Source organism: Pseudomonas sp. Sample_24, assembly GCF_004307605.1.
Lineage (GTDB): Bacteria > Pseudomonadota > Gammaproteobacteria > Pseudomonadales > Pseudomonadaceae > Aquipseudomonas.
This window is the reverse complement of the sequence record NZ_RCNW01000015.1, coordinates 1-47,220: the sequence shown is the minus strand read 5'-3', so window position 1 is coordinate 47,220 and position 47,220 is coordinate 1. Positions and strand designations below refer to the sequence as shown.

Below are 47,220 nucleotides of genomic sequence, written 5' to 3'. Positions count from 1 at the left end.
TGGTGAACCAGGATCAGAAGATCGCCGGCAACGACATCAAGCTGGGTATCCCGACTAAGATCCCGAGCGGCTCGGGTAACAAGGTTAAGCCGACAAGCCCTTTGCCTCAGGAGACACCACCGGTCGTAACAAAGACTCCTGTAGTAACGCCCAAGACCTATCCAAAAGGCATTGCGTGGGAAATTGATATGTCTCCCCCAAAACCACCCAAAACCTATCCAAAAGGTATTGCGTGGGAGATTGATATGAGCCCGCCTAAGCTGGAGGTCGTGGGGACGAAGATGAAACTTAACCCTCAACCAGTGAAGCCAACTGTAAAACCAGTAGTGAAGCCTGTGAAACCTGTGACACCGATAGATCTGGACGTCGTGGATTCGACGATCAAGCCGCCGGCTGTGCCAGCGAAGCCTGGTCCAAGCAGAGGTCGTAACTTTGACTCGGTAGAATTTAACGAAGTTAAAAAGGCGATGAGTGCCGTCAACGTCAACGATAAAGCGGGATTGGCTAAACTCCAGAAAAATCCAATCAAGATTAATCTAGACAATAAAGGTTATCTGGATGCCAATGGCAAGCCAAGGGCGCCAATCGTCATTAGCAAACCGAGCGATATGGAAAAATTGCATGGCCAGGTGATTTACACCGGTGCACGGAATAAAGGGCTCGAACTGCCGAAAGGCGTGGGTGAGTCGACAAAACTTTATCTGGACGTTAAAAAAGAAAACGGCAAATACTCTGTGAAATATCAATCGAAGCCGCCGTCGGGTCCGGTAGCCAACAACGACGCTCCGACTTTTAAAGCTTCACCAGCACCGAAATCCACGTATAAGACACCGGTGTTCGGATCTAACGCAAGTGGCAGCGCCGCCAAGCCGGGGACAGTAACAGCTAAGAATAACATTCAGGCTAAGCCTGCGAAAACCACTCCAAAGCGGACAGCGAAAGTGGCACCGTTGGCGGACAATAGTGGTTCTACACAGGCACCGCAGCCGTCTAAGGCGACGAATCCGAAGCGGACCGCTAAGGTAGCGCCGATGCCGGACAATAGCGTTGCGTCGCCGCATGATTCGGCTTCTATTGCAAAGAATGGCGGGATGAAAAATCACCCATCCAAGGGGGTATTTGATGATTTTGACGGAAAGTCAACAACCGGGGGCGTTCCCAAAAACTTTGTAGAAGCGGCACGTCAAGATACGGGGGAGCTCAATGGATTGACTTCCCAGAAAGCAACTATGTTATAAAACGTGAGGTAGCAGCTGGTCCGGTGTTTATACTAAACAAAAAATCTGCTGACTCTCCAGCAGAATCAGTGACAACACATACGGATCTATCTACAGCATCAAAAACAGACACATCCTAGATTCATTAGTGATGTGACAGCTTATTGATAAGCACCATTGCACGCGACAACTAGCGCGGTGAGTCTGTGGGGAGCTCACAGATTCGCCGCGTTTTAATTGGAATTTTAGTGCGCCATGTGCTTGCCTAATGCACAAGTGCGTACCGCACGGCTTTTCGTAACTTGCACTAGGATTTGTTATGCTCGACTATATTGCTTTAGGGTTGTTATGTTTTGTTGGCATAGTGTTGTTTTATGGGATAATCGTATTGCACGACATCCCCTACGACATTGCCAAACATCGTAATCACCCTCATCAAGATGCCATTCATGCTACCGGCTGGGTTAGCCTCTTCACCTTGCATGTGCTTTGGCCGTTTTTATGGATTTGGGCCACTCTCTACAGAGAGGATCGTGGGTGGGGTTTCAGTAATAATGCCTCCTTACAAAACCATGTTTTGAATTTAGAGCTTCAAGTCAACGCTCTCCATCAACGGCTTGCTCAACTTGAGGAGGTTTCACAACTGGAGACCACTCCAGCCGCTGTCAATTCGACCATGAGTGATTAACATGGATCTGCTGCTCGTTCTTATTTATTCGGCCTTTTGCGTGGCCGTGTTCAAGATTTTTCGCATTCCGCTGACCAAATGGACAGTACCCACCGCCGTTTTAGGCGGTATCGTCCTCATCGGTAGTTTGATTTTCACCATGAACTATAACCACCCTTATTCGGAAGTGACGCGCTCGTATTATGTCTCCATTCCGATCGTGCCCGTGGTTACGGGTCAAGTCATCGAAGTCCCCGTCCAGACCAACCGACCGCTAAAAAAAGGCGATGTGCTGTTTCGCCTTGACCCTGTGCCGTTCGCAAATCGACTCAAATCAATCAAGGCTCAATTAGTTTCGGCGCAAAGCGATCTTTATCGCATTAAAGCAATGACCAAACACGGCTTTAGCAATGAGCACGAATTGGATACGGCTACAGCGCGCGTTGAAGATTTGAGCGCACAGCTTGATACGGCGCAATATGAACTGGACCATACGATTATTCGCGCCCCGGCCAATGGGTTTGTTACCCAAATGTCACTGCGTCCCGGAATGATCGCCACGCGTGTTCCATTACGACCGTTGATGGTATTTATACCGGATGAAGATTATTTCCTCACGGCCTGGATGCGCCAAAATAGCCTGTTACGCTTGACCGTAGGCAGCGATGCGGAAGTCGCCTTTGATGGTCTACCAGGTAAGGTCTTTCAAGGTAAGGTCAAAAATGTGCTGACCGTCATTGGCGAAGGTCAAGTCCAAGCATCAAGTACCTTGGTTAGTTCTCCCGGGGCTACCCCACCGGGTCGCGTCCCGGTGGTTATCGAAATTACCGACCCTGCGTTCACCTCCTATCGCAAACAAATGCCAGGGGGCGCTTACGGTCAGGCCGCTTTATACAGCGAGCATTTCCATCATGTCGCAGTGATGCGTAAGATTCTTCTGAGAATGGCCTCTTGGATGAATTATCTTTTTCCTTTCCATTGATCTTGGCAGTAGCCTGCTTGGCAGCATAATTGTAGGGGGCCAAAGCCGGCCTTGGTTTTGGTGACGTGCACAGGCAGGGGTGAGCTCACTACGCATAATCGGCGTACGCTGCGCAAACGCCCTGTAGGAATGTGGTGCCGTAATACCCCCTTTGGTTAGAAACTAGGGTTGGTGAACATAAGGTCGCTAGCGTCACTTAGGTATTTGGATAGCAATAGGTGAAGGATTTCCCTACAGGCAGGCTCTTCGTAAAAAGGCCTAATTAAAACACGTCAACGACTCAGCTGTCGGGCGTATCGGCAGCCCCGTGCTCGTTATCTGAGTCAGATCACTTTTTCGTGTAGTTTTGGCACCCCATTTCGAAGAGTCTAAATAAGCGCCGGACCCGGTGCGGTGGAGCCATGTGTTTATGACCAATGCGAATTGGCCGGCGAGCACGGGTGCACCACACGGAGTGAATTCACGCAAAGGGAGTGTGATTTGGCCAGAATATTGATTGCAGACGATCATGCCGTGGTTCGAATGGCGGTACGCCTGTTACTTGAAAAGGGTGGACATGAAGTAGTGGCAGAAGCGTCGTGCGGACTGGAGACGGTTAGGCTCGCACGCCAATTGACACCGGACCTGGTGATCCTAGACATAGACCTGCCAAGGCTAGACGGCTTTGGTGTATTGCAGCGGCTACGTTCCGAATCCGATCGCATGAAGGTCATCGTATTTTCGTGCCTGGATTTGGGGCGATACGCCATTCGGTGCTCCAGAGCCGGCGCACACGCATTTGTGTCCAAGGACGGTGATTTACCCGAGTTGTTGAGCGCCGTTCAGATTGTTCTCGCTGGATATACCCTTTTTCCAACCACAGATTTTTCTTCGGTTGATACCTCTTCACGCTTGGCCTCCGAAGAGATGTTAATGAAGTCTCTGTCTGACCGAGAGTTGACGGTACTACGTCAATTGGCCAGTGGGCGGCGCGTCAAGGACATCGCCCAGGAGCTGATGCTCAGCGAAAAGACCGCCAGCACGTACAAAGCTCGGCTCATTATCAAATTGCAAGTCGCTAACTTTCTCGAGTTGGTTGACTTTGCTCGGCGTAATCGGGTGATTTGATTTTTGCTCACCCGATCACTGTGGCAACCTAGTAATTTTTTTGCTTGCAAATAGCGCCTTGCTGCAAACATTGCGGCACGGCGCTCCTCCCTTGCGTCGTGAGATAGCTTACGAGTGTCAGACAGGCGATCTACGGTAAGCTTCAAGCCACCTCCAGGACCCATTCGGCGGCTCGCTCAGCAATCATGATTGAAGCCGCATTGGTGTTGCCACCGATGAGCGTGGGCATGATAGAGGCATCCACAACCCTTAGCCCGTGAAGGCCATGAACACGCAATTGATGGTCCACCACTGCGTCCTCGCCTTGGCCCATGCGACAGGTGCCCACGGGGTGATAGATGGAATCGGTCCGCCGTCGGAGCAGATTGATTAATTGCTCGTCGCTGCCGGGATCAATGCGGTGCATATTCTGCAGACCAAAGCGGGCCAAGGCCGGCTGCTCAATGATTTCTCGCGCCATGCGATACCCCTTGAGCAATGTTTGCACATCGTCTTCGTGCCCCAAAAAGTTGGGATCAATACGGGGCGCAGCGCTCGGATCGGCCGATAACAGACCCACGCTACCGACACTCTTCGGCCGTAACACACAAACGTGGCAGCTAAAGCCATGCCCCCAATGCAGCTTACGGTTATGGTCGTCGAGCATGCTGACAACGGAATGCATCTGGATGTCAGGGCGGGCCAAAGCCGCGTCGGTTTTCAGGAAAGCGCCACCTTCAGCAAAATTGCTCGCCAGTGGACCACGCTGGTGCATCCAATACTGGGCCGCAGCCGCAGCTATTTTGACGCCACCTGCAACGGAATACCCGATCAGTGAGTTGTCAGTGGCTTTGTAGCAGAGCACCAGGTCCGGATGGTCTTGCAAATTCTGGCCGACACCGGGCAATTCGTGCAGCACCGGAATACCTTGTGGCTTAAGCTCGGCATGCGCACCAATGCCCGAGAGCATCAATAATTGCGGACTACCAAACGCACCGGCACTGAGCAACACCTCTTTGCGTGCCTTCAGGATATTGGTGCGATCTTTATAGCGGATCTGCACTCCGGTGGCCTGTTTGCCTTCCAGCACAATGCGCTCTGCGTGGGTACCGGTGAGCACGGTAAGGTTGTGACGTGAGTCGCGCACCGGTGCTAAGAAGGCGCTGGCCGTACTCCAACGTCGACCATCGCGGATGGTCACATCGTACGCGCCAATCCCTTCTTGGTTGAGTCCGTTGAAGTCGCTGTTGTAGCGATGGCCTGCCTGTTGTCCTGCTTCAATAAAGGCCTGTGTGGCCGGATGCACGTCGTTCTGGCCGACATGCAGCTCACCGTCCGCACCGTGAAAATTGCAGGCTCCGCGGTGATTCGCCTCACTTTTGCGAAAGTAGGGCAACACGTTAGCAAAGGACCAACCGGCATTGCCCAGCGCGCCCCAGTCGTCATAGTCACTGTGATGACCACGGATGTACACCATGCCGTTGATCGAACTACTACCGCCCAACACTTTGCCCCGTGGTTGATAGCCGATACGCCCGCCCAAACCGCGTTGTGGGACGGTGTCATACGCCCAGTTAACATGACGAGTGGGAAGAATGACCGCCACACCGGCGGGCATGTGGACCAAGGGTGAGCGGTCTTGGGGGCCCACTTCCAGCAGGCAAACGGAAATGCTGGGGTCAGCACTAAGACGGTTGGCCAGCACGCACCCGGCCGAACCGGCGCCAACGATGATGTAGTCAAATTCCATAAAATGGCTTCCAAGGAGTGGGTTGTCGCCCTGGATTTTTCGCGATGCCCATGACATAAGCTTGACCTTTGCCGACAGAAAATTGATCTTGGCCGACATGGACGCTTTTATTCGAACGACCTCCTTCTGCGGCTTTCATGAACTTGTGACCAAGCTGGGTGGTAACCCCGCGCAGATGCTGCAGCGCTTTCACATCCAATCCCAATTCCTTCAGGAAGCGGACGCCACAGTGCCCCTACGCTCATTGGTCGAACTATTGGAGTACGCGGCTCGTGAATTGAACTGCTCCGACTTCGGCCTGCGCATGGCGGAATATCAGAATTTACAAGTGCTTGGGCCGATTGCCGTGATGGCTCGCAATTCGGCGAGCGTAGAACATGCGTTAAGAGATATTGTGCGCTTTATTGGTTACCACAGTTCGGGCATTGAACTCGACCTGGATTTGAGTCTCGCTCAGTCTCCACGCCTTATCATTGGCCTTCGGTTGCCCAGTCTATTGCCACAACGGCAAATGCTGGAGTTGGCCATGGGGGTGGCATACAAGGCGATGAAACTGCTATGTGGCACCCACTTTAGGGCTCAGGCAGTCTTATTGTGCGCGGTCAGCGGACTGCCAACGGCGCACTACCGCCGCTATTTCAAGACCGAAGTGTGTACGGGACAAAGCTGCAATGCGCTGGTGATGACCCAGCAGCAGTTGAATCAGGGGATCGAAGCGCAGGACCCAAACGTACACCGAACACTGGTGCAATATTTTGAACACGTCCATGGCCACAGCACCGTTGATTTGATTGGTCGAGTGCACCGTGTGGTGTCGCGTCTGCTACCGACCCAACAGTGTCGCTTGCCCATTATTGCCCAGCACCTGGGTATTCACGAGCGCGCCCTGCAACGCCAACTTGCCGAGCGTCAGCAACGATTTGACCAGATACTCGATAAGATCCGGCGTGAGCGCGCCGATTACTATTTAAAGGAGCAGAGTATCCCGATCTCGCAAATTGCCGGAATGCTCGGCTATAGCGAGCAAAGCGTGTTCAATCGCGCTTCCCGCCGCTGGTTTGCGGCGACGCCTGGCGAACGGAGGCGTCAATTATTGGCATTGCCGCTTCTGTCCAATGACTGATCGAAAGGGACCTCAAGCGAGTGAGCCCCAGCGACGTCCTTGTGCGCTGGCGGCGCGGTTTCCCAGTGCGCCGCGACTCAGCCTGCAGCAGGCGGAATACGCGGCGTGCCTAGCTTATTGCTTAGTGCCAGGTACCAGTTCAAACGCCGGCGTAAACGGCGTGATGGCATCCATTATTTTCAGATGTTGCCGATCGCCTTCCACTTGCGCCTTGCCGTCTGCGACAAGCTGCTGAAAGCTGGACTTGTTGGCCATTAAGGCTTCGAGCGCCGATCGATCGACAGTAATGCTCAGGTCTGGATTTTTAGCTTGCTGCCCTTTGATGCTGGTTAAGGTCGAATTGCTCAACTCAACGACAAACTGCTCACCGTTGTCGGGCGTTTTAAGATTCAAAACAAAGTGTTTGTCTGCGACTTTACTGCCGTCCAAGCGGATACCTAGGTCTTCAAGCCACAACTCCGTGCTCATGGCGCGGATAATGTCAGGACCGGTGGAGTTTGGCGGTACCCCCTCAGGCATGCCGTGGCGTAATTCATAGGCCGCCGCAAGGAAGCTGTTGCGCACTCCGGCGCTTTCCTTCTGATAACCGACTTGTTCGTAGACGTCCGCCAACAAATCTTTGGCCTGGCTATTTTTCGGTTCGGCGTACACCAATTTATTCAAAATCTCATAGGCTTCGCGGTATTTACCCTGATCGAACAAGCTTTGGCCCTTGACCAGAATCTTTTGGGCGCCGCCCATCATCTCGACATACAGCGGCGCTGAATCCTTGGGGGACAGCGGCATCAGCGTCGCCGGATTGGCATCCCAGTAACCCAAGTAGCGATTGATCACAGCGCGACTGTTGTGTTCTTCCGAACCGTGGTAGCTATGGGTTGCCCAGTTGTTTTTCAAACTTTCCGGCAACTTGTAGACGTTGTGGATTTCATTGATGGTTACGCCCTGATTGGCGGCATGTAGCACGGCATTGTTCAGGTTGGCATACGCATCGCGCTGGGCGCGCATGACTTCCTGAATCCGTTCGCTGCCCCAGCGCGGCCAACTATGCGCGGCGAACATAACCTCAGCCTGTTGTCCGTAACGATACAAGGCATTGTTGATGTTCTTCGACCACACCAGTGGATCGCGAACCAAGGCGCCGCGAAGGGTGTAGATGTTGTGAATGGTGCCGGTAATATTCTCGGCGGCCCAGAATGCCTTAAATTGCGGGAACCAGGTGTTCATCTCGGCGGGCGCTTCGGTACCTGGCGTGTTTTGGAACTCCATTTGCACACCATCAATGGTCATATTCTCAAAATCTTTGTCGATATACCGGTTGGGTTCGATCAACCCCATATCGCCGATGGCGGTATTTTTACCAATTGCCATATCGACGTGCCCGTAAGGGCTATGCGGCAGCAACATGCCGTATTGGAAGAACGCACGTCGGTTCATGGCGGTGCCTGCATAGACGTTCTCGGCTACCGCATGCTCCATAAACCCTTTGGGGGCAATCACAGCCACTTTTCCACTGCGCACATCGGCCTCGTCGACCAAGCCGCGAATGCCACCGAAGTGATCAGCATGAGAATGGGAAAATACGACGGCAACCACTGGACGCTTGCCCAGCTGCTCATTAACGAAGGCCAAGGCGGCTCTGGCTGTTTCCTTCGACGTCAGGGTATCGAAAATGATCCAACCCGTATCGCCTTTGATAAAGGTGATGTTCGCCAAGTCAAAACCGCGGACTTGGTAGATTTTGCCGGGCACTACCTCATATAGCCCATAGGCCATATTGAGGACAGCTTGACGCTGAAGCGAAGGGTTGATGCTGTCGTAATCTTTTCCGTCTAGGAGAAAATCATAACTGCCCATATTCCAGGCAACGTTCCCGGCATCGGCCATGATCTGTTTATAAGGTGGAGCTGCAATAAACCCTTTTTTAGCCTCTGCCAGGTCTCTTTGGTCAGCAAAGGGCAGAGACTGTCGCGCTGCATTTTGCAATTCGATGGTGTAGGACGAAGGTGCTTTACCTTTGCTGTCGAAGTGCACATTCGGAGTCGAGGTCGAGTCACCACTACTAGCCGTGGTGTCGGCAGCGAAGACAGCAGGGCAGAGGCCACTGCCAAAAGTCATTACCAAAGCTATTTTGAGGGTCTTGCTAAACATGAGTTTTCCTTTGCCAAAAATCTGCTAGAAGCGTCAGCCTGCCGTTTGCGCGGGTATCAACATCGGCAACTTGACCTTGCAGCAGATTATTAACATACTCATTTTATAACGAGAAATTCTAAATTCCCCATAATGAATAACATAAAGGTTATGAGATGACGCCTTGGCGCCTCCGTCAATTTTTAGCGCTGATTGAATATGCCCATTTTGGCCGAGCCGCTAAGGCTTTGGGCGTTTCTCAGCCCGCGCTGAGTAAAAGCCTCCAATTACTCGAGCGTGAGCTTGGAGTCATCTTGTTCGACCGACGCCGGGAAGGCATTAGGTTGACTGCGTTTGGCGAACTACTTCGAGAGAAAAGCCAGCATCTCTTGATGGCAGAAGAAGATTTGCGACGTGATCTTGCCTTGCTCGCGCGGGGCGGAAATGGCTCGCTCAAGGTAGCGCTTGGTCCGTATTCAAGCATCACCAGTGGTTTTGCTAGCATTGCCCGATTGCATGCCTGCCATCCACAAATAAAAATCACCGCGCATGTGAGCGGCTGGGCCGATGTGGCGCATCAAGTTGCTACCGGAGAGGTTGATTTAGGAATTGCCGAGATCAGCGCATTACGCGGGAGAGAGGAGTTCGCCTGCGAACTGGTGGGTGAGCACGTGGGCCGATTATTTTGTCGCCCCGGGCATCCATTGCTTGCACAGCGCTTGTCTATGAACGTGGCGCAAACACTCGATTATCCTTGGGTAGCGTCGCGCATTCCGCTGCGACTAGCTTCGCATTTGTTGCCGGCTACCCTGGGCTGTGCCGGTGTTTACGATGTGGCAAATGGGGATTTCGTGCCGGCGATTGAGATCAACGTACCAATGCAAATGAAGGCCTTCGTCGAGAACAGCAATGCTTTGGCGTTGGGTTACCTGTCGACCTTTGAGCAGGAGTTAGTGGCCGGTGAAATCGTCGCCTTACCTCTTCAAGATCTGACGCTGAAGACTCATTATGGCTTCATCCATCTTAAAGAGCGGTCGTTGCCGCCTGCGGTCCACCTGTACATGAAGGAAGTGCGGACGATGGAAGAACAGATCGGTCAACGTGAGCGCCATTTGGCCCATTTAATGGGGCTGCCAAGTGATACTCCGTAACGCCCTTAGGCCAATAGCCAAATAGAAACGCCAGACATCGCTGCGGACCTCACCTGTTCCGTTCTCTGGATGACTATCGTCCTGCCCCTCCTGTAGTGAGCCATTGGCCGCGGAGGATGTCACTCATTGCGCAGGCGACAAACCAGCTAGCAACTTCAGTAATTCCTTACAGCTCCGCCAATGTCCTGACTCTTAGACTGACACATCTTGAGCCTCCCACCGGACTTGCAGCAGAGCCGAGGTTCCTTTGAACGACAATGGGACCACCTGGGCCTATTGCAGGATCCTTCTGCTGCTGGAGTAACATGATGCAGACCATTACTACCAGGCCAGTGCGCAAAACTGTTCGAGCCTTTCCCTCGCAAAAGACACTATCAGCGAGCACGAGTTTCCAGCAGGGCGTCTGCCCGCCTTATGAGGAGCGAATCGAATATTGGTTGGAATATTTCCAACAACTCCAACAAGGACCCGCTGTACTGTTAAAGATGGATTTGGACGGCCTTCTTGAACACGAAGTGCGAGCTCGCTACATCCGCAATGATGAGACTTCGCGTCACGCCCTCGAACGACAGGTCCGTAAATTGACTGCCATGCAGCGCGCACTTGTGGCCCTGGGCAACGACAAATTGGCGCCTTTTCTTAATGATGTACTCCGACAGCTCGTACAGATCGTAACTGATTCAACCCTGATGGCATTGAGGAATGACTAATGGCGATCAATCATTCAGTTGCACGCTCATACAACGAGCGGCCTGACTATTGGCAACAATGGTTCTCCACCCTGGCCAAGGATCCTAATGGGTTGGCCGTCTGGCGGGTCATTTTTGAAGACGTAGACGTCTGTGAGTATAAAGTTGAGCCTAACGAGAGCCAACGACATGCAAGACGGCGCCACCAACGCAAACTTAAAGCCATGCAAATCGCCTTGGCCGAGCTGCAAGCACCAGAATTTGAAAGCGTGATGAAAAACATACGCCACCATCTCTGGCAATAAACGTGGTATACAACATAAGCGCCAGGCGCATCTGCCTGCAGTATTGACATCAACGTTTGTCTTCAAGACTTGAGCATGCCGCCACTGAACTGGCGCTAACATGCAATTAGAAAGCCTATGTAGAAAATCGGTTCGCTGGTGAGCATCCCATCCTGCACACTCACTCCGACCGGTAAGTCTACTGCACTGACTTCTTCAGTTCGGTGTCAGGACCGCAGAGGGGAAGCACTTGACGTGTTATCCCCTCGAATTCTGCATGCTTCACCTTATCAAGAGATGCCCACGGCCGGTGATCTTCAACTGGAGGCCGACTTTCGTGAGCACTGGCTAACCGTATCAAAAATCTCAAATGCTGGCAGAGGGGCCTCCCACCGAGTAAAGATTTTCAACGGACAGTTGTTACGGCTGAAGTTGTCAAGATCGATGAAAAAAAGCTCATTGTCCTTGCGGTAGAACTCGAGCATTGTTGCCTGTGCCTTCGATGTACACGCTCATACCCTTACTCAATGCCGGATTGATCGGCTGAGTAATCGAAACCAACACACCGCTAGTAACCCGTACGATGATCTGCTGGGCCTCTTGTGGCTGATCGTACTTTTTCTTCTCGACATAGTTGCCGCCTGCTGCCCCCGCAAGTGCGCCGGCAACCATGGCGACATCCCGTCCGGTACCACGTCCAATCAGGCTGCCAATCCCAAGCCCGCCCAGACCACCGAGCACGGCACCAACGCCACTATCATGATTGGTCTGCATTTGGGTCAGCATTATTTGCTCGATCTTCCCTGAGCGTATTTGCACTTCACCCGCACCGCCTTCGGTGGAGCCTACGGTGGAACAGGCTGTGGTAAGGACGGTCAATGCAGTGATCATCAGCCAAGACAGAATCATTTTCATCATTACGCACCTCTTGCTAGGACGTCAGTGGTCATACCGGTTTGTTGCGTTCTTTCATGAATTTGCAGTTATGACGACAAAGCCTCCCCGTCACATGTCGATAACGGGGTCGCATGAGTGGTTGCGTCAGGCACGGTCCCGAAGGGACGTTCGATGCCCCCGGTTTACAGTACCTGCCGTGCGCGATGCGATCTGGAGCATCGTGCCCAACGGCACTTTAAAATCGCCAAGTCATGTTGGTGTTCAGGCTTTGAATCCAAGCTTTGTCAAATTGCCCGGAGATTTGATTGCCCGATATTGTTTTGCTCTGCTCCACCGGCATGTTACCGAGCCAAACCAAGGCCCAGCTCACGTTAACCTCAGTGTCCCGATTCAAGGCATAAGTGGCGCCTGTTCCAAGGCGCCAGGATTCACCCATGGGAACAATGACGCTACGATGGCTATCGGACACGGCACTGCTGTCGTAGGCCATACCGACATTCCATAACCATTGTTCGGTGGCTTGGTATTGCGCACCGAGGGACAGGTGCCAAGTGTCCTTAAAACCAGCGTCCACGGTCGTTGATTGTGAGCCTAACGCGCTCGTATCGACCTGCACGCCAATGTCGCCAAATTCCGACCAGTCCTGCCAGTTTGCCGAGGCCAATAAGGCCCATTGCCGGTTCAATTGCTGGAACAGGCTCAAGGTCAGCGTTTGAGGCACCTTCAAGTCGAGTTCCGTCTTGGTATTATTGATCCGATCAAGCACCGGCCCCTGGCCCTTGACGTCGAGCCGATCTTCGAAGTCCAGATCGATTTGACTGGTGTAAGCCAGACCAATGCGTGTGCCAGGTTGCGGGGCATAGATCACCCCGACGTTGGCGCCATAACCCCAAGTGCCATCCTGGTACTTGTATTGACCATCTGCGCGATCGCTGCCGCCCAAAGGAGAACGATCAATGGCCGTCTGCGCCTGCAGCATACCGTACATTGCCTTAACGCCTAGGCCCACCGACCACTGCTCGTTAAAGCGATAGGCCACGCTGGGCACCAGCGACAACCCGAGCAAACTTGAGTTTTGAGCAAAATAACGTCCGGACCAGTCGTTGTCATAATTGATTGCCAGGCCGAAGTCCCCGTAAGCTCCAAAGCCTACGCTCCAATGATCGTCAAGCTCATGACTGATGAAAAAGCTGCCGCTCGGCAGTGGGTCGAGCGCGTTACCACTGCCGCTGCCGGACACATTGCTACCAGAATCACGGTCAAAGGTCAGATCGCCGTAGATCACCTGCAAACCGCCGGAGATTTGCGTTCCGGATAAATAGCTCATGCCGGCCGGATTGCTCGCAATGGTTGACGGGCCTTGGGCACGAGCCGCAGCGCCGGCATTAGCCAATCCGGCGTTATCGGTACCGATTTCATATAACAAGATACCGCCGGCCCAAACGGGCGAACTGCATAGCGCAAGCCAAGCGAGAACAAGCAGAACTAAGGGTCTGATGTACATGGGTAAATTCCATTTTCAATAAAAAAGCAGGGGGTTATAGAGGTTACTTGGGAAACAACAGGGTTAACGCCACTCGAAATCCCCAACCTTGAGCACCATCTCGCGGACTCTCGACCCAGTATCGCGGCCCGACCTGTAGGCTCATGGGCTGCCGGCTCACCTTGAACAACTGGTTCACGAAAAGGTTGATGGGAACTGACCATTCACGGGCCTGCCAATCGTATGTAGATTCCGTATTGATGCCGTAGGTGGTGTAGGTCTTGGTGGTGTAACTAAAAAACGGTTGAGCAAACGTTTGATTGACCTTGTTTTTGTCATCTGGCGGACTGTTATCCAGTGTCCAGAGGTGATTGGCGAGAATACCCCGGGTCCAGCCATCGCTCTGTTTGAGAGCAACCGCTGTGGGGCCGGCCGCCCATTGCTCAGCGCTTAGCCGCTCATCACTGCCGGAGGGGAGTAACAGCGCGGGACCAGCCCCCCAAATCCATCCGTTTTCAGTCGGCTGCTTGGGCGAAAAAAACAAGCTCTGCGTAATATCCCCGACGCCGGATGAATCTTGGGCCCCACCCGGGCCCAAGCCATGCTGATCAACGATCGGTAAAATGGTGCGGGAAATGAGGCTCCACTCGTCATTGAGGCTAAAAGGCAAAACCGGCTGGATATTCGTGACGCTTTGATAACCATCACTTCCAGGCTCCAGTTTTTGATCCCAGTTGTACTGAATCGGCAGACTGTAAAGAGCGGCGACTGGATTAAGCGATTGCTTGGCCAATTCTGCCTGGTTGTCAGCAAGCCCGGTTTGCGACCAACTGATCGCCAGCATCATCAGCGACACACATGGATAGCCTTTGCGCATATGCAGCTCTCATCCCGATGGGAGATAGAGAAATCCAAGTAGGCCTAAGCGAAGCGGCCAAATCTGTCAGAGCCCGTGGGCTTCCGACAACGACGCGCCGCTCGGCGCTCAATGCGTTTGCGGCGGATAAATGACGCGCCACTCCTTAGCCATATCCACGACCGTCCAATGCCTGCTAAGCGCTTCGTCCAACGCCTTGTCAAGCTTGCCGACTTTCGAGTCCCGGTCGTAGGCCCATTCCCGCTGTGCATCCGTGTGATGCACTAAACCCATAAAGCGCTTGCCAGTACCCGCAGCGGTCCATTGCAACATTTGCTGGTCACCGTCAGAATTACCAAAGGCAAAAATCGGACGACGACCAATCACCGCTTCAATACTGACCGGCTTGCCAGGGCCATCGTCGTTTTGGGCGATTTTAGGTAGGCGCATGATCAGCGGCTTGCCACCGTTATATTTGTACTCGCCGTAGAAGGAAGTGCCGATCACTTGTTCGGGAGGAATGCCATAGACCTTATCTGTCCAAGCGCGCATAAAGGCCACTTCGCCCCCGGAGACGATATAGGTTTTAAAGCCGTTTCCTCGCAGATAAGCGAGTAACTCCAGCATGGGTTGGTAGACCATTTCGGTGTAAGGTCTATGAGTCTTGGGGTGAACTGCTTGGGCCATCCAGTTACGGACGTTAGTCAAAAATGCTTGTGTGCTAATGCCAGTGTGAGTGGCATAAATAATTTTCAACCACCCCTCGTTACCACTGTTAGCCAAGGTCTTAATGTCGTTCTCCAACACCGCCTTGAACGGTTGCTGAGTTTTCCATTCGGGATGCTGCGGCGCCAAACGTTTGACCTCAGCTAAAGCGAACAGCATTTGAAAATACACCGGCTGCTCGCTCCATAACGTTCCATCGTTATCAAACACGGCAATACGCGCCGCCGGGGCAACAAAGTCCTTGGAGCCTTTGGTCGTGACTGCATGGACAAATTCAATGATGGCGCGTCGGGAAGAGCCGTCTTGCCAAGAGGGCAATGGTTCGGCTGCTTGCAGTAGCAACGGCCACCATAAGATTAGCCAGAGCCAACGCAGGAATGGACGAGTTAATACAGTTCGGTTCATCACTTTATCCTTAAAACCGGGTGAGCCCGTGGGCCAGAAATCATCCACCGCTTATGGTCGGCGCTGAGCATCGACCAACCATTACGTGGGACGGAGGTCGGTGTCCTGCGCATCAGTTGTTATTTCAGGAACGTTTTCAGATCGCTCACCGTCTCGCTAATGGCTGCTTTGAAGTCATCAACGGTGATTTGTTGGGTGCTATTTTTCAGAGGCGTGCCAAATACCTTACGTACGACCTTGGCCAATGGCTTGCCCGTGGCCAGATCTATAAACTCCACCTCGATATACAGCTCAGTGTTTTGATCGCGGTAACCGGTGACGGCTTCTGTAGCACCGACCACGGCAGCGATCGGTACCACTTCATACCAACGCATGCCCTCATTGGTCGCAGCAACACCTGTCATGGCCGTGCGCATGAGCATGGCCTTTGCACCGAGTGGTACCGATTGAGTATCGGGAACGACGCGATAGGTCTGTTTGAGCACCTCTTTCACGCTGTCACTGCTGAATGATTGAATCTGCTGCAGCGTTTGCAGGTTGACCCGCTCAGTCGGCTTAATGGCTAAAAAGATTTGTAGACGGTCGAACACCACAGTGTCATAACCTGCCGGCTTGAAATCAGGCGAAACCCAGCGCAATACCGGGTGGCCGCTGGCCGACTTCACCGGCTGTAGATCGTCATAGTTGGTTAGAAAACCTGAAAACTGATCTCTTTCAGTTATTTTCGAAGTGCATCCTGTGACCAGCAAACTACTTACCAGCACACCGACAAACCATTGATAGGCAATCTTCATTTGATGCTCCCGGCAATAATTACTTCACGGGTTAACAGATATACGCCCACATCAAGTCGCGATGGCAGCCTCGCCGAGGCTGCCATTATCGTGGTTTGATTAATTGCCGGATGGCATTGGCAGGTTAATGCCGTCCTTTTTCAGAAGTTCACGGACCGATTGAAACTTCTGATACTGCGACAGTGTGATAGGGCCGTCATATCCCATGCTTTGCATTTTGCGCGGAGGATAATCCACGTAGGTTTTCATCAGTTTCATGATGGCGCTGGAGATCGGCACCATGGTCCAGGTGTGTTCGGTAAAATTATTCATAAAGATGTCATAACGCTCTTGCGGATCTTGCAGTAAGTCAAATACTTGCGGCACGATAGCTACGTATTTTTCCGCACCCTTCCATCCTAGGTTGGTGTCTACCGCCAACCCTCCGGTTTGTGCGCCATCGTCACCCCGCAAGTTGAACACCGCCTTGAAGTTGCCGACGCGAGCTGCGCCCGGTGACAGTTCGTTTTCGGTGAAATAAAACCACTCTTTACGCGGCGAAGGGCTCCGGCCAGTGAGCATCGGGAGCATGTCGTAACTGTCGAAAATAATCGGCTGACCTTCACGATCTTTTTCAGGCAATTTCACCCCGGCCACAGAAGCAAATGTTGCCATCAAATCCAGGCCGCCGAGGATTTCATGGTTTTTTGTATTGGGCTTAATTTTGCCTGGCCAGACAGCGATCGCCGGTACACGATTGCCCCCTTCACGAACCGTGCCCTTGGTGCCGCGAAATGGTGTGTAACCGGCGTCTGGATAAACGTCTTGCCAAGCGCCATTATCGGTGGTGTAAACCACCAAGGTATTTTTATCCAAACCCAGCGCTTTGAGCTTTTGCATGATGCGGCCAATGCGGGTGTCCAGTTCGACCACCGAATCGGCATATTTGGATTTGGAAATCGACTTGTGCACAAACTCCGGTGCTGGCAGGTTGGGCTGGTGCACCTTCATAAAATTGACGTTGATAAAAAACGGTTTGTTCGATTTGGCTGCTGTGTCGAGGAACTCCAAAGCGGCTTTTTCTACATAGTTGTCAAAGAAGGGAATGCCTACCACACCGGGCTTGCCATCGATCACCGGTTTGTCCACGTACTGGCCGTTGATCTTGAACTCTTCGATCGGTTTTTCACCTGCCTTGCCCGAGAGCGCGCCCTTGGTCACCCGTTGAAACATCGCCCGAGTTTCGGGATCCATGTCTGGGAACCATTCAGGATCAGCATAGGTGTAGGCATTGAGGTGATACAGGCCGACGTATTTCATAACGTCGTATCCCTGAGCGTTGGGTAGCGCGTAGTCGGCCTCGCCCAAATGCCACTTGCCAGTAAAGTAAGTGTCGTAGCCACCGGTTTTAAGCACTGAGCCGAGCGTCCATTCGGCCGCTGGCAACCCGCCGCCTTGCCCTTGGAAAGCCACGGTAGTCATACCGCTGCGATTGGGAATGCGCCCGGTCTGCATCGCCGCACGGCCTGGCGTGCAGCTGGGCTGGGCATAAAAGGAATAAAACGTGGTGCCATCCGCAGCCAATTGATCGATGCTGGGGGTAGGCATGCCTCGCCCGACGCCGCCTCCGTAAGGACCCAGATCGCCATAGCCAGTATCATCGGAGACGATGAACAGGATGTTCGTTTTTTCCGTCTGCGCGGCCTGAGCCCATCCAGTCAATGATAAAAGTGCAGCAAACACGATAGAAAGCTTAAAGCGATCCGATAACGATTCCATACCAGAGTTCCTCATTGTTTCATGGTGTTGGCAACCGAGTGATGAGTGCACAGCAACATTGACCCTTGGTGCATTGACCACCGCGTTATTAGCCTAGGCATGTGCAGGGAAGGAGTGCTGTAGGTAAAACCTGAATATTGCGCTCGCAAGTGCATGGTCAGGGCGCTGATGGAAAAACACGTCACTATCCGGTGCGCCGTATTGGCTACCGAAAAAAGCTGGACAAATATAAAGAGCGATTGCAAAAGAGCCTTTCCATCGCCCACAGACAGCGCTCACTCTCAGTGAAGGAGTGGTCGATTTTCGCTCGGCGCAGGCACACCGCTGCGCTCATCGGTTGTATTGCCTGTGAACAGCCTTTGGGGCTTGTCTAGATCATTGATGGTGACAAGGCCCCCCTCGCAATCTCTCGACAAGGCAAGGCAGTATTTCCCTACGCACTCTGAAGGATCCGATGATCCTTTCTGCGCGCCATGATCGCGATAATCGCCCCATCATCCAGCGTCGTCTTAAGACGTACGTCGCCGACGATTCATCCCGCAATGCGACCTGACAAGGCTCGAAAGGTGCTGCGCATAGCGCCCTCGGGGCTGTACCAATCGGATGCGCAAACATGTTGGCCCGTTGCCAGGCCCGCAAACCGCCCCTTCCCAGGAGTCAGCCCCGGAAGGCTTTCTGCGGTGGACTCAAGCTTCGCATGTACCTGCTTATGAGTCAGGCGCCAACCTACATACACGTGGCGATCTGTGTGAGAGTTCAATTCTTACTGACCAGGTCAGCTCTCGTTTTTACAGAGGCTGTCGGGCACGATGAAACATGAACTGGTGGTAACTTTTTCAACCCTTGGCGGCTCACGAGATATTGTCATTTCGTCAAAAGCCAAAATTGCCTTTTGCGTCACCTGCGTCGGGCTGGTGGGCGTCATCACGGTTATGGGCGTCGCTCTCGTATCGACCTTATCGGCATTAGCCGAAGCCAAGACCCAACTGTCGACCCTGCATAAAGAACCGGTAGTGCAGCAGCAGAAAAGCGACCTCATACCCCCTTTACAGACTGAAAGGGTCATCGCGTCGAATGCGGTGCAACCGCTACAAGTGCTGCGTATTAAGGTCGCTGAAAACAACATTTCGGCGCCTCGGCCTGTGAGCGCTCCTGCCCCGGCGGTGACCCCCGCACCCCGACAACCGGCAGAACGCACACTCCTGTTCAACTTAATCCCTAATGGTTCGCCCCTTAAAAAGGCGAGCCGGATCAGCTCTTACTTTGGTAGGCGCATGCACCCTATCTTGCACCGTATACGCAATCATCGAGGTATCGATTTCGGGGCAAGAACGGGGACACCCGTTTATGCGACAGCAAGCGGCATTGTTGGCGAAGCCAAGAAAAATAGCAGGGGTTATGGTCAACAGATTGTCGTTCAGCATGGCCTGGGATTTTCCAGTCGCTACGCTCACCTGAGTCACTTGTCTGTAAAGGCAGGTGATTATGTCGCCAAGGGAACTCTACTCGGGCAGAGCGGTAATTCGGGGCGTAGTACCGGCCCTCACTTGCACTACGAAGTTTTGTATCGAGGGAAAAACCTTGACCCACTCAATTTTGTCCGCTGGTCAAATACTAACTTCCAAGCCATTTTTACTGAAGAAAAGGGGGTCCCGTGGGCGTCTTTAATAAAACAAAGTCAATGGTCTCAAATAGCCAGCTTACCATTCTGGCCGAAGGTTGTTCAGTGAAGGGTGAGCTGTGTGTGACAGGAAATATATTGGTCGCGGGTTTTATGGAGGGCAAAATTGCCTGCCAGAACAGCATCTCCATTGGCATTTCCGGGGCTGTACGCGGCACGGTGCGAGGGCGGGAATTGGTCGTGTCAGGCATGATGGAAGGCGATGTCTATGCCGAGGTTGTGGAGATTCTGGCCGGCGGCCGAATCCAGGGGACTATTCAAGCCGAGCAACTAATTATTGAGCGTGGCGGCTTTTTTTCTGGCGCTTCTTCAGCTACCACAAAAAACCAGGAAAAAAGCATGGCACCATTGCCCGAGGTTAGCCAAGCGGTACTGTTGGAGACCGATAATCCTTAATGGCCGCGGCCGACGGGTGAAGGCGCGCCAGCTGTTACCGGCTTGGCGCTGCCTGGAGCCCTGCGGCGTAAAAGGCTGCTTTAGGAGTGAGCTCGCTCATGAGCACCGCAAGCGGTAGAGGAGGGAATGGAGCGACCAAGGCGAGTTCACATGTCTAGGCTAAGTATTGAGCGTCTCACCCTAACTTATGTTTACCATTGAGCGGAGTCAGTCAGAGCTCAGGTTGAGGATTGCCCCTAAACTTGAGGTAACGCGCAAACGGCTCGCGCTGTTCTGGCGCTCGATCGCTAATTCATTAACCAGACGAGTTCTTGAGTTAGCCCAATCAGGTCAGCATGTCGACTCCCTCACCTGGGCAGGTTGCTATTAGCCTCCACGATGCCATCTTCCCGTTCAGCTTCTTCGATCAACCGAGCGACACCCCGGCTCAGCGGCAGTAGCGATTCATCTAACATCGCCAGTGCCTCCTGCACGTTTTTGCTTACTTCTAAAGAGCCGCGTTGCGCTACCCACTTGTTCAACTCGGCGATGGCTGCGGCTAAAGCCCATTGGTTTCGACCCTGCAAAATCAGCAAGTCGGCGATTAAGGTCAATTTATTCATGACATCCTCCGGCAGCGGAAGGTAATTCCGTATAATTACCTAAAGGGAAAAAACCCGTCAGAGTTGATACTCATCGAATACCTCAACCCATTCGCGATAGTGCTCATGAAGCATCGATTGTGCGGGCTGCGTATTAACCATGAGCCTGTGGTCGTTAGAGGGCCAAGAAGCCAAATATGCTTCCAACCATTGCATCAACGCTAAGCGAGAGTAGGGACAAGGCATCCATGCGTCCAAGGCACCAGCGAGACGTTCGATCTCTACAGGAGCGATCCAGGGTGCCGAGGTCATGGGCAGGCTCCTTGCTTCATACCAGCAGAACGAAGATCGAATGAAATGGCCGGGGCCCGTTCACGGCTTACATATCAAGATACTTCACGCTTATACACGGCTCTGGAGTCGAACCAGAACCGAGGAAGCATCACGCCGCCACTGCAGCACTCCTTATGTCGATCGTCCACTCAGGGCGCTGGATGCCTTTTGACTGGGGGGAGTGTTCGCGAGATGGCTTTGATGGTAGTGATGGTCGCCACTATCGCTCTGTCAGTATTCCTTGATTATGCCGTAGGAAAAATCTGCCTGATCTGCCGCTATGCCTCGCAGGCAGGCGATAGCATCAACCCAGAAAAGGCTTCCCGGACAATGCACCACCATCGTTTTTTATCAGTGCGCCGACTTGATGAAGCGCATCCATGGCTCAACAAACGCAGTTTTAGATAGTGCAAGTTTAAGGGTTCCCTTACAGCGAAGAGGGCGTGACAAGCGCTCAATAGGTAATGCCAGCACAGAATCACTACTGTGCTTGAATGTTCCAGTAGCCTGACACCGAAGTTAGGGCATTAGGGTGAAAAGCACGGTTTACAAAGGAATAAATTAATAGGTAACGGTCAAGCTTTAAATATCGAGGGAATGGCGATGAAAAAATGTTCCTTGCTGCTGATTCTATTAACGACACAGACTGCCATGGCCGCAACCTCAACGAATCTAGCGGTGACGGGGCTCATTGAGCCGCCGTCATGCGACATTGCCGTAGGGGCAAGCGACTTTGATGTTGGCGACATTTCCGTAGGCATGTTAAGCCGGAATGCAGAAGTGCGATTGCCCGATCAGACTACACCGCTCACGATTGTTTGTGCAGGCCCCACGCTAGTTGGTATCAGAGGGACTGATAATCGGGCTGGAACCGCTTCCTCGGTTAAAGATGTTCGTTTCGGATTGGGCCTTGACATCTCGGGTAATAAAATTGGCTGGTACGAGTTTGAGGTGCCTGTTAGCGGCCTCGCCATCGATGGTCAGGCAGGCTTTGTCGCCTCTAGCGATACCAATGGCACTACGTGGGCTAGCCCATTTCCTCGCTACGTAGGAACTCAAGCCAACTACATCCTCTCATTCAGTACAGTATCGTCGTCAGCCCCCAGCCCTTTCAGCACGATGAGCGGCACGATGAGATTGGCGACGGCTATTGCGCCATACTCGACACTGAATACCAGTGCCGAAATACACCTGGATGGCTCGGCTACGCTGACATTGATATACCTTTGACCTCATAGCGAATGCTAACGAGCAAGCGCGAATATGCTTTTGGGCTCGAGGCGGCTTGGCTTGCTCTATTAAACTTTGACCATGAACCTGAGCCGCACTTAGGATGTGGCGCGGCACTGCCAAATACTGTCGTTAACGCTGGAGGCGTTTAAGCACAAAGCCGACCATCTTCTTCGCGGCGCGCGATATCGCTGTCAGGAAGTGAGCTTAAATAGGTGGGCGCACAGGAAGTCGCCTGATTTGTTGTGCCCCCGGTCGGGCTGCTAGTTGCTTCAGGTTTCCCCTGTGACCCGCTGATAGTGTATGAAGTAAGTCTCACGCACCGCAAGTGTTTATTTGCCAAGTGTGGTGAATAGTTTTTCTCTGTCTAAAAATCAGATCCAAACTTAGTCATACAACTTGCAATCCCTTGGAACCAGCTTAAATAGCGTCATACGCCGAAGCCAGGATAATAAATCCTTAAAGAAAAGCTTCACTTCCCTGCAACCCCCAATGGGTTGCATCGCTCAAGAAGTAATCCTGGCGTCTAAAACTCTGAACGTCAGATTGAATGCTAGAGCGATGCTGCGCCCCGCTGCATACGCCACGCGCCTCGATGTATCAGGCGCTGGTAAGACGCGAGTCGTGGCGCACATAGTTAACGACCATGTATTTTATACTCGCTAATACGTCGCTCACTGCCCGCTGTCCATTTACATCACATACCGGCAGGACAGCTGGGCGGCATCTCCTTTAACGGCGAGGCTTCGCGGTGGCGAAGCGCATGTCGATTGCTTAACAGGCCCGACGTAGGCCGCTTTAGATCGTTGGCGATCGGAGACGGCAAATACTTCAAGCCCCCCTCACGCCTGGATCGTCCACGGTTTATTCACCCAGCGTTACTTCTCGGCCATCCGCAAAACGATAAGTGCGTGGCTGCCATCCAAAAACAAGTTTAGAAGCGTCAGCGTCCTTCAAGACCTTGTCACCCTCCACCTGGGCGTTGTAATCCAGGCGCCAGACTTGGTTAAGAACCTCTCCAGGCGGCACGGCGCTATCGGTCGAAACAAAGGCATGTTTCAGGTCTGTGCCGGCCTGATCGCGAATAAGAATGTCACCGGTAATGCCAACAATCTTTGTCTTGCTGTTATTGGCAAAGGTCATCCCGATGTTAAAGTGACCTTGTTTTTTTTCTTCAACATACTCAAATGACTCCACAGCTGGTGAGAGCGCGGTCTGCATTTCCTCGAGCACCTTAGCGTTGACGGCATCGGCTTTTTGTTGCATATCGGCATCAACCTTTGCTTTTAATGCAGCGGCGGCCTGCTGCTCTTCCTGCACACTGTTCCATTGCGCTTGGTTTTCAATAGCCTGGCCGATGCTAATAGATTCCGGTACTGCGCCTCCTGTAGCGCGAATCTCTTCAGCTCGCAGCAGATATTCACCGATTAGTTTTCTGTCCGGGTCGGTTAACTGTTGGATATTTCGTTGAAGCTGCGGGTCTTGTTTCCAGTCCCCGGTTCGTGAAAGTTTATAATCCTTCGGATCTGAGCACGCGGCGAGCAATAGGCAAACTGCCACGGTGCCAAGTAGTTTAAATTGCATTGATATCCCCTACGCTCATGTGGGCGGACGCGGAACTGCGAACGCGAGAGGCCTCAATTTGCAGTTTTGCACGCAATGTTGTCTGTAGGGTTTTCCCGATTTGAGGTGGCGGAGCGGGAGGGGCTTGCATGAAGAGTGCACAGCCAGACACAAAAGCGTTTGGTTAGCCCCTTCTGCGGGCGACCCGATGATATTCGGGTTGTCTCGTTAGTCAGCCTGCCATCCCTTAATCGTTCAGGTCTGCGCAAAGACTTCAAAGTGAGCAGGAATTCCAGCAGTGCGCCGTAGGATATCCCTTCAAGAAATAGCTAATCCCGCCGTTATGGTTAATGTGCTTGGCCTTTCTGGCCACGCCTCTACTGGCGAGGTTTACCCCGATGAAATATGGATGTTTGTACTCTTGCCTGTTCTTGCTCAGTCCACTCGTTTATGCACTCGAGCCCACCAATGCAGGCGCCATTCGTTTTGAAGGGCTTGTGACAGACCCATCGTGTCAGATCACGCCGGCCGCGCTTCAGGCAGATGGGCGAAAACCTTATATAGCCGTTCAATTATTGGAGTGTCGCACGTCGGTCCAGGCCTCGTTAGGAACCTCCGTGAATGCAACGGGTTATCTGAAAAACCACGTGCTCCGAGCAGACAGGCTCACCAACTTGCCACATCCGCAGGTCGCTGGTGAAAGCATGATGCTGACCCTGGATTATTTTTGAGGTTTTAGCAGGCAAAGTCACGGGATGCCAGCCACGCCAATCGGCGTGATTGCGCGCACGTTTCGGCCATTGGGAAGGGGGAGGCGGCCTCTGAAAGGCGGTCAGGTAAAGTTCAACGTCTCCAGGAAACTGCTGCGAGCGCTTGTCGCTCAAGGGCGATTGCTCATTACCCCGGGAGCAGAAATTGCATTACTGCTCCCCCATGACATCGGTTAATTCTACTGCTAAAGACGGACGCCGGCGGTAATCATGGCCGCACTGGTGCCCAGCAATACGAGCTCGGTGGCTACTGAGCCGAAATGCGCTCCTAACGATGGAATAATCGCCGGCGCGACACCAAAACGGTTCAACGGAATCTTATCTTTGTAGTCGCCGTGGTACCCTTGAATCAACCCACCGCTTAATTTCAAGTACACCGGATAGGTGGGATTATCAAAACGCTTTCCAGCATACAAGTAGAACGACCGTTGACTGAATGAATTTTTGAACGTGGACGCCCCGAACAATAGGCCGGAGTCTTCGTTGCGCTCCAGCCCCAACAATTCCTGGGTGTTATTATGATCGGGATCTGCGGAATAGTGACGGGTGTAAAGACTGGTTTGTAGGTACCAAAAACCCTTGCTTTGTTGTTGCAACGGCTCCTGCGCAAACGCCGGCAGATATAGCCCGCAAAGCAATAGACCCCAAACCTGTCGCCGATAAATTTTAGACATTTTTCGAATCACTCTGCAGGCATGCACCCACGCTTAAAAAGGATTTCATAGGTGAGCGTGCAATGAAAATATTAGGGACGACGCCTGGCGTCTCGCCGAAAATTTTAAGCAGAATGCTGCCGACGCCCAAAAACAATAATCATCAATTTGCGGCATTAATTATCAAACGCCACTCAGGGTTTCCTGTCGGTGTGTTAGAGCTGTCCTGCTATCTAAAAATGCGCACGCTCGTCGTCCAGCTGGACGTCGCTGGAAGCAGATGGCCGCGAGTTTATAATTGCCGTGAGCCCGCAGACCCGGACGGTCTATCGGGCTCATCCCCGGAATACGACGCTCCAGCTGGAGCGTCGGCGCCACTCCTAATATGTAAGCTTGGTTGATTACATCACCTCCGCTCACCCACCGACACGTTACCAACGTGTCAACGGTTTCGGCGGGGGTCCTGTCCGCCGTTTCCGAGTCATAGCGTTTAGCAGGGCAAGTGCCTGCTTGGTGTCAAGCCAATCCAACTCCGACAATGCATCGCAAGAAGATGAACGAACCACCTTGCGGTCAGAGTCACTCCGCGTTTGCGGCGCAGCCTGGCTGTCAGCCGCGCCTGTTTTATCATCGATGGTCACTGGCTCGATCTCTCAACGTGGACATGGCTTCAAAATGCATCCGAAAACCGATAGCGCATGTCATCGCAAGCACATCAGCAAAACTCGGCTCAGTAGACATCGAGAGCCTACGTAAAAGATTTGCGCGTCGATTGCTGGGGGGGCTGGCGGGCTGCGTTAAATCTTTGCACCGAGCAAGGTGACTCAATACACTATGCAAAAGGCCCGGATCATTTGCACGAAGGCAGTTTTGTAAATGTATCGCCAGCTCTTCATCTGAAATGACCCGAGGGATTGGACTGGCTTCAACTTCCCCAATTTCTTGTATTTGATTCATAGCGACCTCCTAAGAAGCGCGAACACCTAAGGAGCTGGCTTTTCGCGCATTTCCGATGTAGACCATCAATCAAAAACTCGATGCTTCCAACGAACTCTTTAGCGTTTGCTACACTTTCTCCCAGCCTAAGAATCTATACGCCACCCATGCCTGTCATTCGACAGTACACCGGCTCCGAATATCATCTTCTCAAGTTAACCCGCCCCAGGCCGACGCTTTGAGAACGGGGCGTTTGATAGCAATTTCAATGCTTGGTTGTTTTTCGTCTGTAGGGAATTCCTTCTTTCTTGTGGCGACAGCAGGAAGGATAAGTGCGGTAGATCATTGCACAGGAAAAAACAAGGCAACCGAATAGTCCAACGCGATGCAGCTGGTATCCAAATTACTGGAGGTCAGCAGCACTGCAGTGCTATCGAGCAGAACCAGCGTGCTTATCGAGCCCTATGCTATGTTCCAAACTCTTGAGCAGTCTTGTTCTAAGCCTGAGCGCTATTTAAAAGCGCTCAATGAGGCGAGCATCTTGTCGACACGTTGATGGAGGTGATGGAAACCGTCGAAGGATTCGCAGAGTTTGCAGGTTTTCCCTACAGTCGCCTCCTCGAATGTTGACATTAAATACGCCTAGACAAGGCCCGGCGAATTGTCCTATGCCAAAATTAGTCATCCTCGATGAATGTTAGAGTTTCCTATCGCCATACTGTCGCGCTGCAATGGCTTGCATCGCCATCAGCCAGATACCGCCCTCGGTATGAATGTGAGTGCGTGTAATTTTCCTTTTGAGTCCCTGGAGCAAACAATGAAAATCTCGCCCAGTCTCACTCTCGCCGCGGTTTTTTTTGCTCCTTTTTCCGTCATATCTCAAGCGGCTCAAATTGTTGATCTAACCCTAATTGGCCAGTTGGTACCTGTTGCATGTGATATCAACCTGGTGGGTGGAGCGGAGGTTAACTACAACGTGATTCCTATGTCCTCGCTCAGCAGCACCAAAGCCACCCCCATCACCCCCAATATGGGCGGATCGGACCCGATAAAAACCATGACGGTAATCTGTGATGCGCCGGCGCAGTTTGCGGTCAAGCTTTTGGATAACCGCGCCTCGTCGGTTAACCCTCTTGTGCTTACAGGCGGCCTTCCCGCCGGCACCTCAGCCGACCAACTCTTTGGTCTGGGCCAAGATTCCACATCCACCAACATTGGTGCTTATATCGTAACGGCCAGAAGCGCCGACCTTAGCGTGGATGGCGCAGCAGGTAAGATGATCGTGAGCTCGGATGCCGGTACCTCTTGGGTCGACTCAACCGCAGGCCAACTGCTCAACACGAGCGCGTGGCGTATGTCCTGGACGCCAGCGGGAGCCCCCTCAGCGCCCGCGCCGGTGGCGACTGTGAGCCAGGGGCTGGGTATTTCAGCGGGCATTATTCCAACTGCCACCCTCAATACCGGCAACGCAATTCCTCTCAATGGCTTGCTGACCTTGGAAGTGATTTACCTCTAAGGCAGCTCGAGTTGACGACACTCAGGATTTCCTGACAGTAACTGCGCAACATTTACGCTCTAATGCGTTGGAGGTTGCTGGTAATGCAACGCCCTCACAAGTCCCCCCTCCCCAGTGGGGGCGCCAGCAACCTCATTAGACAACCCGGCGCACTGACGCTTAGGTCCGACATCCCAACGGCATAACCCATTGAGCGCCTGCCCCATGGTGACCAAACGCAATATCGCAGTCGTGGCTGCCTCGCCTAATATTTAACCCAGCCTTGCGCTGCCCAGCTAAGAATTATGATTGCCAGCAAAACCGCACACCCTGGTATTCAGCTGGTTTTTCTCATCCCTTAGGTTTATATCCTGCCGCGCCTAAATAGCGCGTATCGGTCAACTACACCTAAGCGCACAACGGTTGAAACTGAAGGATTATCCTACATAAAGAAACTGGTTTCTGGTATTTAATGTTAATCAGAGGCGGATTGGCAGAGCGCTATGAACGGAAGCGCTTCATGGGGATGATGCTGCCTGCAGTACTGCCAATTCGTCTCGCTTCTTGGCACCACCGGTTCGCTCAAGACGGTTCGAGCTCGATAACATCCTTGCACATCCGCAGCGCTGAAAATTAGCCTACTTACGGATGTATCCTCTTTGGATAACGGTCTTCCTCCTGCCCAGTATCAAACAGCCAAAAATCTCAGCCTGAATTTAAGTGAATTCAGGCGTCACTGCGAATGTCGACTGGTGAACAGGTCATTAGCGTATTCCGACTAGTTAAATCGATAGAAGCGTTGGGCATTGGTAAAATAGGCAGCTTGAGTAAAATGCCAAATCGGCCTGAAGAAATAGCATGAGCCGCGAACGACCGTATTTCTCCAGGCCTGCTCACTGCATTAGGGCTGTTTGCCCTTTGTCGATTTGATGGTGTTTACGAAAGAAGCCTGCGGGTTCTCAGTGCACGCGTCGACAACTCGCGGGGTTTGTGTAAGCGTGCCATCGACGTCCATGACGGCATCAACAGGCGTACCCGACTTAGTAAAACCCTCAACAAAAAAGACCGCACTGGGCTGATATTCTTCATCCATCTCCAAGAAGTCTGAACATGTCCACTTATCCACTGGAGTTTTGGGTGCTTTCGCCGCCAAAACACTGGAGCTAACCAGAATCGCTAGAGTCGCAATAAACGCTTGCTTGGCTTGCATTTTATGACCTCGGGATTAGGGAGTGATATTGATAAGTGCACGCCTGTACCAGGCGCTCACTCACATTAATATAGGTGAGTAATGACCATTGCGCGCAGCGAGACGGGCCATTTTATGCACTTTCCGCGAAATAATTCGTAATTGAAGCAGGTGGCAAATAATCCGAAAACATACAGTTGTTTTTGCGGCTTTCCCTACAGGTATTGGGTGTGATTTTTGATAACGCGCACCACCTTATTTTTGGGAGGTAATCACCCACAACTTCGTATTGCCGCGGCCGATACAAGTTGAACTATCCTAATTAACTGGTCGGAAAGTAGTTTAGAGCTCCTCATTAGTTTAAAAAGCTGACGCGCTGACCAAGAGCCCGACCAGGTACTCACCGTATTGACGGGATCCTGATCCTGCTTCATGCAGGAGGAATGAATGCGACGATCAATAAATCTGCCTGACCCAAACCCAGTGCCTGCGCTCTGGGCGCAGCACAGAGACGGTCGATGTTGATACCCCCCCCCCGATGAAACCACATAGCTAAACAGCTAAGCGCGATACACAGTTTGGTGCCTGCCGACCAGGTGTACTCGACCACGGCTAGCACGAGGCTCTGGGTGGGTCATGCTTTTTCGCGCATCCGGCTAAAGCTCTCTTACATTTGAGCCCGCATAAGCACTATGAAGGTTTTCCCTACAGACCCCTTGCAAAAACGCATGAACAATCAATGCGAAATTGGAAGTGTATAGGCGTGCAGTAGCCAGGATGAAAAATTGAGAATCGCCAATACCGTCCTCGTGCGCAATGACTGCTTGTTCAGCACAGCTTTCTGAACATGAAAAAGAGGGTACCTATATGTTGCTTGTCGACAGCGGTGATGTGATTAGGGACAACGCTCCTTTTGAAGAAGGAAGCGCCGAGCGCCACCTGGACGCGCTAGACATACATAGTTTTGACGATTGCCGAAATATTGGAAGCGGACCGATTTTTATCATCGCTTCCGGGCCCTCCGCTAAAAATTTCCCGATTGAACAATTTTCACACATCCCCATGATCACCGTGAATGGCGCCATTTCTGCCTTTTTGGGCACTGCGGTTCGCCCATATTTTTATGTCTGCTCAGATAAGAAATTTTCCACTCAACAGCCAGCGCTGTTTAATATTGCGATGCGCTTGAGTCAGCGGACAGCGTTATGGCAAGAACATGTCGAGGGTGAGTACATTCAACCGAGGGGTGAGCTTTATTTTTTATCCAAACCTGGAAAATCATCACTTCGAAACTATATATTTCGCAACAAGGATTTGGTCAGGAACTACTCGCTACTAAGCGCCCGAAAAAATTCTCTGGGATTCAGTAAAAATATGAGCGCTGGTTTTTTTGATGCGAGAACCGTTGCCTATGTAGCGCTTCAGCTTTGCTATCATCTTGGATTTAATGAGGTGTACTTAGTGGGCGTAGATCTTGATCAGCAGTCCGGCCGCTTTTATGAGCACACCAACTCATTTGTTTCGCCTTGTGATATCCAGCGACACCTCCAATCCAGGATTTTACCTTCGTTACGCTTCATGGCAAAAAAAATCATCAGCAAAAACTTCAAAGTCTACAATCTTTCCCGCAGCTCGTGCATTTCAAGCGACATCATACCTTATAAAGATATCGCAACGATTAGAGCTCGCTGATGTCACGGCCAAGCAATGCCGCTAGCAGTTTACAGTTCGTTACTCGTTTTGATCCTATCAGAGTAGGCACTATGGAACAGGACCTGAATAAACACCTGAACGAGTTATTAAGGTCGCTGTTATGGTCAGGTATTGTTCTGACGGTTTCAGCAATGGCCGGACTCGTTTGGATTTGCGTATGAGGCTTTTGCCATGCTGCAGGACCGTCTGCGAGTTAACCGCCCCTTGTCATGTCGCAAATGTGGCTGGCTCCCGCTCGAAAGGGGGCAAGATTTATTTCGAGTGCGCAGCAGGATTTTTTGCTTGGCCAAATTTCAGCCAGAGTTCAATCGTCCTGTGTTAGTCGCGGCTACTTCAGAAGGCCAACACGGTAGCGCCGTTTGGCCGGGATTTATTAGGGGGCGTTCAATGCTGGAACTTGCAGTTTGCTGGGGTGGAATTGCTATCACTGCTATCGGCTTCTGCGCCTATTCAAATGGCCATACCTCGCTCGGCTCGACGCTGTGGATCATTTCCGCTGATCTGTACATGGCCCTGGAGCTGTTCCAAAACTGGGCTAGATCGTAGGCTGTTGTTCCGCCGCGCATTCAAATCTCTATGCGCTCGCCGCAGCTACTCGGGGGCTTGAAAATGCAGCTCAAAAACCTGCCACGAAAAACAGGTTTCCGTTGTCTGTCGAACCGGTGTCGCCTCCTCATCGGTGAGCAATATTTGATCCAGCTCATCGCGAAGAAGGAGGAAGACATCACTGCTTTTGTTTGAACGAACCATCTCCAGTGTCCAATGATGCTTGTTCACCAAATACAGGTTGAGTAACTCTCGATAAGGAAGGGGGGTGTCTTGCTCCCAGATCGAGTGTTGGCCCCTGAGGCGCTCGGCAAAACATATTAATTTATATTCACCCAGGGCGAGTTGCGCAGCCTTAGGATAAACGCCGTCACGCCGCAAACTGGGGTCCTTATCGATACGATATTGATGTTTGGTAATAAGCTTGGTCCACACCGAGCGATAGTTCATTTGCACACACCCCGGACTGACGTGATGGGGAACTCATCGATATCATGGGCGCTCACCAGCGAGCATCAAAAACCTCTTAAGGCCCGTTTATGCTGCAGCGATTCGCGTTCGACCATCGCCGCGGCAACTAGAAGCGTCTATGACAACGCTCACGGACTCAATTCTCCTAAGCGCTCGAGAGGCCTCGTTTATGGCGTAGCCTGACCTTCGGTGCGCTTTTTCTCTACTTCATCGCGCGCAATTTCAAACCTTTAGGCAATTTTCTGCTTCGGATCACGCTCATCAAAATGCAGCGTAAAAGCCCCTCGCTGCTCGTGATTTTTCACCTGCAAACGAACCGGATAAGCTTCCACTCGATCCAGCTTGAGGTGAGCAATCTCCTCGCGAAGCAACAGGAGATAATCCTTTTCGTGCCGGAAGGTACGTGCATAATTCAACGTCCAGTGATGCTTGTTGATCAGATAGAGCTGTAAGGCTTCCAGCGGTTTTAGCGGCTCCCAGGGCGCGAGGAGATTATTACCGAGGCGTTGAGCAAAACATTTGAGCTTGTAGGGACCTAACGCCAATAAGGCGGCACTGAATTCGAAATTGATGTCCATGCTGTGCGAGGCTCGATGGAGAATATCCATGTGTTTTTTATAGAGTGCCGACCATTCTTGTTGATAGTCCATTTATATCGCCTCCTTGGGCCGTGATTGTGGGGAACCGACGGGGTACGTTGAACCAAGCCGACACTCTGGCCCTTGTTTGAATGCCACGCCCCATCCATCTCTATTAACGCTCGCTGACCTGCTCAGCCCCTTGGGATGCCCGCCAACTCAGCAACTGTTGCTTAAAGCCATAACTGGCAGTTTGGTAATAGGTAATGGCGCGGCTGATTAAAGGATCACTGACAATGGCTTGGGACTCGTGACTTTCGGTCAGCGCGGCATCGTGCCGGCGTAGTCCTTGGCGGGGGCTGAGAATGGCCAGGTCCTGGCCATCAAACAGGCCCAAATGCTGGTAGTTGCCCACCAATACTCGCGGCGGCAACGGATTGTCTTGCAGCAGATTACGCCCGAAAAACGTAGACAGATAATCCAGGTTCAGTAACCCCAGCAGCGTCGGGGCGAGATCAATCTGGCTTGCCAATTGAGGTGTTTCTCGGGCTTCAATCAGCTTCGGGGCATAGATGAAGAGGGGAATGTGATAGTTGCTAATCGGCAAATCTTCTTTACCGGCACTACCGGCCGTATGGTCCGCGACAAAAACGAAAATTGTATTGTCGAACCAAGGCTTTTTACGTGCCTGCTGCAGAAACTGGCCGATGGCGTAATCGGTATATTTCACCGCCCCATCACGACCATTACCAGACTTGATGTCGATGCGGTGGTCGGGATAGGTATAAGGGCGGTGATTGGACGTTGTCATTAGTTGCAGCAGAAATGGTTGCTGCTTGGCATAGTCGGCATCAGCCAGGCTCAGCGCTTGCTGGTAGAGATCCTCGTCTGCCATGCCCCAGGCGTTCTTGAAGTGAATCTCAGACTCTTCAACATTGCTTTGATCAACCACGCGATATCCATTGCCACTGAAGAAAGCATTCATGTTGTCAAAGTAACCGCGTCCGCCATAAACAAATACGCAGTCATATCCCACAGCCTTGAGCTGCTGCCCCAAGCTAGCAAAGCCGCTCTCGCGCCCCACTCGTTTAACGATCGATCGACCCGGTGTGGGAGGGATCGCTAACGTAATGGCTTCCAGCCCGCGATCAGTGCGAGTGCCGGTAGCGTAGAAATTGCTGAAGTACAGGCTTTCTTTGCGCAGGGCGTCGAGGTTTGGCGTTAAGTTACGTTGATCGCCGTTGCTGCCCATGTATTTGGCACTGAAGCTTTCAATCGTAACCAGGATGATGTTGGGCTTACGTTCGACCCCAGGATTATCGATTGCTCGGCGAATATCCTGCGGATCCTCGCCGATGAAGCGAGCATTGGGCTCGCTTAGCTCGCTGCGAATCTGTTGCCCAACCACCTCAGGCGCTAGCGTGCTGTAAAACTGGGGATAATCCAGTTCGTTGTTGCGAAATGCGGCGAAGAATTGATACGGACCATTGCTTGCCAGTTCGTTGTGATAGGTATTGCCACCCTGGGCACGAGGGGCGGCCTGGCTGAGCAGTTGCGCGCTGGCTAGGGCAGCGATCAGCAGTCCAAGCGTAATCCAAAGACGCCCACGCACAGTGGGCAAGGGGGCTTGCACGGCGGCGATGAATGGTTGGCGTAATGCGACACTCAAAATCACCGCCAACACCGCAAGAAGACTCAGCAACGAGCCGATAGGATACGACTCGAGCAGATTATTCAGCACCTCGTCGGAGTAAACCAAATAGTCGACGGCGATGAAATTGAAGCGCACCCCGAACTCATGCCAGAAGAGCCACTCAGCGATCGAAGTGAATAACATTGCGAACAGACTGACCCCCAGCAGTGCCTGCAAAAACCACCGATGGCCACGACGTCGCCATAAGGCTGGAGGGCAAAGCACCAGATAAAGCCCCATTGGCAATGCCGCATAGGCGATGAAGCCCAAGTCGTAGAGCAAACCAATACCGAAGATCGCAAGCAATGCGCTCCCGGCCTCACTCCAGTGAGTCAGCACTAACCACAGGCGGGTCGCGAAAAAGATGCTCAGCCAAGCGCTGCTTACTAGCAACAAAAAACGCATTGGTGCTGTCTTGATATGCCCCACCGTTTTCTCCTTATGTTGTGTGAAGCTCCGTGACCGTGACGGCAGTGCGGAGCCTGGACCCAGGCAGCAGCCAATCTGCCAGCATGCACAAAGCAGCACTTATTAAACGTGGGAGTTCGGCAGGCGAATGTAGGGAAATACCCCAAAACAAGGCGAAAACGTTTAGCCATTGCAACTTGGTAACGCGTGAGGTCTAACAAAGCTCACGCAACTACCAAGCCGGTTAACGCCTTCCCACTAGCAACTGCAGCCTAAATATCGACGATCTTTGAATGAGGCGCGAAGAGCTAAGGAGGAGGGGGTAGGTTCTATTGCGGCGCGGATGAAGTTGTCGGTGAGTGATGAGGTGGGCTCATCCGCGCATCGACAATCAGCCCTATGCGCTACTCGACCCAAACGCTTATGGGAGCGGAGTGATACCGATGGTAGGTACAGTGTTGCAACAGACCATGCAGGTCTGGCTCGGCTACCTTCCCCCCAGCGCTTATCATTGAGATATCGGCTCGTACTTCACACCTTAAGGAACAGCTATACCGGTATCCAACTCGAAGAACGCCTGCCCCTGAAACGGTGTGACATCTCGAATCTTTAACCGATCACTTTTTAAGTAAGCATTGATTTCGACCCGAATCGAGAACGCCTGGCCTTCAAGGCGGGTGCCGTTCTGGGCCAACGGCACCACGTAGTAGCCAGGAGCCATTTTCACGCTGCTGGTGCCATGATCCACCATCGCCGCGCCGCTTAACACGCGGCCCAGGTTTACCGGTCGACCATCTACCAAGGCATCCTTAGCGATTAAATTAAAACTTCCGTTTTCGCCCATTTTGAAACTTTCAGGATCGACTGCAGTACCTCGAAACAAGATCGCCATACGGGTGGGTTGCGGACACGTGACGTTCAGTTGAATGAAACGTTGACCGACTGACGCGCGGCCCGATTCGGAGGTGGTCGCCAACTCATAGGGATTGAATTGTCCAAAATCTTGCACCAACTGACTGCTTTGTAGCTGGCACTCCGAGGCGAAGACCGGCGAAAGCGAGCCCATCAGAACAATGAAATTCAGTGCCAGTAAGGGTCGACATTGCACGTTAAATACTCCATTAGACTGATCATCACGGACGCCTCAGGGTGATTCACCGGCTTCACCGAAAGGCTAGGGGCTGGCCGGTGAGGTTTTGGGCGAGGAGTGTGCGCGCTCTGGTGCGGTACACACGGCCGGTACCTGCTCGAATAAGCCTTCAGTATTATCCTGAGCTCCCAAATTGAAACTCAAGTAGCAATCCCCACCTCGCAAGCTGACGCGCAAGTCACTCTGGCTAGTGTCATTCAAATAAATCTTGCCTTCATCTAATACCACGGTGACAAATCGTTCAGCACCATCAAACACCGCTGCACCTTTAGGTAATGGCTTACCGTTGCTGTCGGTCACCGTTAGCAGTACGCGCCGTACCTTGGAAACATTAAATTTCAAGTAATTCACCGAGCCTCGACCTGCCGCCACACGCTTATAGCCATTATCAATATCGGCATTGCGCGGTAGGGTATAACTCACGACCTCGACTTGACTGTCGCTGAACGCCGGAAGTCGAGCTAACACTGCTTGGCCGCGACTGTCAGTCCAGACCGGACCACTGTTAGTGATCAGTTTGACGCCCGCTTCCTCGCCCGCCGAGACAATCCCGAAGGTGTCTTGAATTTGATAAGGTGAAGCGGTCAAACCATTGGCATGCAGCACCAAGGCGCCGCTGCCGCCGACGTTATAGTTATTGCTGTGAGCGCCATTATCGGTATAGCCCGCACTGACTTGTGCATAGCGTGGCAAGGCGGATACGTTGCCCCCCCAAGTCATCTCCCGATCACTGCCGCGACCTAGCTGCTGGCCCATTGTCAGGCTGTAATTGAGCATGTCGTTAACCGTCTCGCTGTAGGTGGTTCCTATCTGCTGCTGCTCGGCGCTGGTACGACTGGCGTAGGTGCGTAGGCTACGGCTTGCTCCTAAAGGAATGCTGAAACTCAGATAAGCAGAATTGGGAATATCTCCACTGATGTCATGCTGCACGCTGGCATTGATGGAAATGCCAGCAATCGTATGGCCCCAAGATAACGACAGGGTTCGGTCCCACGCATTATCGTTATTGAGCGACTGCATAAAATTCATGCCGAAACCGCCATAAGTTGGTGAGCTCCAACTCGCGCCGACATTGAATTGGGTGCGTTCATCGCCTGCAAAGTCTTCTTCCTCCTGGGCGGATTGCACCGCATCCATCAAAGAGCGATAGCCAGACGTTTGGCGGGTCATGGAGCCATTGACGGCGAATCTTTCGGTTAAGCGCGAACTGAGCGCCACACTGCTTTCCACTCCGCTTTTGCTTAATGTTTGAGCTTGCGATACGGTCGTGCTTAAGCTCAAACGGGTGTCCTGAGTGAGCAAATGATCGGTGATCACACCGATGGAGTTATAGTCTTGGGCGATCATGACTCCAGCTGAGAGCTTGTCGCGAGCACTGAGTAACCAGTCATCGCCCGCCGACACGACCATCGGTTCCTCAAGCCCAGAGGTGTCATTGATATTGCGCACTTTGCCCGCTGCTATCGATAAGCCATTGGTGGTTAATTCAACCTGGCGCAAAGACGCAGCGGGTAAACTGAAGGTGTTTTGCGAATTATCTGATTCAAATACCGTGACATCAACATTCGCGTTACTTCGTAGCAGAGGCACGTTGGTCAATTGAAAAGGGCCGGCGGGAACCACCGTAGAATAAATCAAGATGCCATCTTGCTTCACTTCCACCCGAGCTTGGGGGGTGGTCGCGATACCCTCAATGGTTACCCCACCTGATGCTTGAGCGCGTAACGCACTATCGGGCACGACTTGCACACCGGTAATGGACGCACCGGGCAACACCGGATTGAACAAATTGAGTTGTCCGACTTGAAGCACCGATTTGAAGGGCACGAAACTGTGTTCGGCGTAAGTGTACAGCTGATCGGTATTGCGCTTACCGTTTTGATCGGTGAAAGTTTGTCGGCTACGCACGCTCCAGTCGCCCAAGTTCAATCCGGCCTCGGTATTGATCGAGGTAAAGTCACTGGTGGTGCCAGAAAACTGCGATTGGGTTTTTAGAGCGTCGTAGTTGAGGATCGCTGCCATACCGCCGGAACTGTATCCCGAAAAATTTTGCTCCAATGGCTTGAGGGCATTCGAGGGAACGGCGAGACGAACTTCGTCTTTGTTCGGTCGCAAATCCACATCTGTTTGTGGGTATAACGCCATAAAATCGACACAAGGGCTTGCCCCAGAAGGACCTGGACTGCTCGAAGCTGTACTCTCAGGGGTGTCAGCCCAAGAAGAAAACTCTCCAGTGGAGGCCTCCAGCGCTGTATCTAGCGAAGCAACAAGCGTCGCTCCAGCATCTGCCGTGGGGAGTACCGCCGTTGCCTGGGGAGGGCGGTCAACGGTGCTTGGAAGAAGCGGTGCCCCATCTGATGGCAAAAGCAAGCCAGCCTTATCCGCGAGACGCTGGTCAAAACACAGTTGGCCTTGCGTATCAAAATGAACTGCAACCGAGCCGAGATTATCACCGTTCACAAACAGGGTGACTTTGTGCAGTCCCGGTAAAAAACGGGCTTTATCATTAAACATCGCGGCCAGCTTGGGGTCGATCCCGCGGCTGATCAGGGTATCAATGTCAAATACCACACCTGTATCGGAGGTTGGCACAGCCGTTTTGGTTGACTGGTGTTCAAACGTTGAGGTGACCGTTACCTCAGGGGATGTGGCCGATCCTGAGGGGGAAGACGCGTTGGGCACAACCTCGATGGCGCTGTTTGTTGGAGCTGCAGGCACCGTTCCCTCTGTACTCGTGGTCATTTTTGTCACGGCGAGGATTTCGGTTTGATTGGGGGGCGGCGTCACAGCCAAAACGTGCGAGCTCGAAGGGATGCGGGATAATCCCACATTGTCGGCGCTCGACGAGTCAGTTATGGCTCTGGGAGAAGCTAAGGTCGCCGCTGGCGATAGGGGCAATTCGGGGGCTAAAGACTCCTTCAGAGGCGAGCCATCAGGACGGGGAGCAGGAGCAGAACTTAAGCCCGGCTCGCCCATGGCCAATGAATTGGCGAGCATCAGCGGGATAAACAATCCAGGAACGATCGGATGGAACAACCGCGTAGCGCACATAGAAGTAGTCCATCACAGTGGGTTAATGGATACCACAGGGACGGTGGCTTACTGTGAGGTACAGGCACTCAACGGTGTGTCGAACTGATTTAAGGCATACCCATATACACTGGCAGGGTGAATGCGCATCGACGTCGCACCGGTAATTACACGGCCTATTTGGAACTCATGGTGCGTACTGGGCAAAATATAAGCTTTGCTAAATTTGACCTCTTCGGCTACTGGCTGCAGCGAACCAGAAAGGGCCAAGCGTACAACATAAGGACTGTCGTTAGTGACGTGTAACGTGTCACCACATAAAGACCACTTTAAAAACTTCCAGGGCGCCGCCTCTATTTTCAAACCCTTCGGTGAAATAATGACGGGCAGGTTCTGGCGAAAGGTGACGCCCACGCTGTTAGGTACTTTATATTGCACCGTGGGAATGCCTTCAAAGGTCACTCGCATCAAGCGCTGCACGGTGAATGGCTTTTTGTTTTGCAGGATAAACCGCACGGCTTGGCTGTCCCCGCCTTCGACGCGAGCAACGGGGGGCGACACGACAAGTAACAGCTCAGGGTCTTCTGGAATGGTTTCCAACGAGGTATACAGCAACGCGGCGTATTTATCGGTATTAGTCACATTCATGGTGGTTTCACCTTGGTCTTCGCTAATCAACACGACCGAAGAGGCAGGTTTCATACCCGAAGAAAACGAGGGGCCAGCAAATAACAAACCAAACATGAGTATTGCACACGCTGCATCAGTTTTATAGTTGGCACCCATCACCATAATAGAAGTCCTCACATGATAAAAATAAACACCTTGATATGATGTCGTGAGGTAAACCTGAAGGCGTACCCGAGACGTATTTGTCATTTATTGGCCCGGCGTAAGATTTAAACCTATGCCGTTATAAGTGCCCCGTTGTCACTTGTGTGATGCGTTATTCATCGAACAGCACTGGCTTAATCATCAGGGTCTGTCCATATCTCATTCATTGCCGCTACGCCTCAGGTTGCGTAAGGTTTTCCCTCTTTTAGAAATGCTGAATGGACATTTTGTTATGGAGGGCAGTAACAGAGAGTCTCAGAACAGCGACCCAATGCGGAGTACGACCTCATGAATACGCATCAAAGGCTGCTCAGACCATTGAGGAGCATTGTCTGAGAGATTATTTAGCCGGGAGGCGACGACGAACCTCTTCCGACTCCTTGTTAGGAGGGCTCATGGGTGGACGAAAACCGCTTTTGCGGCGCAGGACGGCAGTGACCGCTGGGAAAGCAGGTCATTGAACGACGCGGAGCGCGCCAATCGGCGAATGACCGCGTTAAGCCATAATAGTTTTATTTTTTGTAGGAAAAAGCTGACGAACGGCGCTATTTTTTGGGACGTACGTCCTTGTTCATTTGACTAAGTGACGCTTCTATAGGAGGGCAACAGGACAAACTTATCGAGGACGTACGATGAGTCAAAAAATAAAAATATTCAGAGGGAAGGCTTTGACCGCGCTCATCACCGAGAAGGAACTAGCGATGCAATTGGAAGCTTGTCTTCGCCGCAGTGATCCGCAGTTAATGAGCCGAGTGGCTCGATCCATCGTGCAGTCGCATTTTCCAGAAATATATGGAGAAGCGATTATGCAGAGACATGCCCCTAACCGCTTACGGCTTAAGCGCGTTGCATGGCGATACTCGCCGCGTCTCACTTTACGGGTTCCCCCGCAATTGAGGTGCGTGGCAATAGTCTGGGCTATTGGTGTGTCTGTCTGTTCCGCGAGTGGTCAGCATTTCGCCCCCCGAGTGGCGGAATACCGCTACCAAGCGTCATTGACGCCCGCGCCATGGGTGCCCGCTGTGCTTGATTCTAAATAATTTTAGGTTGCCTATCACGGCGTGTACGGAGCTTCACAAAACGTCGATTGGGTTGATGCGTATGTAAATGGCATCCCTAAAATCGGCGTTTTTCCGCTTCCACCAGTCCGCTGGTAGCACCCATGGCTCGGCCCGCGTCGAAAAAACAAGGTATCGAGTTGTTGTAAGTACAGCGGTCCCAATGGTGCCCATCAAATACAGCTCGCCTGGAGCCAGTTCCCCAGAGCGAGGACGACCTTGTTGGGTTACCGATTCTTATCCGATCTGATTTCTCGGATTTTCACTGGCTTCTCGCTAGCTAACGCTTCACCGTATACCTTGCGCAGCAAAGGACTGTTATCGATAAAATCAGCAGGATCGATATTTTTGCGCCGAGCAATCATTGCGGCATACACCAAGCGTTCACGCTCTCGGCTGAGCTGCTGATTAAGTGTTGCCACCTGAGCTTTCAGTGACTCGATCTGCTGATCTTTATCCCGTTCCTTCGCCGCTTTTAGCGAGCTGATTTGGTCGAAGGTTCGCTTACCTTGTGTATAGGCTTTGACGAGGTCCTTAACCCGCTGAAATTCTTGCTCAAATGCTTTGTTTCGCCATAACGTGACCCTTGACACGCCGAGCTGACTCGTGAAGTAAGTCCAGCAAAATTCAGTTGGTTCAATCATCTGGCGCTCGAAGTGATTGAGCAGCATAAACGCCTGCTTCCATTGCTCTTGCGTAGTGGCCATTCCCCGGTTCCTCTTTACCAGTGAAAGAACACCGTCATCCGGTGCCGTGCCTTGTTAGGAAAAATCTGGCCTTAGTCAATCGTATGGCGAGCGGCACTAAGGCGCCCACTGTTCTGGATGACCGCCAGATCCACCTGACGATTACCTACTTAAGCTGGTTTGCGGCAATATTCAAATTGCACTATCGCTGCGCGGCGACGGGTCTTGGTCATGATGCCTACCCAACAGCAGCACACCGTTCTGCACCCAGATACGTATCAACCCAAACGGACCATATGGCATGGTGGTACCAGGCAGGGCTGGCGACCAGACAAGCTTCATCAATATGGCTCAGACGTTGGCGTGATGATCTTCCTAAGAATCATAACGTCCCAGCGACCTCTTCAGGGGGCCGCCGCGAGGGAGAGGGACTGATCTCTGATCTTTTGCAAGCGCTACACACTGTCCAAGGGTGGTGTTCCACATTGAAAAGCGCAATCATCGGGTTTGGAGCCTTGAGCTCGAAACGGTTGAAAGTCTTGGACCTGTGCGGCTTGGGCGGTGGTCATGATCAATTGGGCGCGCTCAAGGATGGCAGTGGCATTTCTGAACAGCGTCATTTGATGCTCAATGTGCATCTCGACCGATTCAGCTGGCACGTCTGGCCGATTTAACACTTCAAACAACCGTGCCAGCTCCTGCTCAGCTTTGTCACGTTCGTTGGTGATGTTCTGGCGCTGAATCGGATCATGCAGGTCAAATACAAACTCCCGGCAACCTAACCCTGCATTTCCCGTTAGGCATTTGAGGTGGTACTCGCAGGGCTTCAAGTTGATGTCCCTTACGCAGAACCCCAAAGGGCTGTAATGAGCCGTCTGCAAGGTGAGGTTCAACTGGGCCTGGATATCTTTCAAGGAAAGTTCACTGCGTTTCCAGGACTGTAGCTGCTCAGGCAACGAGCCAAGAAAGCGGGTATGTTCACCCAGCATCAGTTCACCTACTTTCTGAGCTCGTTCCCGTGCGGTTTGATGGTCGTAATGAGCGCCTTGAGGCTGGGTTCGGCCCATCCATTTATTGACGATGCTCGCAGCTAACCCAGCACGAAACAATGAATTGGTTTGCCAATGTCGTCCTTTATGGGTTTGAAAGGATTGGATGACCTCATCCTCCACCGCCACCCCATAACGGGAAAAGGCCGAACCCCGTGCAAGCCCTTGCTCGCTCGGTTTGAGGGCATAAAGCGCCGCACCGTAGGACAGCACGCAGGGAATATAAGCCTGGTAGGTGCCCCCCAAACTACTGGGAACCACAAATAGATAATCGGAGACTTTTTGCGAAATACGAAAAGCGTTGGAGCTGATAGCCAATCCTTCCGACAACACCTCCTTGACCATTTCAGCCAGCAATTCAGTTTGGAGGCGGGTATTCAAAGCCACAAAATCCTGCGAAATAGCTTGGGTGATGCTGCGGTATTCCAATAAGTAACCTGTACCGTGTGCATACTTCAAACCCGTCGTCGACGCACTTTTACGAAAAAAGGTTACAGGGGCAGCATTCAACCGCAGGTAGGAGAAAAATCCTTTTTTAGAACCCTTGTGAATCATGGTCATGGATTTCTGACCAAACCACTCTGGATAGAGCTGTTGCGCATCCAGCAGGGGTAACAAGCGGCGATAATCAAATCCTCCCCCCATAACGTGGTTAATGGCCGCGACCGCCTCGTCATAACCACAATAAATGATTGCTCGACCGCAACTTACGGTCTCCCCAAAAAAAGCCAGCCATTCGACCCGATTTAAGGCTTTCGAGCGCAACCCTTGAAAAGCGCTGGACTTCACCTGCCGGCTGCAAGGAGGCTGCCCATGAATAATTTGGAACACCTCTTCGTAGGTGAATCTGTGGGTACGCCACGTAATCATTTCGTTAAGGCGGCGCTTGATATCGGCACCGACTAAGTAATGGGTATGTTTAAAACGCCCGACCGGGGTAGACCTCACGTCAAAACCTGAGCGACGATAGAAAGCCAACAACGAGTCCACGCCGACTGCCGTGGATGCGAAGGGCAAATATTGCGTCAATTGATGAAGCTCAATTTGTGCTTCATCCGCCAGGGGCTTGAGGAGTTTGAGACAGGTTTGGGCGCGAGTCGCGTTAGCGGCGGACAATGCCGTCAACTGTTCAAGCGCGACCTGTATGTCGGTGTCTATTTGTGCCACACGACGGTCAAATCGCTTCGCCAATACTGTAGCAAGGGTGCCATTTTCAATCTCACTGGCTCGTTCGCGCCAAAGGCTGCAGATTGCGTCAATCCTGCGCACGGCATCTTGAATAACCGGGCGCCAAATTTGTGGGATATAACGCGCCATAGGAGCCGCGCCTTTCTCAGTCCAAACGTTACAAAAAAGTTGTCCGTTGCGCTCAACCAAGCAGTTCTTGGGAAGGCGTAACACTTCACCTATCCGCAATCCCAAACCAAACTGAAAAACTTGCGTTAAGATCGCCAGTCGATCAAGTTGTGCTCGAATACTCTGGTCTGGCGAGTGATCCAGGGCCCATTTTAGTTGGATGATCGCGCCGATCAATGGCGGCAGAGGAAGCTTTTCTTCTGCCGCAATTCGACCGTAGCGATCTGTTCGCTGGAACTGCGCGCCAACTCGGATGGTGGCAATCGGCTGTGTTAAAAGCTGGTGCGATGCCATAAAGGCCATGAGTCGATTTAGATCATTGCACAGCCCTTCGCCGTGGGCATACGACGTCCTGATATGATTAAGAGTCCGATCATAGGCGTCCTGATCGATCATAATCAGACTTCGAACATCGACTTTGATGAGCATCTTGAAGGCTGCGGCCAGGCTTTTGACGCGCGTCGCTCCCAATGCTTTGTTTCTCTGGCGAGCATTCCATAACAAGGTGGTTACAAAAACTTTATTTAAGGTCGCCAATTCCGGCACCAAGCCTGGTACGGTAAGGTAAATTCGCACTTTACCCTGATACAGCCAGTACAAATCATCCCAGTGCGAAGTCGGAAATAACTTCAATTGCTCGAACCGCGCCTGAGCTTCCTCAGCCAGCCGGCTTAGGCGCTGTTGCCGCTGCGTCTGCATATGCTGTTGCTCACCAATAAGCATGGCATCACTCCTCCTGCTTGTGAATTAATGTCACGCAGTGGCCTTGTGCGTAGGCAATTGCCGCCTGACAGCCGGCAATTGAGGGCTCAAAGGCACTGACCACCGTGGCCGTTGACACCGACAACAGCTGCGCTTGGCGTTGGGTCAGTTGCTCCAGAGCCATGCGATGCGCGTGAACATCTTTGTTGGGACAAAAGCGCTTACAGGCGTAACACGCCACCGCGGGCTCATCAAAACATGCCGAATCGGTGGCACATTGGCCGATGGCAGTGAAACTGCGCGGCTCGTAGATGGGCCGCGCATAGAGATTGCCCTTTAGATCCTCCGTCCTCATCCACGCGGCCGTAAAGTGTCGCTGCTCAACGCGGCTTTGGGTTGCCTGCTCCAATACTTCCCACATTTCCTGAGTGAACCGAAAGTAATGTTTGATGCACAGTGTGTTGCTATGGTCCAGCAGGTCCGCTACCTCCTCGGGTGAACACCCGGACATCACCGCCTGCGTGCCAATGGTGTAGCGAAAACGGTAAGGGTGTAGGTTGAAGTGTCGCCCCGTTCGGGGCGACAGCGGGAAATGAATCTGAGCGTAACTCAGCATGCTTCTTAACAACGAAGCTCTTCGGTGGTAAGCGTAAGCTTGCTTATTATCAGCGGCAAAGTAATCGCCTGATCGTCGAAGTTCTTCACGCCACAGCACGCTACCGTGCGCATTACGCACGCGCTCCAAACGCAGCGGCTGCGTGGCCATGAAAAGTGGAAGTTCCTGTAAGGGGATGTCTTGAGCAACGAGCTCTACCGAGGCGATCACTTGGTCGATCAATGTGGCCGTGCGTTCACTCAGAATACGCGCACTGAATTGCGTCCGGCGGTGTTGCGCGCCGTTTTTTACCCGGGGTACATTGAGGTAACGCACGCCCGTTTGAGGATCCGTTAAAAAGTCTTGACGTTTTAAAAGGGATAGCTGAATAGGTCGCAAACCATGACTCAAACACAAGTCGACTAACAGCCGTAAGGGCAAGGAATGGCGTGTATTATCCACCTCGGCAGAAAGTACACTGACTTCTTCTCGAGTGAACGGGCCATGTTCTTCATCCATCAAGAATAAGGCGGAATAAGCATTGGGTCTGCGGAAATAGCCGTGCAATTGCGTGATATTTTCGTAACCTTCCGCGCTCAGCAGCTCATACTCGTGTAACAACAGAAAGTTGGCGAATTCCTTAGCGCAGGCGATCCAATGCATTTTTCTAGAGGAATCCGCTTGTACCGCGAGTTTAGTTAATACGTGTTCAACAGTGATCCCTGCATTGACCTGGGACACGAAGCGTTGCAAAAACCAGAATTTCTCCAGCAACGTCGCTGCATGATAACGCTGCACGATATATTGCACATAACAGATGAGAATCTCTTTTAAGTCATCCGCCAGCTGATTGAAGCCGTCCGTTTTAAGATAAACAAACTGCGTGGTGTCATCAGGAACAATAATGACCGGCTTGAAATCGCCATCAGGGGTAAACAATTCGACGTCATAACCCAAGCGGCTTCTCACCGGAAGGAAGCGCGACACCTTCACGACGCTACTCCTATTCAACACCCGCCTTGAACGCGTGGAGGGCCTGCTGCTGAATGAGCACTTGCGATGCTCTGACTTTGCGTTGAATGGAGCCTTTGGCGTATCGCTCCGGCATCTGACTATTGCGAACCCATCCACCGGCCGCTTCTTGAATCGGCGACTTCAGTAATGTACGGCTCAGCGGGCTCTGGTCTTTAAACTTAAGATCAAGCGCGGTATCGAGCAGGTCATGGAATGTATTGCGCAAGCGGTGCGGACTGAGAAGTCCTTTGAATTCAGGGTGTTTCCGTGTCAATTCATTAAGAATGGCATTTGGTGTCTGCAGCGATAAAGGTAAGCCGTCTCGATATGAAATAAATAAGTAACTGGTGGATTTCCACCCGGTAAACAGCACCCTGACCTGAGTAATATAATATTCAATCAAGTTCGCTAGATCTTCGTGCAGCTCAATTTGTCGACCCAGAGTTTTCACCGAGGGCACTTCGCTGCGGGGGTAATCTGCAACCGGACCAACCTTAAAAATATCGTAATATTTACGATGCCCGGATAATTGAAAGTGATTAAGTTTTAATAGCAGCGTTTCGCCTTTGCGATTGCCACCCAGCATAAGCAGGAGCAATAATGCACAATTACGCCAACGCACTTTGCTGGTTTTCCAAGGGTTAAGCTTATTGCTTGGCGAGGGATCAATGATGCTGATAAATTTCGCCTGTAACGCTGGCGCAAGACCTATCTTATCTTGCCGGTCCGATTTGTAAGGAGACTTGGCGTATAAGTCAAAGCCGGCTTTCATTCGTTGATATCGCAACAATGCAGACTGCAGAGCTGCGCAATCCGCTTGAAGATTGTCTTGATAAAACGACCATAGGTAATGGATAAATGCCATAGCACCGCGCATGCGAGCTGCATACCACGCAGCGTTAACGGGCACTCCGGTTGAGCGAGTACAACAACAAAAGGAAGAGAATGCTTCGATTTCGCCGATTTTTAGTGGCTTTTGATCCGCGATGCGCTGGATTAACTCAATCGCATTGATTTCGCAAAATCGGTAAAGATGTAGGATGACAGTTTGATCTGCCTTAATGGAATTGATCCTCAATCCATTCTCGAAGCGTTGCAAAGCGTACGCCCCAGCAAACAGATCAATCTGACCATTGATCGCCACCAACTTAAGCTTAATGCCTCCCACCTTCGTAAATTGCACGGTGGTTAGCGCGTAAGCGGACATTGACATTTGCCCACCCCATGTGTCGCTGTAAAAAATTTACGGTAGCAGACGCCATGAAGGTCAGCAAAAAATGAAACAAAACCGCGACACACAAAATTATTTGGGCGGGACCACAAAAAATGTAACGTCAAAAAACCAAGATCAAGACTGTCGGCCAAAAACCCCCTCAGGGAGAGGGGGTGCTGCGACTTATCCATAGAAAATGAAACATGCTACTTATTATTACAGATATCTTTCAACGATTTGCCTGGTTTGAAGGCAACTGTGTTGCTGGCCTTGATTTTGACTGGCTCACCGGTTTGCGGGTT

General features: G+C 52.1%; 38 protein-coding genes and 1 pseudogene. 15 read left to right on the top strand and 24 right to left on the bottom strand.

The features are described from left to right. The 4 genes and pseudogenes from D8V06_RS30645 to D8V06_RS00735 all read left to right on the top strand — a co-directional run. Positions 1–1,238: pseudogene (locus D8V06_RS30645) on the top strand (hypothetical protein); the annotation flags it as partial. A 298-nt stretch (positions 1,239–1,536) separates the two neighbouring features. Then, positions 1,537–1,905, top strand: a complete 369-nt coding sequence (locus D8V06_RS00745; RefSeq protein ID WP_130904920.1) for a DUF3302 domain-containing protein — start codon at positions 1,537–1,539, stop codon at positions 1,903–1,905. 1 nt (position 1,906) lies between these two features. After that, positions 1,907–2,866 carry an HlyD family secretion protein gene (locus D8V06_RS00740; protein WP_130904919.1) on the top strand — a complete coding sequence of 320 codons (960 nt, stop codon included), beginning with the start codon at positions 1,907–1,909 and terminating at the stop codon, positions 2,864–2,866. Between the two features lie 480 nt (positions 2,867–3,346). Continuing rightward, positions 3,347–3,973, top strand: coding sequence for a response regulator transcription factor (locus D8V06_RS00735; protein WP_130904918.1), 627 nt, complete (start codon positions 3,347–3,349; stop codon positions 3,971–3,973). A gap of 142 nt (positions 3,974–4,115) precedes the next feature. On the opposite strand, the gene D8V06_RS00730 is transcribed toward D8V06_RS00735, so the two are convergent. Beyond that, positions 4,116–5,702 (bottom strand): choline dehydrogenase, encoded by a 1,587-nt coding sequence (locus D8V06_RS00730; protein ID WP_130904931.1) that lies wholly within the window; start codon positions 5,700–5,702, stop codon positions 4,116–4,118. Positions 5,703–5,763: 61 nt separating this feature from the next. Here D8V06_RS00730 and D8V06_RS00725 point away from each other — a divergent pair, with 61 nt between their 5' ends. Next, positions 5,764–6,825 (top strand): AraC family transcriptional regulator, encoded by a 1,062-nt coding sequence (locus tag D8V06_RS00725; RefSeq protein ID WP_241667750.1) that lies wholly within the window; start codon positions 5,764–5,766, stop codon positions 6,823–6,825. 114 nt (positions 6,826–6,939) lie between these two features. Here D8V06_RS00725 and D8V06_RS00720 read toward each other — a convergent pair whose 3' ends face one another. Then, the gene (locus tag D8V06_RS00720; protein ID WP_130904917.1) at positions 6,940–8,973 is read right to left on the bottom strand and encodes an alkyl sulfatase dimerization domain-containing protein; all 2,034 of its coding nucleotides are present in this window, start codon (positions 8,971–8,973) and stop codon (positions 6,940–6,942) included. 155 nt (positions 8,974–9,128) lie between these two features. On the opposite strand from D8V06_RS00720, the gene D8V06_RS00715 reads away from it, so the two are divergent. From D8V06_RS00715 to D8V06_RS00705, 3 genes are all read left to right on the top strand, one after another. Next, positions 9,129–10,103, top strand: a complete 975-nt coding sequence (locus D8V06_RS00715; RefSeq protein ID WP_130904916.1) for a LysR family transcriptional regulator — start codon at positions 9,129–9,131, stop codon at positions 10,101–10,103. A 305-nt stretch (positions 10,104–10,408) separates the two neighbouring features. Further along, positions 10,409–10,813, top strand: a complete 405-nt coding sequence (locus D8V06_RS00710) for a hypothetical protein (RefSeq protein WP_130904915.1) — start codon at positions 10,409–10,411, stop codon at positions 10,811–10,813. Then, positions 10,813–11,097, top strand: coding sequence for a hypothetical protein (locus D8V06_RS00705; protein ID WP_130904914.1), 285 nt, complete (start codon positions 10,813–10,815; stop codon positions 11,095–11,097). The genes D8V06_RS00710 and D8V06_RS00705 overlap by 1 nt, the downstream gene beginning before the upstream one ends. Positions 11,098–11,532: 435 nt before the next feature. On the opposite strand, the gene D8V06_RS00700 is transcribed toward D8V06_RS00705, so the two are convergent. The 6 genes from D8V06_RS00700 to D8V06_RS00675 all read right to left on the bottom strand — a co-directional run bounded on the left by D8V06_RS00700 (position 11,533) and on the right by D8V06_RS00675 (position 17,995). After that, complete coding sequence (locus D8V06_RS00700; protein ID WP_130904913.1) at positions 11,533–11,991, bottom strand: glycine zipper 2TM domain-containing protein; 459 nt, start codon at positions 11,989–11,991, stop codon at positions 11,533–11,535. A 217-nt stretch (positions 11,992–12,208) separates the two neighbouring features. Next, entirely contained in the window at positions 12,209–13,477 is a 1,269-nt protein-coding gene (locus D8V06_RS00695; protein WP_130904912.1) for an outer membrane protein transport protein, read from the bottom strand. Between the two features lie 43 nt (positions 13,478–13,520). Further along, complete coding sequence (locus tag D8V06_RS00690; protein ID WP_241667751.1) at positions 13,521–14,303, bottom strand: transporter; 783 nt, start codon at positions 14,301–14,303, stop codon at positions 13,521–13,523. Between the two features lie 138 nt (positions 14,304–14,441). After that, positions 14,442–15,443 (bottom strand): HAD family hydrolase, encoded by a 1,002-nt coding sequence (locus D8V06_RS00685; RefSeq protein ID WP_130904910.1) that lies wholly within the window; start codon positions 15,441–15,443, stop codon positions 14,442–14,444. A 119-nt stretch (positions 15,444–15,562) separates the two neighbouring features. Beyond that, on the bottom strand, positions 15,563–16,237 hold the full coding sequence (locus tag D8V06_RS00680; RefSeq protein ID WP_130904909.1) for a DUF3313 domain-containing protein: 675 nt from the start codon (positions 16,235–16,237) through the stop codon (positions 15,563–15,565). A 99-nt stretch (positions 16,238–16,336) separates the two neighbouring features. Further along, positions 16,337–17,995, bottom strand: a complete 1,659-nt coding sequence (locus D8V06_RS00675; protein ID WP_130904908.1) for an arylsulfatase — start codon at positions 17,993–17,995, stop codon at positions 16,337–16,339. Between the two features lie 809 nt (positions 17,996–18,804). Between D8V06_RS00675 and D8V06_RS00670 the strand changes: the two genes are divergently transcribed. Together D8V06_RS00670 and D8V06_RS00665 are read left to right on the top strand one after the other, a co-directional pair. Continuing rightward, positions 18,805–19,725 (top strand): M23 family metallopeptidase, encoded by a 921-nt coding sequence (locus tag D8V06_RS00670; RefSeq protein WP_130904907.1) that lies wholly within the window; start codon positions 18,805–18,807, stop codon positions 19,723–19,725. After that, positions 19,722–20,072 (top strand): polymer-forming cytoskeletal protein, encoded by a 351-nt coding sequence (locus D8V06_RS00665; RefSeq protein ID WP_177434311.1) that lies wholly within the window; start codon positions 19,722–19,724, stop codon positions 20,070–20,072. Before D8V06_RS00670 ends, D8V06_RS00665 begins: the two co-directional genes overlap by 4 nt. 347 nt (positions 20,073–20,419) lie before the next feature. On the opposite strand, the gene D8V06_RS00660 is transcribed toward D8V06_RS00665, so the two are convergent. Further along, positions 20,420–20,674, bottom strand: a complete 255-nt coding sequence (locus tag D8V06_RS00660; protein ID WP_130904905.1) for a hypothetical protein — start codon at positions 20,672–20,674, stop codon at positions 20,420–20,422. Positions 20,675–20,731: 57 nt separating this feature from the next. After that, positions 20,732–20,965 (bottom strand): hypothetical protein, encoded by a 234-nt coding sequence (locus D8V06_RS00655; RefSeq protein ID WP_130904904.1) that lies wholly within the window; start codon positions 20,963–20,965, stop codon positions 20,732–20,734. A 213-nt stretch (positions 20,966–21,178) separates the two neighbouring features. Here D8V06_RS00655 and D8V06_RS00650 point away from each other — a divergent pair, with 213 nt between their 5' ends. Both D8V06_RS00650 and D8V06_RS00645 read left to right on the top strand, forming a co-directional pair. Then, entirely contained in the window at positions 21,179–21,394 is a 216-nt protein-coding gene (locus tag D8V06_RS00650; RefSeq protein WP_130904903.1) for a hypothetical protein, read from the top strand. Positions 21,395–21,589: 195 nt separating this feature from the next. Then, the gene (locus D8V06_RS00645) at positions 21,590–22,216 is read left to right on the top strand and encodes a DUF1120 domain-containing protein (RefSeq protein WP_177434308.1); all 627 of its coding nucleotides are present in this window, start codon (positions 21,590–21,592) and stop codon (positions 22,214–22,216) included. A gap of 864 nt (positions 22,217–23,080) precedes the next feature. On the opposite strand, the gene D8V06_RS00640 is transcribed toward D8V06_RS00645, so the two are convergent. Next, positions 23,081–23,800, bottom strand: coding sequence for a hypothetical protein (locus D8V06_RS00640; protein WP_130904901.1), 720 nt, complete (start codon positions 23,798–23,800; stop codon positions 23,081–23,083). A gap of 934 nt (positions 23,801–24,734) precedes the next feature. Further along, positions 24,735–25,223, bottom strand: a complete 489-nt coding sequence (locus D8V06_RS00635; protein WP_130904900.1) for a sn-glycerol-3-phosphate transporter — start codon at positions 25,221–25,223, stop codon at positions 24,735–24,737. Between the two features lie 1,732 nt (positions 25,224–26,955). Here D8V06_RS00635 and D8V06_RS00630 point away from each other — a divergent pair. Next, positions 26,956–27,654, top strand: coding sequence for a DUF1120 domain-containing protein (locus D8V06_RS00630; RefSeq protein WP_177434307.1), 699 nt, complete (start codon positions 26,956–26,958; stop codon positions 27,652–27,654). Positions 27,655–28,534: 880 nt separating this feature from the next. On the opposite strand, the gene hdeA is transcribed toward D8V06_RS00630, so the two are convergent. Next, positions 28,535–28,843: an acid-activated periplasmic chaperone HdeA gene (hdeA, locus tag D8V06_RS00625; RefSeq protein WP_130904898.1), complete on the bottom strand. Its 309-nt coding sequence runs from the start codon at positions 28,841–28,843 to the stop codon at positions 28,535–28,537. Between the two features lie 846 nt (positions 28,844–29,689). Between hdeA and D8V06_RS00620 the strand changes: the two genes are divergently transcribed. Further along, a complete protein-coding gene (locus tag D8V06_RS00620) occupies positions 29,690–30,514 on the top strand; it encodes a DUF115 domain-containing protein (RefSeq protein ID WP_130907813.1) in 825 nt (274 codons plus the stop codon). A gap of 303 nt (positions 30,515–30,817) precedes the next feature. Continuing rightward, positions 30,818–31,081 (top strand): hypothetical protein, encoded by a 264-nt coding sequence (locus tag D8V06_RS00615; protein WP_130907812.1) that lies wholly within the window; start codon positions 30,818–30,820, stop codon positions 31,079–31,081. 45 nt (positions 31,082–31,126) lie between these two features. Here D8V06_RS00615 and D8V06_RS00610 read toward each other — a convergent pair whose 3' ends face one another. The 11 genes from D8V06_RS00610 to D8V06_RS00560 all read right to left on the bottom strand — a co-directional run. Further along, positions 31,127–31,531: a hypothetical protein gene (locus tag D8V06_RS00610; protein ID WP_130907811.1), complete on the bottom strand. Its 405-nt coding sequence runs from the start codon at positions 31,529–31,531 to the stop codon at positions 31,127–31,129. 251 nt (positions 31,532–31,782) lie between these two features. Beyond that, complete coding sequence (locus tag D8V06_RS00605; RefSeq protein ID WP_130907810.1) at positions 31,783–32,202, bottom strand: hypothetical protein; 420 nt, start codon at positions 32,200–32,202, stop codon at positions 31,783–31,785. A gap of 103 nt (positions 32,203–32,305) precedes the next feature. Continuing rightward, positions 32,306–34,252 carry an LTA synthase family protein gene (locus tag D8V06_RS00600; protein ID WP_130907809.1) on the bottom strand — a complete coding sequence of 649 codons (1,947 nt, stop codon included), beginning with the start codon at positions 34,250–34,252 and terminating at the stop codon, positions 32,306–32,308. A 517-nt stretch (positions 34,253–34,769) separates the two neighbouring features. After that, positions 34,770–35,339: a hypothetical protein gene (locus D8V06_RS00595; protein ID WP_130907808.1), complete on the bottom strand. Its 570-nt coding sequence runs from the start codon at positions 35,337–35,339 to the stop codon at positions 34,770–34,772. Positions 35,340–35,405: 66 nt separating this feature from the next. Further along, entirely contained in the window at positions 35,406–38,123 is a 2,718-nt protein-coding gene (locus tag D8V06_RS00590) for a fimbria/pilus outer membrane usher protein (protein WP_177434305.1), read from the bottom strand. A 357-nt stretch (positions 38,124–38,480) separates the two neighbouring features. Next, complete coding sequence (locus D8V06_RS00585; protein WP_177434293.1) at positions 38,481–39,203, bottom strand: fimbria/pilus chaperone family protein; 723 nt, start codon at positions 39,201–39,203, stop codon at positions 38,481–38,483. 1,327 nt (positions 39,204–40,530) lie between these two features. Beyond that, the gene (locus tag D8V06_RS00580) at positions 40,531–41,010 is read right to left on the bottom strand and encodes a hypothetical protein (protein ID WP_177434291.1); all 480 of its coding nucleotides are present in this window, start codon (positions 41,008–41,010) and stop codon (positions 40,531–40,533) included. A 434-nt stretch (positions 41,011–41,444) separates the two neighbouring features. Further along, positions 41,445–44,117, bottom strand: coding sequence for a hypothetical protein (locus tag D8V06_RS00575; RefSeq protein WP_130907806.1), 2,673 nt, complete (start codon positions 44,115–44,117; stop codon positions 41,445–41,447). A gap of 4 nt (positions 44,118–44,121) precedes the next feature. Further along, a complete protein-coding gene (locus D8V06_RS00570; protein WP_130904890.1) occupies positions 44,122–45,684 on the bottom strand; it encodes a site-specific integrase in 1,563 nt (520 codons plus the stop codon). 10 nt (positions 45,685–45,694) lie between these two features. Further along, positions 45,695–46,918: an integrase gene (locus tag D8V06_RS00565; RefSeq protein WP_130930265.1), complete on the bottom strand. Its 1,224-nt coding sequence runs from the start codon at positions 46,916–46,918 to the stop codon at positions 45,695–45,697. 206 nt (positions 46,919–47,124) lie between these two features. Continuing rightward, positions 47,125–47,220, bottom strand: a 96-nt coding sequence (locus D8V06_RS00560; RefSeq protein WP_177434290.1) for an HU family DNA-binding protein, incomplete at its 5' end; no start/stop codon positions are given.

What these genes read in the sequence shown, in the direction of transcription:
- D8V06_RS00690 (WP_241667751.1), bottom strand. Translation starts at nt 14,303, where the DNA reads ATGATGCTGGCGATCAGTTGGTCGCAAACCGGGCTTGCTGACAACCAG.
- D8V06_RS00650 (WP_130904903.1), top strand. Translation starts at nt 21,179, where the DNA reads ATGGCTTTGATGGTAGTGATGGTCGCCACTATCGCTCTGTCAGTATTC.
- D8V06_RS00590 (WP_177434305.1), bottom strand. Translation starts at nt 38,123, where the DNA reads ATGACCACGAGTACAGAGGGAACGGTGCCTGCAGCTCCAACAAACAGC.
- D8V06_RS00680 (WP_130904909.1), bottom strand. Translation starts at nt 16,237, where the DNA reads ATGAAGATTGCCTATCAATGGTTTGTCGGTGTGCTGGTAAGTAGTTTG.
- D8V06_RS00710 (WP_130904915.1), top strand. Translation starts at nt 10,409, where the DNA reads ATGATGCAGACCATTACTACCAGGCCAGTGCGCAAAACTGTTCGAGCC.
- D8V06_RS00610 (WP_130907811.1), bottom strand. Translation starts at nt 31,531, where the DNA reads ATGAACTATCGCTCGGTGTGGACCAAGCTTATTACCAAACATCAATAT.
- D8V06_RS00700 (WP_130904913.1), bottom strand. Translation starts at nt 11,991, where the DNA reads ATGAAAATGATTCTGTCTTGGCTGATGATCACTGCATTGACCGTCCTT.
- D8V06_RS00630 (WP_177434307.1), top strand. Translation starts at nt 26,956, where the DNA reads ATGAAAATCTCGCCCAGTCTCACTCTCGCCGCGGTTTTTTTTGCTCCT.
- D8V06_RS00730 (WP_130904931.1), bottom strand. Translation starts at nt 5,702, where the DNA reads ATGGAATTTGACTACATCATCGTTGGCGCCGGTTCGGCCGGGTGCGTG.
- D8V06_RS00715 (WP_130904916.1), top strand. Translation starts at nt 9,129, where the DNA reads ATGACGCCTTGGCGCCTCCGTCAATTTTTAGCGCTGATTGAATATGCC.
- D8V06_RS00605 (WP_130907810.1), bottom strand. Translation starts at nt 32,202, where the DNA reads ATGGACTATCAACAAGAATGGTCGGCACTCTATAAAAAACACATGGAT.
- D8V06_RS00740 (WP_130904919.1), top strand. Translation starts at nt 1,907, where the DNA reads ATGGATCTGCTGCTCGTTCTTATTTATTCGGCCTTTTGCGTGGCCGTG.
- D8V06_RS00695 (WP_130904912.1), bottom strand. Translation starts at nt 13,477, where the DNA reads ATGTACATCAGACCCTTAGTTCTGCTTGTTCTCGCTTGGCTTGCGCTA.
- D8V06_RS00670 (WP_130904907.1), top strand. Translation starts at nt 18,805, where the DNA reads ATGAAACATGAACTGGTGGTAACTTTTTCAACCCTTGGCGGCTCACGA.
- D8V06_RS00575 (WP_130907806.1), bottom strand. Translation starts at nt 44,117, where the DNA reads ATGCTTATTGGTGAGCAACAGCATATGCAGACGCAGCGGCAACAGCGC.
- D8V06_RS00720 (WP_130904917.1), bottom strand. Translation starts at nt 8,973, where the DNA reads ATGTTTAGCAAGACCCTCAAAATAGCTTTGGTAATGACTTTTGGCAGT.
- D8V06_RS00585 (WP_177434293.1), bottom strand. Translation starts at nt 39,203, where the DNA reads ATGGTGATGGGTGCCAACTATAAAACTGATGCAGCGTGTGCAATACTC.
- D8V06_RS00580 (WP_177434291.1), bottom strand. Translation starts at nt 41,010, where the DNA reads ATGGCCACTACGCAAGAGCAATGGAAGCAGGCGTTTATGCTGCTCAAT.
- D8V06_RS00565 (WP_130930265.1), bottom strand. Translation starts at nt 46,918, where the DNA reads ATGTCAATGTCCGCTTACGCGCTAACCACCGTGCAATTTACGAAGGTG.
- D8V06_RS00640 (WP_130904901.1), bottom strand. Translation starts at nt 23,800, where the DNA reads ATGCAATTTAAACTACTTGGCACCGTGGCAGTTTGCCTATTGCTCGCC.
- D8V06_RS00675 (WP_130904908.1), bottom strand. Translation starts at nt 17,995, where the DNA reads ATGGAATCGTTATCGGATCGCTTTAAGCTTTCTATCGTGTTTGCTGCA.
- D8V06_RS00635 (WP_130904900.1), bottom strand. Translation starts at nt 25,223, where the DNA reads ATGTCTAAAATTTATCGGCGACAGGTTTGGGGTCTATTGCTTTGCGGG.
- D8V06_RS00645 (WP_177434308.1), top strand. Translation starts at nt 21,590, where the DNA reads ATGAAAAAATGTTCCTTGCTGCTGATTCTATTAACGACACAGACTGCC.
- D8V06_RS00660 (WP_130904905.1), bottom strand. Translation starts at nt 20,674, where the DNA reads ATGAATAAATTGACCTTAATCGCCGACTTGCTGATTTTGCAGGGTCGA.
- D8V06_RS00745 (WP_130904920.1), top strand. Translation starts at nt 1,537, where the DNA reads ATGCTCGACTATATTGCTTTAGGGTTGTTATGTTTTGTTGGCATAGTG.
- hdeA (WP_130904898.1), bottom strand. Translation starts at nt 28,843, where the DNA reads ATGCAAGCCAAGCAAGCGTTTATTGCGACTCTAGCGATTCTGGTTAGC.
- D8V06_RS00685 (WP_130904910.1), bottom strand. Translation starts at nt 15,443, where the DNA reads ATGAACCGAACTGTATTAACTCGTCCATTCCTGCGTTGGCTCTGGCTA.
- D8V06_RS00705 (WP_130904914.1), top strand. Translation starts at nt 10,813, where the DNA reads ATGGCGATCAATCATTCAGTTGCACGCTCATACAACGAGCGGCCTGAC.
- D8V06_RS00620 (WP_130907813.1), top strand. Translation starts at nt 29,690, where the DNA reads ATGTTGCTTGTCGACAGCGGTGATGTGATTAGGGACAACGCTCCTTTT.
- D8V06_RS00655 (WP_130904904.1), bottom strand. Translation starts at nt 20,965, where the DNA reads ATGACCTCGGCACCCTGGATCGCTCCTGTAGAGATCGAACGTCTCGCT.